The 57,671-nt window shown below is 58.6% G+C and carries 49 protein-coding genes, 2 tRNA genes and 1 pseudogene (2 of these 52 cut by a window edge); 20 read left to right on the top strand and 32 right to left on the bottom strand.

The window, feature by feature from the left end:
- Positions 1-502: the 5' end (the start) of a FecCD family ABC transporter permease gene (locus tag Q7C20_RS03450; RefSeq protein WP_375065416.1), read on the bottom strand. It extends 536 nt beyond the left edge of the window; 502 of the gene's 1,038 nt are visible here — the first part of the coding sequence; the start codon lies at positions 500-502; its stop codon lies beyond the left edge, outside the window.
- The gene (locus Q7C20_RS03445; RefSeq protein ID WP_375065414.1) at positions 499-1,377 is read right to left on the bottom strand and encodes a hemin ABC transporter substrate-binding protein; all 879 of its coding nucleotides are present in this window, start codon (positions 1,375-1,377) and stop codon (positions 499-501) included. Before Q7C20_RS03445 ends, Q7C20_RS03450 begins: the two co-directional genes overlap by 4 nt.
- A 156-nt stretch (positions 1,378-1,533) precedes the next feature.
- Here Q7C20_RS03445 and Q7C20_RS03440 point away from each other — a divergent pair, with 156 nt between their 5' ends.
- Positions 1,534-1,851, top strand: coding sequence for a Rieske (2Fe-2S) protein (locus tag Q7C20_RS03440; RefSeq protein ID WP_348057719.1), 318 nt, complete (start codon positions 1,534-1,536; stop codon positions 1,849-1,851).
- Here the strand turns inward: Q7C20_RS03440 and sfsA are convergent.
- Entirely contained in the window at positions 1,848-2,561 is a 714-nt protein-coding gene (sfsA, locus tag Q7C20_RS03435; protein ID WP_375065412.1) for a DNA/RNA nuclease SfsA, read from the bottom strand. The two genes, Q7C20_RS03440 and sfsA, sit on opposite strands and share 4 nt — an antisense overlap.
- Positions 2,561-3,733, bottom strand: a complete 1,173-nt coding sequence (locus Q7C20_RS03430) for a pyridoxal phosphate-dependent aminotransferase (RefSeq protein ID WP_375065410.1) — start codon at positions 3,731-3,733, stop codon at positions 2,561-2,563. Before Q7C20_RS03430 ends, sfsA begins: the two co-directional genes overlap by 1 nt.
- Before the next feature lie 319 nt (positions 3,734-4,052).
- Between Q7C20_RS03430 and dksA the strand changes: the two genes are divergently transcribed.
- The 14 genes and pseudogenes from dksA (at position 4,053) to Q7C20_RS03360 (ending at position 22,946) form a co-directional block, all read left to right on the top strand.
- Positions 4,053-4,493 carry an RNA polymerase-binding protein DksA gene (gene dksA, locus Q7C20_RS03425; RefSeq protein ID WP_026083092.1) on the top strand — a complete coding sequence of 147 codons (441 nt, stop codon included), beginning with the start codon at positions 4,053-4,055 and terminating at the stop codon, positions 4,491-4,493.
- A gap of 84 nt (positions 4,494-4,577) precedes the next feature.
- Complete coding sequence (gene gluQRS / locus Q7C20_RS03420; protein ID WP_375065408.1) at positions 4,578-5,465, top strand: tRNA glutamyl-Q(34) synthetase GluQRS; 888 nt, start codon at positions 4,578-4,580, stop codon at positions 5,463-5,465.
- A 62-nt stretch (positions 5,466-5,527) separates the two neighbouring features.
- Positions 5,528-5,704 carry a hypothetical protein gene (locus tag Q7C20_RS03415; protein ID WP_003176118.1) on the top strand — a complete coding sequence of 59 codons (177 nt, stop codon included), beginning with the start codon at positions 5,528-5,530 and terminating at the stop codon, positions 5,702-5,704.
- Complete coding sequence (locus Q7C20_RS03410; RefSeq protein ID WP_375065387.1) at positions 5,688-8,642, top strand: ATP-binding protein; 2,955 nt, start codon at positions 5,688-5,690, stop codon at positions 8,640-8,642. Before Q7C20_RS03415 ends, Q7C20_RS03410 begins: the two co-directional genes overlap by 17 nt.
- 22 nt (positions 8,643-8,664) lie before the next feature.
- On the top strand, positions 8,665-10,095 hold the full coding sequence (locus tag Q7C20_RS03405; RefSeq protein ID WP_348057730.1) for a sigma-54 dependent transcriptional regulator: 1,431 nt from the start codon (positions 8,665-8,667) through the stop codon (positions 10,093-10,095).
- Between the two features lie 732 nt (positions 10,096-10,827).
- Positions 10,828-12,231: a polynucleotide adenylyltransferase PcnB gene (locus tag Q7C20_RS03400; RefSeq protein WP_348057732.1), complete on the top strand. Its 1,404-nt coding sequence runs from the start codon at positions 10,828-10,830 to the stop codon at positions 12,229-12,231.
- Between the two features lie 2 nt (positions 12,232-12,233).
- A complete protein-coding gene (gene folK, locus Q7C20_RS03395; RefSeq protein WP_375065385.1) occupies positions 12,234-12,719 on the top strand; it encodes a 2-amino-4-hydroxy-6-hydroxymethyldihydropteridine diphosphokinase in 486 nt (161 codons plus the stop codon).
- Positions 12,720-13,087: 368 nt separating this feature from the next.
- Positions 13,088-13,888: a 3-methyl-2-oxobutanoate hydroxymethyltransferase gene (panB, locus tag Q7C20_RS03390; RefSeq protein WP_375065383.1), complete on the top strand. Its 801-nt coding sequence runs from the start codon at positions 13,088-13,090 to the stop codon at positions 13,886-13,888.
- A complete protein-coding gene (gene panC, locus Q7C20_RS03385; RefSeq protein ID WP_375065381.1) occupies positions 13,885-14,736 on the top strand; it encodes a pantoate--beta-alanine ligase in 852 nt (283 codons plus the stop codon). Before panB ends, panC begins: the two co-directional genes overlap by 4 nt.
- Before the next feature lie 241 nt (positions 14,737-14,977).
- Entirely contained in the window at positions 14,978-16,642 is a 1,665-nt protein-coding gene (gene pgi, locus Q7C20_RS03380) for a glucose-6-phosphate isomerase (RefSeq protein ID WP_348057740.1), read from the top strand.
- A 105-nt stretch (positions 16,643-16,747) separates the two neighbouring features.
- Positions 16,748-18,685, top strand: coding sequence for an acetate--CoA ligase (gene acs / locus Q7C20_RS03375; protein WP_375065378.1), 1,938 nt, complete (start codon positions 16,748-16,750; stop codon positions 18,683-18,685).
- Positions 18,679-18,816, top strand: a pseudogene (locus tag Q7C20_RS03370) (oxygenase MpaB family protein); the annotation flags it as partial. The gene acs and the pseudogene Q7C20_RS03370, both read left to right, overlap by 7 nt.
- 92 nt (positions 18,817-18,908) lie before the next feature.
- Entirely contained in the window at positions 18,909-19,925 is a 1,017-nt protein-coding gene (locus Q7C20_RS03365) for a class I SAM-dependent rRNA methyltransferase (protein WP_375065376.1), read from the top strand.
- Between the two features lie 87 nt (positions 19,926-20,012).
- On the top strand, positions 20,013-22,946 hold the full coding sequence (locus tag Q7C20_RS03360; RefSeq protein WP_375065374.1) for a DUF748 domain-containing protein: 2,934 nt from the start codon (positions 20,013-20,015) through the stop codon (positions 22,944-22,946).
- Positions 22,947-23,234: 288 nt separating this feature from the next.
- Here the strand turns inward: Q7C20_RS03360 and Q7C20_RS03355 are convergent, their stop codons facing one another.
- The 16 genes from Q7C20_RS03355 to rlmE all read right to left on the bottom strand — a co-directional run bounded on the left by Q7C20_RS03355 (position 23,235) and on the right by rlmE (position 39,613).
- Entirely contained in the window at positions 23,235-23,858 is a 624-nt protein-coding gene (locus Q7C20_RS03355; protein ID WP_348057748.1) for a BON domain-containing protein, read from the bottom strand.
- Between the two features lie 298 nt (positions 23,859-24,156).
- Complete coding sequence (pnp, locus tag Q7C20_RS03350; protein WP_375065371.1) at positions 24,157-26,262, bottom strand: polyribonucleotide nucleotidyltransferase; 2,106 nt, start codon at positions 26,260-26,262, stop codon at positions 24,157-24,159.
- A gap of 194 nt (positions 26,263-26,456) precedes the next feature.
- A complete protein-coding gene (rpsO, locus tag Q7C20_RS03345; protein ID WP_049711494.1) occupies positions 26,457-26,726 on the bottom strand; it encodes a 30S ribosomal protein S15 in 270 nt (89 codons plus the stop codon).
- Positions 26,727-26,986: 260 nt separating this feature from the next.
- Positions 26,987-27,904 (bottom strand): tRNA pseudouridine(55) synthase TruB, encoded by a 918-nt coding sequence (truB, locus tag Q7C20_RS03340; protein WP_003235022.1) that lies wholly within the window; start codon positions 27,902-27,904, stop codon positions 26,987-26,989.
- Positions 27,905-27,907: 3 nt separating this feature from the next.
- Entirely contained in the window at positions 27,908-28,303 is a 396-nt protein-coding gene (rbfA, locus tag Q7C20_RS03335) for a 30S ribosome-binding factor RbfA (RefSeq protein WP_375065367.1), read from the bottom strand.
- 159 nt (positions 28,304-28,462) lie between these two features.
- A complete protein-coding gene (gene infB / locus Q7C20_RS03330) occupies positions 28,463-30,988 on the bottom strand; it encodes a translation initiation factor IF-2 (protein WP_375065365.1) in 2,526 nt (841 codons plus the stop codon).
- A gap of 27 nt (positions 30,989-31,015) precedes the next feature.
- The gene (gene nusA, locus Q7C20_RS03325) at positions 31,016-32,497 is read right to left on the bottom strand and encodes a transcription termination factor NusA (RefSeq protein ID WP_078739144.1); all 1,482 of its coding nucleotides are present in this window, start codon (positions 32,495-32,497) and stop codon (positions 31,016-31,018) included.
- A 47-nt stretch (positions 32,498-32,544) separates the two neighbouring features.
- A complete protein-coding gene (gene rimP / locus Q7C20_RS03320) occupies positions 32,545-33,003 on the bottom strand; it encodes a ribosome maturation factor RimP (protein ID WP_158287963.1) in 459 nt (152 codons plus the stop codon).
- A gap of 140 nt (positions 33,004-33,143) precedes the next feature.
- Positions 33,144-33,220 (bottom strand) — tRNA-Met (locus tag Q7C20_RS03315).
- Positions 33,221-33,316: 96 nt separating this feature from the next.
- Positions 33,317-33,402, bottom strand: a tRNA-Leu gene (locus Q7C20_RS03310).
- A 22-nt stretch (positions 33,403-33,424) separates the two neighbouring features.
- Positions 33,425-33,808, bottom strand: a complete 384-nt coding sequence (gene secG, locus Q7C20_RS03305; RefSeq protein WP_010206600.1) for a preprotein translocase subunit SecG — start codon at positions 33,806-33,808, stop codon at positions 33,425-33,427.
- A 4-nt stretch (positions 33,809-33,812) separates the two neighbouring features.
- The gene (gene tpiA / locus Q7C20_RS03300; RefSeq protein WP_375065362.1) at positions 33,813-34,568 is read right to left on the bottom strand and encodes a triose-phosphate isomerase; all 756 of its coding nucleotides are present in this window, start codon (positions 34,566-34,568) and stop codon (positions 33,813-33,815) included.
- 66 nt (positions 34,569-34,634) lie between these two features.
- Positions 34,635-35,972 (bottom strand): phosphoglucosamine mutase, encoded by a 1,338-nt coding sequence (glmM, locus tag Q7C20_RS03295; protein WP_348057075.1) that lies wholly within the window; start codon positions 35,970-35,972, stop codon positions 34,635-34,637.
- A 16-nt stretch (positions 35,973-35,988) separates the two neighbouring features.
- Entirely contained in the window at positions 35,989-36,840 is an 852-nt protein-coding gene (folP, locus tag Q7C20_RS03290; protein WP_375065359.1) for a dihydropteroate synthase, read from the bottom strand.
- A gap of 8 nt (positions 36,841-36,848) precedes the next feature.
- Entirely contained in the window at positions 36,849-38,759 is a 1,911-nt protein-coding gene (ftsH, locus tag Q7C20_RS03285) for an ATP-dependent zinc metalloprotease FtsH (protein ID WP_348057071.1), read from the bottom strand.
- A 200-nt stretch (positions 38,760-38,959) separates the two neighbouring features.
- Positions 38,960-39,613: a 23S rRNA (uridine(2552)-2'-O)-methyltransferase RlmE gene (gene rlmE / locus Q7C20_RS03280; RefSeq protein ID WP_348057069.1), complete on the bottom strand. Its 654-nt coding sequence runs from the start codon at positions 39,611-39,613 to the stop codon at positions 38,960-38,962.
- Positions 39,614-39,718: 105 nt separating this feature from the next.
- Between rlmE and Q7C20_RS03275 the strand changes: the two genes are divergently transcribed.
- Positions 39,719-40,027 (top strand): YhbY family RNA-binding protein, encoded by a 309-nt coding sequence (locus Q7C20_RS03275; RefSeq protein WP_003176146.1) that lies wholly within the window; start codon positions 39,719-39,721, stop codon positions 40,025-40,027.
- A 23-nt stretch (positions 40,028-40,050) separates the two neighbouring features.
- On the opposite strand, the gene Q7C20_RS03270 is transcribed toward Q7C20_RS03275, so the two are convergent.
- The 8 genes from Q7C20_RS03270 to grpE all read right to left on the bottom strand — a co-directional run bounded on the left by Q7C20_RS03270 (position 40,051) and on the right by grpE (position 50,516).
- Entirely contained in the window at positions 40,051-40,455 is a 405-nt protein-coding gene (locus tag Q7C20_RS03270) for an MFS transporter (RefSeq protein ID WP_375065355.1), read from the bottom strand.
- A 28-nt stretch (positions 40,456-40,483) separates the two neighbouring features.
- Positions 40,484-40,960, bottom strand: coding sequence for a transcription elongation factor GreA (greA, locus tag Q7C20_RS03265; protein WP_375065353.1), 477 nt, complete (start codon positions 40,958-40,960; stop codon positions 40,484-40,486).
- Positions 40,957-44,178: a carbamoyl-phosphate synthase large subunit gene (carB, locus tag Q7C20_RS03260; protein WP_375065351.1), complete on the bottom strand. Its 3,222-nt coding sequence runs from the start codon at positions 44,176-44,178 to the stop codon at positions 40,957-40,959. Before carB ends, greA begins: the two co-directional genes overlap by 4 nt.
- Positions 44,179-44,283: 105 nt before the next feature.
- Positions 44,284-45,420, bottom strand: coding sequence for a glutamine-hydrolyzing carbamoyl-phosphate synthase small subunit (carA, locus tag Q7C20_RS03255; protein ID WP_375065349.1), 1,137 nt, complete (start codon positions 45,418-45,420; stop codon positions 44,284-44,286).
- A 257-nt stretch (positions 45,421-45,677) separates the two neighbouring features.
- Positions 45,678-46,484, bottom strand: a complete 807-nt coding sequence (gene dapB / locus Q7C20_RS03250) for a 4-hydroxy-tetrahydrodipicolinate reductase (RefSeq protein WP_375065346.1) — start codon at positions 46,482-46,484, stop codon at positions 45,678-45,680.
- Positions 46,485-46,493: 9 nt separating this feature from the next.
- Positions 46,494-47,618 (bottom strand): molecular chaperone DnaJ, encoded by a 1,125-nt coding sequence (dnaJ, locus tag Q7C20_RS03245; protein WP_375065344.1) that lies wholly within the window; start codon positions 47,616-47,618, stop codon positions 46,494-46,496.
- A 317-nt stretch (positions 47,619-47,935) separates the two neighbouring features.
- Positions 47,936-49,852, bottom strand: a complete 1,917-nt coding sequence (gene dnaK / locus Q7C20_RS03240) for a molecular chaperone DnaK (protein WP_375065342.1) — start codon at positions 49,850-49,852, stop codon at positions 47,936-47,938.
- A gap of 103 nt (positions 49,853-49,955) precedes the next feature.
- Positions 49,956-50,516, bottom strand: a complete 561-nt coding sequence (gene grpE, locus Q7C20_RS03235; RefSeq protein ID WP_348057055.1) for a nucleotide exchange factor GrpE — start codon at positions 50,514-50,516, stop codon at positions 49,956-49,958.
- 254 nt (positions 50,517-50,770) lie between these two features.
- Here grpE and recN point away from each other — a divergent pair, with 254 nt between their 5' ends.
- On the top strand, positions 50,771-52,444 hold the full coding sequence (recN, locus tag Q7C20_RS03230) for a DNA repair protein RecN (RefSeq protein WP_375065339.1): 1,674 nt from the start codon (positions 50,771-50,773) through the stop codon (positions 52,442-52,444).
- Positions 52,445-52,528: 84 nt separating this feature from the next.
- On the opposite strand, the gene fur is transcribed toward recN, so the two are convergent.
- Positions 52,529-52,933, bottom strand: a complete 405-nt coding sequence (gene fur / locus Q7C20_RS03225) for a ferric iron uptake transcriptional regulator (protein ID WP_024077449.1) — start codon at positions 52,931-52,933, stop codon at positions 52,529-52,531.
- 98 nt (positions 52,934-53,031) lie between these two features.
- Here fur and Q7C20_RS03220 point away from each other — a divergent pair, with 98 nt between their 5' ends.
- The gene (locus Q7C20_RS03220) at positions 53,032-53,559 is read left to right on the top strand and encodes an outer membrane protein assembly factor BamE (RefSeq protein WP_375065336.1); all 528 of its coding nucleotides are present in this window, start codon (positions 53,032-53,034) and stop codon (positions 53,557-53,559) included.
- A gap of 63 nt (positions 53,560-53,622) precedes the next feature.
- Here the strand turns inward: Q7C20_RS03220 and Q7C20_RS03215 are convergent, their stop codons facing one another.
- Together Q7C20_RS03215 and Q7C20_RS03210 are read right to left on the bottom strand one after the other, a co-directional pair.
- Positions 53,623-53,922, bottom strand: coding sequence for an RnfH family protein (locus Q7C20_RS03215; RefSeq protein WP_375065334.1), 300 nt, complete (start codon positions 53,920-53,922; stop codon positions 53,623-53,625).
- Entirely contained in the window at positions 53,915-54,349 is a 435-nt protein-coding gene (locus Q7C20_RS03210; RefSeq protein WP_348057047.1) for a type II toxin-antitoxin system RatA family toxin, read from the bottom strand. Before Q7C20_RS03210 ends, Q7C20_RS03215 begins: the two co-directional genes overlap by 8 nt.
- A 166-nt stretch (positions 54,350-54,515) precedes the next feature.
- Here Q7C20_RS03210 and smpB point away from each other — a divergent pair, with 166 nt between their 5' ends.
- Positions 54,516-54,998, top strand: coding sequence for an SsrA-binding protein SmpB (gene smpB, locus Q7C20_RS03205; RefSeq protein ID WP_003235073.1), 483 nt, complete (start codon positions 54,516-54,518; stop codon positions 54,996-54,998).
- 38 nt (positions 54,999-55,036) lie between these two features.
- Here the strand turns inward: smpB and Q7C20_RS03200 are convergent, their stop codons facing one another.
- The gene (locus tag Q7C20_RS03200; protein ID WP_375065330.1) at positions 55,037-55,804 is read right to left on the bottom strand and encodes an FCD domain-containing protein; all 768 of its coding nucleotides are present in this window, start codon (positions 55,802-55,804) and stop codon (positions 55,037-55,039) included.
- A gap of 252 nt (positions 55,805-56,056) precedes the next feature.
- On the opposite strand from Q7C20_RS03200, the gene Q7C20_RS03195 reads away from it, so the two are divergent.
- Positions 56,057-57,671: the 5' portion of a lactate permease LctP family transporter gene (locus Q7C20_RS03195; RefSeq protein ID WP_375065328.1), read on the top strand. The gene runs 80 nt beyond the window's last position; 1,615 of the gene's 1,695 nt are visible here — the first part of the coding sequence; its start codon is at positions 56,057-56,059; the stop codon falls past the right edge of the window.

The following is a 57,671-nucleotide window of genomic DNA, read 5'->3' as shown; positions in this document are numbered from 1 at the left end:
TGCCGGCGAGCAGCATTGTCGCGACGTTGGTCTGGCCGTTGCGCCGCCCGAGGCGATAAACCAGCGCCGTCACGCCCAACCCACCGAGAAATGCACACAGCGACAAGAGATATGGCCCGAATGCATCCGGCAGACCGCCAAAAAACGAACCACCCACGATGGCAATAGCCGCTCCCAGCGCCGCGCCACTGGACACACCGACTAACCCAGGATCGGCCAGCGGGTTGCGAAACAAACCCTGCATCGCCACACCCGACAATGCCAGCACGCTGCCAACCGCCAAGCCGAGCAAGGTACGCGGCAAGCGAATCTGCCCCAGAATCAACTCGGCCTGCTCCAGCCCTTGAGCCTCAATCGGCACACCCACCAAGCGCAAGGCGGCCTTGAGCGTATCCAGCAATGGCAGGCTGACCGGCCCCAGCGACAATGACAGCCAGATCGCCAATACGCACAACAGCGACAGCCCGATAAACAGCGTTTTCGGTTTAACCAACGTGGTCATGGGGCAGGTTTAACCTGGGACGGATAAAACCCGGCGGAGAGTTTCACCAGGCTCTGTGGCAGACGCGGCCCCAGCCCGCCGACCAACAACGTCGGGTCGAGCTCAAACACGCGGCCATTCTTGGCGGCCGGCGTAGACGCCAAAATCGGGTTTTCCTTGAACAGGGCCGCCCGTGCGGCGTCACCCGTGAGCGCGCGGTCGGCAAATACCAAAACATCAGGGCTCAAGCCTGCCAGCGATTCCACCGAAAACGGCTTGTAGCCCGTGTGAGTCGCCAGGTTATGCCCGCCCGCCTGTTGCAACATCCAATCGGCAGCGGTGTCTTTACCAGCGATCAACGGCTTGCCCCCCGCGTGCCCCAGAACCAACAACACGCCCGGCGCTTTTTGCGTGGCCTGGGCCTTGGCGAGCCAGCTCTTCTGCTGTTCAAGTGCCTGTTCATAGCCGGTAAACAATTGGTTGGCTTTGCTTTCGTTGCCGAGCAACTTGCCCAAGTGTTGAAGGTTGCCCTTCAAGGTCGGCAAATCCGCCTCGGCGGAAAACAGTTCTACCTGCACCCCGGCGCCACGAATCTGCGCCAGCACCGGCGGCGGGCCCATTTCTTCTGTTCCAAGCAGTACCTGCGGGCGCAGGCTGAGGATGCCTTCAGCCGATAACTGGCGCTGGTAACCGATACTTGGCAACGCCTTGAGCGACTCCGGGTGCTGGCTGGTGGTATCGACCCCCACCAATTTCGATTCCCCGCCCAGCGCCGCGACCCATTCCGACAGCGCCCCACCGGCACTGACCAGGCGTTGCGGCAGTTCAGAGGCTTGTGCCGCGTGGTTAACCAGCAGTGAGGCAACAAGCGCAATAGCGCTGGTACTCAGGCGCATAACAGGGTTTCCTTCCAGGGGCGGGGCCGCTCAAGCACTCATCAATGTGACAGAAACCCCCTGTCTGGCATCGTACAGAGCGCCCGGTCAGCTAACGGGCGAAGCCGGCATTTGATAATTGTTTGCATTTGCACGTCAAGGCACTTAAGGATTGAAATGAAGTTTCTCTGCCCCTCCGACACCCTCGCGCCAAACAGCAGCCGCGGCTTTGAAATCGATGGTTGCAAGCTGTTGGCAGTGCGCCGGGACGGCGTGGCCTACTTCTATATCAACCGTTGCCCCCATCGCGGCATCCCGCTGGACTGGCAGCCCGACCAATTCCTCGACGCCAGCGCCAGCCTGATCCAGTGCGCCACACATGGCGCGTTGTTCCTGATCGAAAGCGGCGAATGCATCGCCGGCCCCTGCGCAGGCAAACACCTCACCGCCCTGCCCGGCCGCGAAGACGAACAGGGCCTGTGGGTTGAACTCTAGTCGCCCATCAACACGTCGAGCCGACGATCGACGACTATTTCCTCTGGCGTGACGCGCACACCGTAGGCCAACACCTCCACACCGGCCGCCTTGGCTTCACGCAACGCAGCAGCATAACCCGCGTCGATTTCCACCGCCGGGCGCACCGCGTCGATGCCCGAGAGGTTGACGCAATACAACTGCACCGCTCGCACACCTTCGCGCGCCAGGTGCGCCAGCTCGCGCAAATGCTTGGCACCGCGCTGCGTCACCGCATCCGGAAAGGCCGCCACCGCAGTGCCATCGAAGCCCAGGGTGACGCTCTTGACCTCTACATACGCACCGCCGTGGGGGTAATCCAGGCGAAAGTCGATACGGCTCTTTTCCTGACCGTAGGGCACTTCGCGCTTCAACGCGGTGAAACCGTTGAGCTCGGTAATGACCCCGGCGCGCAACGCTTCCTCGATCAATTGATTGGCGCGCGCAGTGTTGACGCACGCCAGTCGGCCTTGCGGCGTTTCGGTAATTTCCCAAGTGCCCGGCAGCTTGCGTTTGGGGTCATTGGAACGGCTGAACCAGACCTGGCCGCCTTCCACCATGCAATTGAGCATCGAACCGGTGTTCGGGCAATGAATCGTCAGCAACTCGCCGGACACGGTTTCAATATCGGTGAGAAAACGCTTGTAGCGGCGAATCAGCCGACCTTCTTCGAGGGGAGGATGAAAGCGCATCAGGCTTGCCAACTCCGCAAGCCACGGGCGATGCGTTCCACCGCTTCCTGTAGTCGATCAAGGTTTTGCGTGTAGGCGAACCGCACATGATGCCCCGCCTGATAACGGCCGAAATCCAGCCCGGGCGTAAAGGCCACATGTTCTGTTTCGAGGAAATGACGGCAGAACGCGAAGGCATCGCCGCCGAACGCGCTGATATCGGCATACAAATAAAACGCACCTTCGGGCTCTACGGCAATGCCGAATCCCAACTCACGAAGGGCTGGCAGCAAAAAGTCACGACGGCGTCCGAATTCGGTGCGGCGCTCTTCCAGAATGCTCAGGGTTTGCGGGGTGAAGCAGGCCAAAGCCGCATACTGGGCCATGCTCGGCGCGCTGATATAAAGGTTTTGCGCCAGTTTCTCCAGTTCGCCCACCGCCTCGGGCGGCGCGACCAGCCAACCAAGGCGCCAGCCCGTCATGCCGAAATACTTGGAAAAACTATTTAACACGAAGGCATCGTCGTCGACTTGCAGAACGCTGGCCGCGTCGGTGCCATACGTGAGGCCGTGATAGATCTCGTCTACAACCAGATGGCCGTTTCGCGCTTTGATCGCACTCGACAACCCGGCCAATTCATCACGCGTAAGAATAGTGCCGGTAGGGTTGGCCGGAGACGCGACCAGCGCCCCGACGCTGTCTTCGTTCCAGTGCCTGGCCACCAGTTCGGCGGTCAATTGGTAGCGCACGTCCGGGCCGACCGGCACCAGTTGCGCCGCGCCTTCCACCAATCGCAGGAAGTGGCGATTGCACGGGTAACCCGGGTCAGCCAACAGCCAGTGCTTGCCTGGATCGACCAACAAGCTGCTCGCCAACAACAACGCGCCAGAGCCACCGGGAGTGATCAGGATGCGCTCGGGGTCTACGTTCAGGCCGTAACGCTGCTGATAAAACCCGCTGATCGCTTCACGCAACTCGGGCAAACCACGGGCGGCGGTGTAGCGGGTCTTGCCATTGGCCAACGCCGCTTGCCCGGCCTGAATGATCGGCTCGGCCGTGGTGAAATCCGGCTCGCCGATTTCCAGGTGAATCACGTCGTGGCCGGCCGCTTGCAGCTCATTGGCGCGCGCCAGCAATGCCATGACATGAAAAGGTTCGATGGCGCGACTGCGCGCACTGTAGGGCTGAGCCATTAGCCTTCCTTAAGCGTGAGTACAAAAATCAGGATTCTACCGAACCCGCGCGTTAAAACATGCTCTATTGCCTGCCCGATCACTCAGGTGGCCAGGGCAAGCGCGCGCAAAACGACTAAAATCTGTATTCGAGACGTTACAGGTCCAGCCATGGCGGGCTGTTGTTGTTTGCCACCCCCCATGATGGCCCTCGACAACCGGGAGTGGCGCACCCTGAATCTATCTGGTAAGTTCGCCCGCTTGCAGCCGCAGGGCCGGCAGGTGTCGGTGACGTTGCAATCCTGCGCAATGGATTAGAAGAGTGAGAGGCGGTCTATTCATGTCCACCCAAGCAAAGCAACAGCAGCAGAGCCTCAGTGGCTTCACACCTTACGTCGAAGCGAAGGGTGAGGAGTACATGGGCAAGCCCATGCGCCAGCACTTCACCAAGATTCTGCAAAAATGGAAGCAGGACTTGATGCAGGAGGTCGACCGTACGGTTGACCACATGAAGGACGAAGCCGCCAACTTCCCGGACCCGGCAGACCGTGCCAGCCAGGAAGAGGAATTCGCCCTCGAACTGCGCGCTCGCGATCGTGAACGCAAGCTGATCAAGAAAATCGACAAAACGCTGCAACTGATCGAAGACGAAGAATATGGCTGGTGCGAATCCTGCGGCGTCGAAATCGGTATTCGCCGCCTGGAAGCCCGCCCAACCGCGGACCTGTGCGTAGACTGCAAAACCCTGGCTGAAATCAAGGAAAAACAGGTCGGCAAGTAATACGTGCCGAGCTGAACGAATGGGGTGTGCAAACGCCCCGTTTTTGTTTCTGGCGTTCAGCGATTTTCCAGTAGTATCCGGCCCATGACAGCCTCTACCTATATCGGGCGTTTCGCCCCCACGCCCAGCGGCCACTTGCACTTCGGCTCACTGGTCGCCGCCCTCGCCTCCTACCTCGACGCCCGCGCCAACAATGGCCGCTGGCTGATGCGCATGGAAGACCTCGACCCACCCCGCGAAGAACCCGGTGCACAGGCCGCGATCCTGCACGCCCTGGAAAGCTACGGCTTCGAGTGGGATGGCGAACGGGTCCTGCAAAGCGAGCGGCATGAGGCCTACGCGAAAGTGCTGAACGACCTGTTCAACCACGGCCTGGCCTACGCCTGCACCTGTTCGCGCAAACAACTGGAGGCGTACAACGGGGTTTACCCCGGCCTGTGCCGCAACGCCGGTCACGACAGGCAGGATGCTGCCATTCGTTTGCGCGTCCCGGAGCTTGAGTACCACTTTACCGACCGCGTGCAAGGCGAATTCCGACAACACCTGGGCCGCGATGTCGGCGATTTTGTCATCCGTCGCCGCGACGGCCTCTATGCCTATCAACTGGCCGTGGTGCTCGACGACGCCTGGCAAGGCGTTACCGATATCGTACGCGGCGCCGACCTGCTGGACTCCACGCCACGTCAGTTGTACCTGCAGGAATTGCTCGGCCTGCGCCAACCGCGCTACTTGCACGTGCCGCTGATCATCCAGCCGGACGGCAACAAGCTGGGCAAGTCCTACCGTTCCCCACCGTTAACAGCTGACCAGGCAACGCCGCTGCTGCTAAGAGCCTTACGCGCCCTGGGCCAGCAACCCGGCAACGAATTGCTCCACGCCAGCCCACGTGAATTGCTCGATTGGGGCATCGCGCACTGGGATGCCACGCAGATCCCGCGCACACTCACGCTGGCCGAAGCGCAATTGAGCTGAAGGCGCTTGCAGCTTCCCAGCCATCCGTTACCATCGCCGCAGTTTTTTAATCAGAGGCCAACATGTACATCTATCGATTGGTCCTGCTGCTGGTCGTCGGGATCTACCTGTTTTCCCCCGCCATCATGGATTGGTGGATCGACGCCACGGGCGCCTGGTACCGCCCTTATCTGCTGTGGCTGATATTGATCGTGGTGACCTTCATCCTGCAGAGCCAAAAAGATGCCGATGAGCTTTAGTCTCACCCAGATGCTGCTGATCAGCGCCGCCTACCTGGCCGCGTTGTTCGGGGTGGCCTGGATCAGTGAGCGCGGAATGATTCCGCGGGCGATCATTCGCCATCCGTTGACCTACACCTTGTCCCTGGGCGTTTACGCCAGCGCCTGGGCGTTCTACGGCACGGTAGGTTTGGCCTACCAGTACGGTTATGGTTTTCTGTCCAGTTACCTCGGTGTGTCCGGCGCGTTTTTGCTGGCGCCGGTGCTGCTGTACCCGATCCTGAAAATCACCCGCACCTATCAGCTGTCGTCCCTGGCGGACTTGTTTGCCTTTCGCTTTCGCAGCACGTGGGCCGGCGCGCTGACCACCATCTTTATGCTGATCGGCGTGTTGCCGTTGCTGGCGTTGCAGATTCAGGCGGTGGCAGACTCCATCAGCATCCTCACCCGCGAGCCGGTACAACACCGCGTTGCCCTGGCTTTCTGCGCGCTGATCAGCCTGTTCACGATCTTCTTCGGCTCGCGCCACATCGCCACCCGCGAAAAGCACGAAGGCTTGGTGTTTGCGATTGCCTTTGAATCAGTGATCAAGCTGATCGCCATCGGCGGCGTCGGCCTCTACGCGCTCTACGGCGTGTTCGACGGCCCACAACAACTTGAGCTGTGGTTGCTGCAAAACCAGACCGCCCTCGCTGCGTTGCACACGCCGCTACAGGAAGGCCCGTGGCGCACCTTGCTGCTGGTGTTCTTCGCCTCGGCGATTGTGATGCCGCACATGTATCACATGACTTTCACCGAAAACCTCAACCCACGCTCGCTGGTCAGCGCCAGCTGGGGTTTGCCCCTGTTCCTGTTGCTGATGAGCCTGGCGGTGCCGCTGATCCTTTGGGCAGGCCTGAAGCTTGGCGCCACCACCAACCCTGAATACTTCACGCTCGGTATCGGCATTGCCGCCAACAGTCCGGCTCTGGCGCTGCTCGCCTACGTCGGCGGCTTATCGGCGGCCAGCGGCTTGATCATTGTCACTACCCTGGCCCTCTCGGGCATGGCGCTCAACCATCTGGTACTGCCGCTTTACCAGCCGCCGGCAGAGGGCAATATCTACCGCTGGCTGAAATGGACGCGCCGCGGGCTGATTGTCGCGATCATCATGGCCGGTTACGGTTTCTATCTGTTGCTGGGCGCTGGGCAAGACTTGGCCAACCTCGGCATCGTCGCGTTTGTCGCCACCCTGCAGTTCCTGCCGGGCGTGTTGTCGGTGCTGTACTGGCCAACCGCCAACCGTCGCGGCTTTATCGCCGGGCTCTTGGCGGGGATTCTGGTGTGGGTCGTCACCATGCTGTTGCCACTGGTCGGCAACCTGCAGGGCTTTTACATCCCACTGCTGAACATGATCTACGTGCTGGACGACACCAGCTGGCACATGGCGGCGATCGCCTCCCTGGCCGCCAACGTGCTGATGTTCACCCTGATCTCGCTGTTCACCAACGCCAGCCCCGAAGAAACCAGCGCCGCCGAAGCCTGCGCGGTGGACAACGTACGCCGTCCGCAACGCCGCGAGCTGCATGCCGCCTCGCCTCAGGAATTCGCCACGCAATTGGCCAAACCCCTCGGCGCAAAGGCGGCGCAGAAGGAAGTCGAACAAGCCCTGCGCGACCTCTACCTGCCGTTTGATGAGCGCCGCCCTTATGCGCTGCGCCGTCTGCGTGACCGTATCGAAGCCAACCTGTCGGGGTTGATGGGGCCGAGCGTGTCCCAGGACATGGTCGAGACCTTCCTGCCTTACAAGGCCGGCGGCGAAAACTACGTGACCGAAGACATCCACTTCATCGAGAGCCGGCTGGAGGATTACCACTCACGCCTCACCGGCCTCGCCGCCGAACTCGATGCCCTGCGTCGTTACCACCGCCAGACGTTGCAGGAACTGCCGATGGGCGTGTGTTCCCTGGCCAAGGATCAAGAGATCCTGATGTGGAACAAGGCCATGGAAGAACTCACCGGCATCGCCGCGCAACGGGTGGTGGGTTCGCGCCTGAACACCCTGGGCGACCCGTGGAAAGAATTGTTGCAAGGCTTTATCAACTTGCCCGACGAACACTTACACAAACAACACCTGGCGCTCGACGGCCAGACCCGCTGGCTCAACCTGCACAAAGCTGCGATCGACGAGCCACTCGCGCCCGGTAACAGTGGCCTGGTGTTGCTGGTGGAAGACCTGACCGAAACCCAGATGCTCGAAGACAAGCTGGTGCATTCCGAGCGCCTGGCGAGCATTGGCCGCCTGGCCGCGGGTGTGGCCCATGAAATCGGCAATCCGATCACCGGTATCGCGTGCCTCGCGCAAAACCTGCGGGAAGAGCGTGAAGAAGACGGCGAAATTACCGAGATCAGCGGGCAGATCCTTGAACAGACCAAGCGCGTGTCGCGCATTGTGCAGTCGCTGATGAGCTTTGCCCACGCGGGCGCCCATCAGAATCAGGACGAGGCAGTTTGCCTGGCCGAGGTAGCGCAGGATGCCATCGGGCTACTGGCGTTGAACCGGCGTAATTTCGAAGTACAGTTCTTTAATCTGTGCGACCCGGACCACTGGGTGGACGGCGACTCGCAACGCCTGGCCCAAGTGCTGATCAACCTGCTGTCCAACTCCCGCGATGCAACGCCAGCCGGCGGCGCAGTACGGGTCAAGACCGAGGCTTTCGAGCACACGGTCGACCTGATCGTCGAGGACGAAGGCAGCGGCATTCCACAGAACATCATGGACCGATTGTTCGAACCCTTCTTCACCACCAAGGACCCTGGTGAAGGTACCGGTCTGGGCCTTGCACTGGTCTATTCCATCGTTGAAGAGCATTATGGACAAATCACCATCGACAGCCCGGCTGACACCGAAAGCCAACGCGGCACCCGTATTCGGGTGACCTTGCCGCGTCATGTCGAAGCGACGTCCGCTGTGAACTGAGACCGTCGAGAGAGTTGAATCAATGCCGCACATTTTGATCGTCGAAGACGAAACCATTATCCGCTCTGCCTTGCGTCGCCTGCTTGAACGGAATCAGTACCAAGTCAGTGAAGCCGGCTCGGTGCAGGAAGCCCAAGAGCGATTCAGCATCCCCACGTTCGACCTGATTGTCAGTGACCTGCGCCTGCCTGGCGCACCCGGCACCGAGCTGATCAAGCTTGGCCAGGGCACCCCGGTGCTGATCATGACCAGCTACGCCAGCCTGCGCTCGGCGGTCGACTCGATGAAGATGGGCGCGGTGGACTACATCGCCAAGCCTTTCGACCACGACGAGATGCTCCAGGCCGTGGCCCGCATCCTGCGTGACCGTCAGTCGGCCGGAACTGCGCCCGCCGAACAGCGTCCTGCCGGCAAGGCCGCCGACAAGCCGGGCGTCGACAACAGCAATGGCGAGATCGGCATTATCGGTTCCTGCCCTCCGATGCAGGATCTGTACAGCAAGATCCGCAAAGTCGCGCCGACTGACTCCAATGTATTGATCCAGGGCGAGTCGGGTACCGGTAAAGAACTGGTGGCGCGTGCCCTGCACAACCTGTCCAAGCGTGCCAAGGCGCCGATGATTTCGGTGAACTGCGCGGCAATTCCTGAATCCTTGATCGAGTCCGAGCTGTTCGGTCACGAGAAAGGCGCATTCACTGGCGCCAGCGCCGGGCGTGCGGGCTTGGTGGAAGCCGCAGATGGCGGCACCTTGTTCCTCGACGAAATCGGCGAGTTGCCCCTCGAAGCCCAAGCGCGATTGCTGCGCGTGCTCCAGGAAGGCGAAATTCGCCGGGTGGGCTCGGTACAGTCGCAGAAGGTCGATGTTCGCCTGATCGCGGCCACCCACCGGGACTTGAAGAGCCTGGCCAAGATCGGACAGTTCCGTGAAGACTTGTATTACCGCTTGCACGTAATCGCGCTGAAGCTGCCAGCGCTGCGTGAGCGTGGCGCTGACGTCAATGAAATCGCCAGCGCGTTCCTGCTGCGCCAGAGTGCACGCATCAACCGCACTGACCTGAAATTTGCCCCGGACGCCGAGCAAGCGATTCGTCATTACTCGTGGCCGGGTAACGTGCGGGAACTGGAAAACGCCGTGGAACGTGCGGTAATCCTGTCGGAGAGCCCGGAAATTTCCGCTGAGCTGTTGGGCATCGACATTGAGCTGAGCGATCTGGACGACGACGATTTCATCGGCCTGGCCCCGCAACAGGGCGGCGGTAGCACTACCAGCCATGAGCCGACGGAAGATTTGTCACTGGAAGATTACTTCCAGCATTTCGTTCTGGAGCATCAGGACCACATGACCGAGACCGAACTGGCTCGAAAACTCGGCGTGAGCCGTAAATGCCTGTGGGAACGGCGCCAGCGCCTGGGCATTCCACGGCGCAAGACCGGGGTTGCCAGCGAAACGTGAGGGTGCGCCCCCACAGGTAACACCCTCAGATGTGAAAAAACTGTTACCGCGTGATTTTCGCGTAACAAAAGCCGGGGCTTACGGTAACGAAGCCCCGGCTTTTTTTTGCCTTGCGCAAAGTCGAATTCGAGTCAAACCCCCGGTTTTGCTGGGCGACACAAAAGTTGGCACGCACCCTGCTATATGCTTAGTACAAAAACAATAACAAGCTATGTACCAGACAATAAAAATAAGACGAATCGACTCACGCATAACAAAAACAACACGGCGGAGGCGCAGCTAACTGATTCTTTTGGAGAGGCGTTGCATTTGGGGCTTGCCCCGCAACCAGGCCGAGAACAACAAAAACTGCCCTAAGGCAGAGCCTGAACTGGTTGGATCGTAGATCAGCAACACAGCGACCAAAGCAATCCGTTTGCTCTTGGCTCCCGATTGGGAGTGTCGTGAAGGTGAAACTTCATGGCGAGGGCGATCAACAAAAATAAGAAGCCCGCAACCCATAATAAAAATAGAGCACGCAACTACTTCTGGGGGAGCTTCGGCTCCCCTTGTAGTTTCCGAAACTCTTGCAGCTTCCGGAATTCCTGTAGCTTCGGGAATTGGGCAATAAAAGCTTTTGGCGCAACGCTTGCAGCTTGTTCCTACACCATCCCCTGACTAAATGCTAGAATCCCGGCCCATCATGCGGTCATTCTTCGTTATGGCCGAACATTCCTTCAAACAGTGCATCCCATGCTGAAGAAGTTGTTCCAGTCATTCCGTTCCCCCTTGCGTCGTACGCAACACATTCGCAGCACGCCTGAAGTGCTTAACAGCAGTCAGCATTCATTGCAGCGCGCTCAATTCAGCCGCTACGCGGTGAACATCGTCGAACGTTTGCAGAACGCCGGCTACCAGGCTTATCTGGTGGGCGGTTGCGTACGTGACATGCTGCTCAATATCACGCCGAAAGATTTCGACGTCGCCACCAGTGCTACGCCTGAACAAGTGCGTGCCGAATTCCGCAATGCGCGGATCATCGGCCGCCGCTTCAAGCTGGTGCACATCCACTTTGGTCGCGAAATCATTGAGGTCGCCACCTTCCGCGCCGGCCACCCGCAAAACGATGAAGAGGAAGACACCAATCAGTCTTCCCGCAACGAAAGCGGCCGTATCCTGCGTGACAACGTGTACGGCACTCTGGAAGAAGACGCGCAACGCCGCGACTTCACCATCAACGCCCTGTATTACGACCCGGTCAGCGAGCGCATCCTCGATTACGCCAACGGCGTACACGACATCCGCAACAACCTGATCCGCCTGATCGGCGACCCGACCCAGCGCTACCAGGAAGACCCGGTGCGCATGCTGCGCGCCGTGCGGTTTGCCGCCAAGCTGAACTTCGGCATCGAGAAACACAGCGCCGCGCCCATTCGCGAGCTGGCGCCGATGCTGCGGGAAATCCCGTCGGCACGCCTGTTCGAAGAAGTGCTCAAGCTGTTCCTCTCGGGCTACGCCGCCGACACCTTCGAAATGCTTGTCGACCTGCAGTTGTTCGACCCGCTGTTCCCGGCCAGCGCCGAGGCGTTGGAACACAACCCGACGTACACCCACACCCTGATCAGCGAAGCGTTGATCAACACCGACCTGCGCATCAAACAGAACAAACCGGTGACCCCGGCCTTCCTGTTTGCTGCCCTGTTGTGGCCAGCCCTGCCAAAACGCGTACTGCGCCTGCAAGACCGTGGCATGCCGCCGATCCCGGCCATGCAGGAAGCTGCGCACGAGCTGATCGCCGAGCAGTGCCAGCGTATCGCGATTCCGAAGCGCTTCACCATGCCGATCCGCGAGATCTGGGACATGCAGGAGCGCCTGCCGCGCCGCAGCGGTAAACGGGCCGACCTGCTGCTGGACAACCCGCGCTTTCGCGCCGGTTACGACTTCCTGCTGCTGCGCGAAAGCGCCGGCGAGCAGACCGACGGCCTGGGCGAATGGTGGACGGATTACCAGGATGCCAATGACAGCCAGCGCCGCGACATGATCCGTGACCTCGGCGGCAAAGGTGATGGCGCCAGTGAAGGCCCGAAAAAACGTCGTCGCAGCTCCGGCAGCAAGCGCAAGCGCAGCGCCGATGCCTCGGGCGCCGCGGGCGAATAAACGTGGAGCGTATCTACATCGGCATGGGCAGCAACCTGGCTGCCCCGGACAGGCAATTGCGCAGCGCTGTCGACGCGCTGGCGCAATTGCCCGGCACCACCCTCGCCGGCGTGTCCGCGTTCTATCAAAGTGATTCCCTGCTCCCCGGCCAGCCGCGTTACACCAACGCAGTCGCGGCCGTGGACAGCCGCCTGGCGCCACTGGAACTACTCGACGCCCTGCAAGCCATCGAGAACGATCAGGGCCGCGAACGCCTTGAGCGTTGGGGCCCGCGCACACTGGACCTGGACATCCTGCTGTTTGGTGATCGCCTGATCGACGAGCCGCGCCTCAAGGTGCCGCACTATCAGATGCACCTGCGGGCTTTTGTGCTTTATCCACTTGCAGAACTGGCGCCTGCCGCGTTGCAGCTACCGGACGGTCAACGGCTCAGTGACTTACTGGCGGTCTGCCCGTTTGTCGGCTTGGAACGCCTCTCTGCTGACTGAAAAAATCTCCTGTGGGAGCGGGCTTGCTCGCGAATGCGGTGTGTCAGTTAACGCATATGTCGACTGGCCCACCGCATTCGCGAGCAAGCCCGCTCCCACATTTGATCTCACAAGTCAGAAAAATAACGTTCAAGCGGCTGAATCGCATCAGTAACAGGGGTAACACCGCTGTCGTAACAATGCGGTAACACATCCAATTGACTTCCCCCGTCCTCATCACGACTATAGGCGTCCCGCTGCCGCCAACACGGCGCTAAAGGGCGCAATCCAGGCCTTATAAGCACTGCTCTCAAGACGGTGCGCCTGTATAAACGAAGACTCACGCGCGTTACTCGCTGTTTCCAAGCGCCTGAACGAGGACCCTTTTCATGCCAGACATTACCCTGACCACCTTGCAGAGCCTCAAGCTCAAAGGTGAAAAAATCACCATGCTCACCTGCTATGACGCCACCTTCGCCCACGCCAGTTGCCAGGCGGGCGTCGAAGTGTTGCTGGTAGGCGACTCCCTGGGCATGGTTCTTCAAGGGAATGACAGCACCCTGCCCGTTACCACCGACGAGCTCGCCTACCATACTGCGAGCGTCAAGCGCGGTAACAACGGCGCCTTCATCATTGCCGACTTGCCTTTCATGGGTTACGCCACCCTCGAACAGACCTTCCTGAACGCCGGCAAGCTGATGCAAGCCGGTGCACACATGATCAAGGTCGAAGGCGCTGTATGGCTTGCCGAGTCGATCCGCCTGCTGGCTGAACGCGGCGTGCCAGTGTGCGTGCACATGGGCCTGACCCCGCAGTCGGTGAATATCCTCGGTGGCTACAAGGTTCAAGGCCGAAACGAAGCGCAGGCGCGCCAGATGCGTGCCGATGCCATCGCCCTGGAACAAGCCGGCGCCGCCATGATTTTGCTCGAATGCGTGCCGAGCGAACTGGCGGCCGAGATCACCCAGGCAGTCAAAGTGCCGGTGATCGGTATCGGCGCAGGCTCCGACACCGACGGCCAAGTGCTGGTGCTCCACGACATGCTCGGCCTCTCGCTGACCGGCCGTGCGCCAAAGTTCGTGAAGAACTTTATGGCCGGCCAGGACAGCCTCCAGGCGGCGTTGAGCGCTTACGTCACCGAAGTCAAAGCCGTTACCTTCCCAGGCGCCGAACACGGATTTTCTGCATGAACAGCGTAAAAACCGTACGAGAACTGCGGGCTGCCGTGGCCCACGCCCGCAGCGCCGGCAAACGCATCGGCTTTGTGCCCACCATGGGCAACCTGCACAGCGGCCACGCCACGCTGGTGACCAAGGCCGCTCAGCAATCGGACTTCGTGGTAGCGAGCATCTTCGTCAACCCGCTGCAATTCGGCGCCGGCGAAGACCTGGACAAGTATCCGCGCACCCTTGCGGCCGATCAGGAAAAGCTGCTGCAAGCCGGCTGCAACCTGTTGTTCGCGCCCACCGTTGAAGAAATGTACCCCGGCGGCACCACCGGCCAGACCCGCGTCAGCGTTGCGCAGGTGTCTGAAGGCCTGTGTGGCGCCAGCCGCCCCGGGCACTTCGAAGGCGTGGCCACGGTGGTGAGCAAGCTGTTCAACATGGTCCAGCCGGACATGGCCGTGTTTGGCCAGAAGGACTACCAGCAATTGGCGGTGATTCGCGCCATGGTGCACGACCTGAACATGCCGATACAGATCATCGGCGAGCCGACCGTGCGCGCCGAAGACGGCCTCGCGCTGTCGTCGCGCAACGGTTACCTCAGCGAAGAACAGCGCGCCGTTGCCCCGGTGCTGTACCGCAGCCTCAGCCAGATTGGCGCAGCGATAAAGGCCGGTGACCGTGATTTCGCCAGATTGCGTGCCGAGCAGATTCAGCAGATAGAAGCCGCTGGCTTGCGCATGGATTACCTGGAAGTGCGCCAGGGCGTGCACTTGCGCCCGGCCACGCCGGATGATCGCGATGTGGTCATCCTGGTTGCCGCCTACCTGGGCGCGACTCGTCTGATCGATAACTTGCACCTGAACCTCGCCTGACCATTCCCGCCTTTTACTGCTTTAAAACTGCGCGCCTGTTGCCCTGCCCGCCATGCCGGTATAAAAAAGTACCGGCTACAGCGCAGACAAAGCCAAGACATATCGACACGCTAGGTTTAATGTAATTGCCCTGCGCTATGGTTAGCGCTGTCTGGCACCCAGCTCTTGATGAAAGACAGGACGTTCCAGACTTTGAAGTGTCCTAAAGGCAGTCCCCGTAATAAAAAGGAAACCCGCAGCGATGGCGTACTACCGCACTCCTCATGACGTTACCGCTCTGCCCGCCTGGCAAGCGCTTAATCAACACCGCCAAGCCATGCAGGATTTCAGCATGCGCGAAGCATTCAATGCCGATCCCCAGCGCTTTTCCCAATTCACCTTGAGCAGCTGCGGGCTTTTCCTCGATTACTCAAAAAACCTGATTACCAGCGAAACCCGCGACCTGCTCGTGGGCCTGGCCAATGAAGTCGGCCTTAAAGACGCGATCAACTCGCTGTACGCCGGCGAGCCCGTCAACTCCTCCGAAGGTCGCCCTGCCCTGCACACCGCCCTGCGTCGCCCGGTGGGTGACAAGCTGTCGGTCAACGGCGTGAACATCATGCCGGACGTGCACAAGGTGCTGAACCAGATCACTGACCTGGTCGGGCGCATCCACGATGGCCTGTGGCGCGGTTACACCGAAAAGCCGATCACTGACGTGGTTAACATCGGCATCGGTGGCTCGTTCCTCGGCCCGGAGCTGGTTTCTGAAGCGCTGTTGTCCTACGCCCATAAAGGCGTGCGCTGCCACTACCTGGCGAACATCGACGGCAGCGAGTTCCACGAGCTGACCATGAAGCTGCGCGCCGAGACCACGCTGTTTATCGTCTCGTCGAAATCCTTCAACACCCTCGAAACCCTGAAAAACGCCCAGGCCGCCCGCGCGTGGTACTTGGCCCAGGGGGGTTCGGAAGCCGAGCTGTACCGTCACTTCATCGCCGTATCCAGCAACAATGCGGCGGCTGTGGCCTTCGGTATCCGCGAAGAAAACATCTTCCCGATGTGGGACTGGGTGGGCGGTCGTTACTCGCTGTGGTCCGCCATCGGTTTGCCAATCGCTCTTGCGATCGGCATGTCCAACTTCAAGGAACTGCTGTCCGGTGCCTACACCATGGACCAGCACTTCCAGAATGCCCCGTTCGAACAGAATATGCCGGTGCTGCTTGGCCTGCTGGGCGTGTGGTATGGCAACTTCTGGGGCGCGCAGAGCCATGCGATCCTGCCGTACGACCACTACCTGCGAAACATCACCAAGCACTTGCAACAACTGGACATGGAATCCAACGGCAAGAGCGTGCGCCAGGACGGCACGCCCGTGTCCACCGACACCGGGCCTGTGATCTGGGGCGGCGTGGGCTGCAACGGTCAGCACGCTTATCACCAGTTGCTGCATCAAGGCACCCAACTGATCCCGGCCGACTTCATCGTGCCGATTGTCAGCTTCAACCCGGTTTCCGACCACCACCAGTGGCTGTACGCCAACTGCCTGTCTCAAAGCCAGGCGTTGATGCTCGGCAAGACCCGCAGCGAAGCCGAAGCCGAGCTGCGCGAGAAGGGCATTGCGGAAGCCGACGTGCAAAAGCTGGCGCCGCACAAGGTGATCCCGGGCAACCGTCCGAGCAACACCATCGTGGTTGAACGCATCAGCCCGCGTCGCTTGGGCGCACTGGTTGCCATGTATGAACACAAAGTGTTCGTGCAGAGCGTGGTCTGGGGCATCAACGCGTTCGACCAATGGGGCGTGGAGCTGGGCAAGGAACTGGGCAAAGGCGTCTACAACCGCCTGACCGGCGCTGAAGAAACCCTGGCTGACGATGCCTCGACTCAGGGCCTGATCAACTACTTCCGCGGTCGCCATCGCGGTTAAAGCCGGTACACCAGGGCCAACGTCCGTTTGGACGTTGGCCTTGAACCCTCAGCTCACTGAGTGCATCTTTATGACTTGTCGCCAAAACAAGAATAGGGACCGCTCATGTTCGATATCAGCACATTCCCCACCGCCGACGCCGTGCGCCGGGCTGCGCAACTCAGCCAAGAGGACTATCAGCGCCTCTACCGCCAATCCATCGAACAACCCGACACCTTCTGGGCCGAACAGGCCAAAGGTTTTCTGGACTGGACCAAACCCTGGCACACCGTTCAGCACTCGGACATCACCACAGGCGCCGCCCAATGGTTCGCTGGTGGCCAGCTGAATGTCAGCTACAACTGCATCGACCGTCATCTGGCGAAGCGCGCCAACCAGCCTGCCTTCATTTGGGAAGGCGATGATCCTGCAAATTCTTCCAAAATTTCCTACCGCCAACTTCATCAAAACGTCAGCCGCCTGGCCAATGTGCTGAAAAGCCGTGGTGTTAAAAAAGGCGACCGGGTGTGTATCTACATGCCGATGATCCCGGAAGCGGCCTACGCCATGCTCGCTTGTACGAGGATTGGCGCGGTGCATTCGGTGGTTTTTGGCGGTTTCTCACCGGACGCCCTGCGCGACCGCATCCTCGATGCTGACTGCCGCACCGTAATAACCGCCGATGAAGGCGTGCGCGGCGGCAAGCCAGTGGCCTTGAAACAGAATGTCGACAAGGCGCTGGCCAGTTGCCCGAACGTCAGCACAGTGCTGGTGGTGGAACGCACGGGTGCGGCTGTGAACTGGAACGAGGGCCGCGACCTCAAGTATCAACAGGCCCTGGACGCCGCCAGCGACGATTGCCCGCCCGAGCCGATGGACGCTGAAGACCCGCTGTTTATCCTCTACACCTCCGGCAGCACCGGCAAACCCAAAGGCGTGCTGCACACCACCGGCGGCTACCTGCTGCAAGCGGCGATGACCTTCAAGTACGTGCTCGACTACCGCGACGGCGAAGTGTTCTGGTGCACTGCCGACGTCGGCTGGGTCACCGGCCACAGCTATATCGTGTACGGCCCGCTGGCCAACGGCGCCACCTCGCTGATGTTCGAAGGCGTACCGAGCTACCCCGACAGCTCGCGCTTTTGGCAGGTGATCGATAAACATCAGGTGAATATCTTCTACACCGCGCCCACCGCGCTGCGCGCCCTGATGCGCGAAGGTCACGGCCCGCTGGAGAACACCTCTCGCGCCAGCCTGCGCTTGTTGGGCAGCGTCGGCGAACCGATCAACCCGGAAGCCTGGGACTGGTATTTCAATGCCGTTGGCGAGCAACGCTGCCCGATAGTGGACACGTGGTGGCAGACCGAAACCGGCGGCATCATGCTCAGCCCGCTGGTCAGCGCGACGCGCATCAAACCCGGCTGCGCAACTCAGCCCATGTTTGGCGTGCAGCCACTGTTGCTGGATGAGCAAGGCAACATCCTGCAGGGCGCCAGCAGTGGCGTGCTGGTGATCAAGGCCAGTTGGCCGGGGCAGATTCGCAGCGTGTATGGCGACCCGCAGCGCATGATCGACACCTATTTCAAACCCTACCCCGGTTACTACTTCACCGGTGACGGCGCCCGTCGCGATGAAGACGGCGACTACTGGATCACCGGGCGCATCGATGACGTGATCAACGTGTCCGGCCATCGCATCGGCACTGCCGAAGTGGAAAGCGCCCTGGTGCTGCATGATCAGATCGCCGAAGCCGCCGTGGTCGGTTACCCCCATGACGTCAAAGGCCAGGGCATTTATGCGTTCGTCACCCCCATGAACGGCGTCGAACCCAGCGATGAACTGAAAAAACACCTGCTGGAACTGGTCAGCAAGGAAATCGGCAGCTTTGCCAAGCCGGAGCTGATCCAATGGGCGCCTGCGCTGCCGAAAACCCGCTCGGGCAAAATCATGCGCAGAATCTTGCGCAAGATCGCCTGCAATGAACTGGACAGCCTCGGCGACACCTCGACGCTGGCCGACCCCAGCGTAGTAGACGGTTTGATCGACAAACGCCTGAACCGATAGGGCGACCAGGCCTGTTCGGGCCGGACTCGGTTTGTTGGCAAGTCCATGGTGACTTCAGCAGCATGCTCATCTGCAGCATCCTTGCCTTGATGCTAAAAGCCTTGCACCCGCTGGCCCTGGCCGGCGTGTGGTCGGCCATGCGCGGGATAGGGTTGATGTAGGCTTGCGCCCATAGCTGTTAAACTCCGCGCCCACCTTTACCCAGCAAAGCAAGGCGCGCTCCATGTCTCTCTTGAATCAGGCGCTGCGCGCCGCCCTCGATCATCGCCAAGACCTGATCAACGAGCTGCACGCCCAGGGCACCGACTGCTACCGGCTGTTCCACGGCAGCCAGGAAGGCATCGGCGGCCTGACGATCGACCGCTACGGCCCGCAACTGCTGGTGCAGAGTTTCCATCAGTCCCTGGAAACGGCGGACCTGCTGGACTTGCACCAATTGATCAACCAGTTCATGGGCCTGGAATTGCTGCTGGTCTACAACGACCGTGCCCGTGGCAACTCACGAATCGACCGTGAAGACACGGTATACCGCGCCGAACCTGCAGCGCTGGAAGACTTGGTTGGCCATGAATGGGGCCTCAATTACCGGGTGCGCGGGCGGCATGCCGGGCAAGACCCGCTGCTGTTTCTGGACCTGCGCAACACGCGCGGGTGGGTCAAGGAGCACAGCGCCGGCAAAAGCGTGCTGAACCTGTTCGCCTATACCTGTGGCGTAGGCTTGAGCGCCGCCGCGGGGGGCGCACGCGAGGTGTGCAACCTGGATTTTGCCGAGGGCAACCTAGCGGTCGGTCGCGAAAACGGCCTGCTGAACCCGCACTTGCCGGGCATGGAATTCGTGCAGTCCGATTACTTCCCTGCGATTCGCCAACTGGCGGGCCTGCCGATCACCCAGCGTCGTGGCCAGAAGCTGCCGAGCTATCCGCGTCTTGAGCAGCGCCAATATGACTTGGTATTGCTCGATCCACCGGCCTGGGCCAAGAGCGCCTTCGGCACCGTCGACCTGTTGCGCGACTATCAAAGTCTGCTCAAGCCCGCATTGCTCGCCACCGGCGACAACGGCGTGCTGATCTGCTGCAACAACCTGGCAAAAGTCAGCATGGATGACTGGCGCGAACAGGTACTGCGTTGCGCCGAAAAAGCCGGTCGCCCGGTTCGCGACTGGCAAATCATGACGCCGGGTGCCGACTTCCCGTCCCAGGATCAACAGCCACCGTTGAAGACCCTGATCCTGCAGTTGTAAGACTTGTCTCGAAAGGCCGGGTTCTTCGGAACCGAAAACCCGTGCCATACTCCAAGGCACTCTCGTTCGACATAGATGGCGTCACCCATGCCCAAAGGTTTGATTCGCGCCATCGGCGCATTGTTGACTGCTCTTGCGCTGTACAGCTTGCTGGGCTTTCTGATTTTGCCCGGCATTGCGCTTCGCATTGCCAACCAACAGTTGGCCAATTACGCCACCGTGCCCTCGCGCATCGAGCGTATCGAGCTCAACCCGTTCAGCCTGGAAGTGACGCTGTGGGGCCTGAAGATCGGCGAACCGGGCAAGGAACAAGTGGGCTTTGAGCGCCTCTATGCCAACCTGCAACTCGACAGCCTCTGGACCCGCGCCCTGCACTTGGCCGATGTGCAACTGGATCAACCCAAGACCGAAGTGTTGTTCAACAAGTCCGGCCAACTGAACCTTGCGCAGCTGTTCAAGCTGCCACCAAGTGAGCCGACCCCGGCCGATCCGAATGCCAAACCGTTCCCGCTGCGCATCGACAGCATCAAGCTCGCCGGCGGTTACGTGCACTTCCAGGACCTGCGCCCCAGCGAACCGATTGAATTTCTCTACGACAAACTCGACTTCGAGCTGAAAAACCTCAGCACCTTGCCCGAAGACAATGCCAACATGACCCTGGTGGCTGCTGGCCCTGCGGGCGGGCAGATCGACTGGAAAGGCAATTTCAGCCTGGTGCCGATCACCTCCGAGGGCACGCTGAAAGTCACCGACGGCAAGATGAAAGCCTGGTGGCCATATGTGCGCGACGCCCTGCCGCTGGTGCTGGAAGACGGTGTACTGAATTTCAGCACCGACTATAAATTCAGCCTGGCCAAAGAAACCGAGTTGAACCTGACCAATACCGCCGCCAGCATTGCGCCGTTTGCCATCAAGGCGCCGGATGGCCGGCCGCTGGTGCGCTTGGAGCGTCTGGACGTCAGCGACACCACGGTGGACCTCGCCAAGCAGCAGGTCGTAATCGGCAAGATTCGCAGCAACAAGCTGGAAACCTGGGCTGCGCGCGAAGCCGACGGCCAGCTGGATTGGCAGAAACTGTTTGCCAGCCAACCGAACAAATCCGCCAAGGCGCCGGAGCCCGCAACTGCGCCGGCTACCGCGGACTCCCCCAAACCCGCGCCCGCTGCGCCGAGCAAACCCTGGCAAGTGTTGCTCAAGGATGTGCAACTGCGTAACTATCAGGTTCACCTGGCCGACCGTCAGGCCAACCCCGCCGTGGAGCTGGAAGTCGGCCCGCTGAATGTCGACGTGCAGAACTTCGACAGCCTCAACGGCAGGCCCTTTACCCTGAAAGTCGATAGCGGCCTGGGTAAACAAGGCAAAATCCAGGCAACCGGAGAGGTCAATCTCAACCCGATCAGCGCCAAACTGAAAGTGAACACCCAAGACATCGACCTGCGGGTTGCACAATCCTACATCAGCCCGTTTATTCGTCTGGAACTGCGCAGCGGCATGTTGGGCAGCAACCTGGATGTGAACCTCAAAAGCACCGAGCCGTTGGCGTTTCAAGTCACCGGCCGCGCGCAGATCGACCAGTTGCATACCCTGGACACACTCAAGACCCGCGACTTCCTCAAGTGGCAGCGCCTGGTGCTGGAAGGCGTGAACTATCAGCACGGCGATAGCCTGTCGATCGACAAGGTCAACCTGCTGCAACCGTATGTGCGCTTCATGATCAACGACGACCGCACCACCAACGTCGATGACTTGCTGATTCCGCAACCTGCCGACAGTGGCGCCAAATCGGCCGCCAAACCCGCGCCGAGCAAAGACAAGCCACTGGGCATTCACGTCGGTCAGATTGCAATCAACGACGGCTCGGCCAACTTTGCCGACTTCAGCCTGACGCCGAACTTCGCGACGGCGATTCAGCAACTCAACGGGCAGATCGGCACCATTGACAGTCGCCAAGCCAAACCGGCCACCGTCGACATCAATGGCAAGGTGGATCGTTACGCGCCGGTGACCATCAAGGGCAGCGTGAACCCGTTCGACCCGATGGCTGCGCTGGATATCGCCACCAGCTTCAAGCGCGTCGAACTCACAAACCTGACGCCGTATTCAGGCAAGTTCGCCGGCTTCCGTATCCGCAAGGGACGTCTGAACCTCGACCTGCATTACGTGATCATCAAAGGCCAGCTGAAGGCTGAAAACAAAGTGGTGCTTGAACAGCTGCAACTCGGTGAGAAAGTCGACAGTGCCGATGCGGTGGACTTGCCCATTCGCTTGGCGATCGCCCTGCTCAAGGATTCTGATGGCAAAATTACCATTGAGCTACCGGTGACCGGTGACCTGAATAACCCACAATTCAGCGTGATGCCGATTGTGTGGCAGACCCTGCGCAACCTCGTGGCGCGCGCGGCCACTGCGCCGTTCAAGTTCATTGGCGGGCTGATTACCGGGGGTGGTTCGGAAGACCTCGGCAATGTGTCCTTCGCCGCTGGCTCCAGCGAGTTGAGCAAAGAAGCCCAAGGCGCCCTGGACACCCTGGCGAAGGCGCTGAAAGAGCGCCCTACCCTGCGCCTGGAAATCGAAGGCACTGCGGCTGCCAGCAGCGATGGGCCGTTCATCGCCAAGGATCGCCTTGAGCGTGAATACCAATACAACTACTACAAGATACTTCAGCGCCGTGGCGAAAAAGTCCCCGCCCAGGCGTCGTTGCTCGTAGTACCCGAGAAGGAAAAGGCGCCATTGCTGGAAGGCATCTACCGCACCCGACTGAAACAACAGCCACCGGCTGAGTGGAAAAACCTGAGCGACGACGAACGCGCCGCGAAGCTGCGTGATGGCGTGATCAAGTTCTGGAGCGCCAGTGACGTGCTGCTACGCCAGTTGGGCCAGGACCGTGCCAGTACCATCAAGGACTACATGGTAGACAAGGGCCAGTTGGCGGATGAGCGGGTGTACTTCATTGATGCCAACCTGGGACAGGCGCAGAAGGATGGTCGAGTGGTGACACCGATGCATCTGGATGCGGAGTGACGTCTGAGCGTGAGCTGACTTGTGTGGGAGCTGGCTTGCCTGCGATAGCATCACCGCAGTGAGACTGGTAGACCGAGGTGCCTGCATCGCAGGCAAGCCAGCTCCCACATGGGATCTCCATCTCCCATTCAAATGTATCCGGCCCACAATAGAACAGGCCCCGGCACAAGTGCCGGGGCCTGTAATGACCACATCCGTGTGGCCGGTCGCATGAACTCCTGAGGTGCTTGGGTGGAAAACTAACTCACCCTAAGCCGCCGCCATTTTGTTCAAACGAATGTTCAAGCATTACTCTGCTTTCAGGCCGTCAGCCGATACAGCTTTAACGCCTTTGATTTTCTTGGTGATCGCTACAGCAGTGGCTTTCTGCGCCTCAGTCACAGCGACAGTCGACGACAGCGAAACCACGCCTTTGTTGGTTTCTACTTTGATGTCGGTACCAGGAATGCCTTTCTCGGTAACCAGATCAGCTTTCACTTTAGTGGTGATCCAGGTATCGGAGGTTGCGCCTTTGGCGTCAGCAGCTGCGCCCTTGGTTTTGTCGACGTTATCAGCTTTGTATGCGCCGCCTGCGAGCAGGCTGTCAGCAGAAACAGCTTTCACGCCTTTGATTCGCTTGGTGATCGCCACAGCGGTTTCTTTTTGCGCGGCAGAGATTTTTACGTCAGAGGACAAGGTAACCACACCGTTGTTGGTTTCGACCTTGATGTCCGAACCAGGAATACCTTTTTCTGTCAGCAGGTCAGCTTTTACTTTTGTGGTGATCCAAGTGTCCGAAGTAGCTTCCTTGGCCTGAGTCACTTCGCCGGCTGCCAGAGTCATAGGTGCCTGGGAAGGTTGGGCGAAGGCAGCGTTAGCCATAGCCAGGGTCAGAGCGGTAGCAGTTGCAGTAGCGAGAGCGAACTTCTTCATGCGAGTAACTCCTGTTTTATTAAAAGTCTGCAGCGTGTTTACCTTGATGCTGCAGCGTTAACAGGGATATTGCAGGTGCTGTGCCAAGTCATCGATTCATATTTTATACTTATAAAACAAACACTTATAAATATCGCCGATTTTCGGAATCGTGCAACTTGCATGAAGGCTGTCGTGCCTGCATGCAACTTGCAGGTTTTGTAGATGGCTAAACGCCTGATTTCGCTTCACTTTCCGGCGCGCATAAAAAAAGGACCCCGAAGGGCCCTCTCTCTATCAGCGTAGAACTTGCGGGTAATTAAACGCCCGAAGCCTTGGCTGCTGCTACGTCCTTGATGGACAGCTTGATACGGCCGCGGTTGTCCACGTCCAGTACCAGCACTTCCACTTCCTGGCCTTCTTTCAGAATGTCAGTCACTTTCTCAACGCGAGCGTCGCTCAGCATGGAGATGTGAACCAGACCGTCTTTGCCAGGCAGGATGTTGACGAATGCGCCGAAGTCGACGATGCGCTCAACCTTACCCACGTAGATCTTGCCGATCTCGGCTTCAGCGGTGATGCCCAGAACGCGCTGACGTGCTGCTTCAGCCGCTTCCTTGGTTTCCCCGAAGATCTTGATCGAGCCGTCGTCTTCGATGTCGATCGAAGCTTTGGTCTCTTCGCAGATCGCACGGATAGTCGCGCCGCCTTTACCGATAACATCACGGATTTTGTCGGTGTCGATTTTCATCGCGATCATGGTCGGAGCATTTTCCGACAGTTCGGTACGGGACTGACCAATGATCTGGTTCATCTGACCGAGGATGTTCAGACGCGCTTCGAGGGCTTGGCCCAGAGCGATCTCCATGATTTCTTCGGTGATGCCCTTGATCTTGATGTCCATCTGCAGCGCGGTAACACCTTTGGCGGTACCGGCTACTTTGAAGTCCATGTCGCCCAGGTGGTCTTCGTCGCCCAGGATGTCGGTCAGGATGGCGAACTTCTCGCCTTCTTTAACCAGGCCCATGGCGATACCGGCAACCGGTGCCTTCATCGGCACACCAGCGTCCATGAGGGCCAGGGAAGCACCGCAAACGGAAGCCATGGAGCTGGAACCGTTGGACTCGGTGATTTCCGACACAACACGGATGGTGTACGGGAATACGTCGGCAGCAGGCAGCATGGCGGCAATCGAACGACGGGCCAGACGGCCGTGACCGATTTCGCGACGACCAGCGCCACCCATGCGACCACACTCACCTACCGAGAACGGAGGGAAGTTGTAGTGCAGCATGAACGGGTCTTTTTTCTCGCCTTCCAGGGTGTCCAGCAGCTGTGCGTCACGGGCAGTACCTAGGGTCGCGACTACCAGAGCCTGAGTTTCACCACGGGTGAACAGCGCCGAACCGTGAGTCTTCGGCAGAACGCCGACTTCGATGTTCAGCGGGCGTACGGTGCGGGTGTCGCGGCCGTCGATACGTGGCTTGCCGTTAACGATGTTTTCGCGAACGGTGCGGTATTCGATCTCGCCGAATGCCGCTTTGACTTCGCTGGAAGAAGGCTGGCCTTCTTCACCGGACAGCTTGGCAACAACCTGATCCTTCAACTCGCCCAGGCGAGCGTAACGGTCGGCCTTGACGGTGATGGCGTAAGCCTGGGAGATCGCATCGCCGAACTCGCCACGGATAGCGCCCAGCAAAGCGGTGGCTTCTGGCTGAGGAGCCCAGGTCCAGGTTGGCTTGGCAGCTTCGGCAGCCAGTTCTTTAACAGCGTTGATCACAACCTGGAACTCGTCGTGAGCAAACAGTACAGCGCCCAGCATCTGGTCTTCGGTCAGCTCTTTGGCTTCCGATTCAACCATCAATACAGCTTCCGAGGTACCGGCAACGACCATGTCCAGGCTCGACGCTTTCTGTTGCTCGTAAGTCGGGTTCAGCAGGTAGCCGGTGCTTTCGTGGAAGGCAACGCGGGCGGCGCCGATCGGGCCATCGAAAGGAATGCCGGAGATAGCCAGGGCAGCCGAAGTACCGATCATCGCAGCGATGTCCGGATCGGTTTTCTTGCTGGTGGAAACGACGGTGCAGACAACCTGCACTTCGTTCATGAAGCCTTCTGGGAACAGCGGACGGATCGGACGGTCGATCAGTCGGGAAGTCAGGGTTTCTTTCTCGGAAGGACGGCCTTCGCGCTTGAAGAAACCGCCAGGGATCTTACCGGCAGCGTAAGTCTTTTCCTGGTAGTGAACGGAAAGAGGGAAGAAGCCTTTGCTTGGGTCAGCGGTCTTGGCGCCAACCACGGTCACCAATACGGTAACGTCGTCGTCAACGGTGACCAGCACTGCGCCGGAGGCTTGACGGGCGATACGGCCTGTCTCGAGGGTAACGGTCGACTGACCGAACTGGAATTTTTTGATAACCGGGTTCACGGTGTCCTACCTTCTTTGTGGCTCTTGGGGAACTTGTCTTCTTGCGAAATTCTTGGGCAATGTCGGGAATCGGCCCGCCGCTTGTCCTGGGTAAAACGTGTATCCAGATAAAACTTGAGGCTGGGAGCCTGCCATGGGCCAGCGGGAATCCCACTGACACACGGCAAACAACCAACCTCTAGCGCAATCGCTTATTAGCGACGCAGACCCAGGCGACCGATCAGAGTCTGATAACGACCCAGATCCTTGCCTTTCAGGTAGTCCAGCAGCTTACGGCGCTGGTTTACCATGCGGATCAGACCACGACGGGAGTGGTGATCTTTACCGTTGGCCTTGAAGTGACCTTGCAGCTTGTTGATGTTGTGGGTCAGCAGTGCAACTTGCACTTCTGGCGAACCAGTGTCACCAACAGCTTGCTGATAGTCAGTTACGATTTGTGCTTTTTCTTGAACGTCGAGAGCCATGAGGCAATCCTTTTTTCAGGAAACCACCCAAAGGGCAGTTTCAACAGGCCAGGGACAAATCCCTGTATCTAAAAATGAGTGTTGACCATGCCTGTTAACAGCCACACTCGTTCCAATTTGCGTAAAAGCTACTGCGCTCGGTAATCCTGCGTCAAAAACAGGCTCGGAATGCTCATTAACAGCAGCTAACTCCGCTTCCTCGCCTGTTTTTTCCTTGTCTTACCTTCGCTCGCTACGCTTTTACCACAAACTGGTTCCGGTCATTCAGACCGAATCAGTCGACGCGGCGCAATACGCCCGTCTTCGCTCACTTCACCGATACCGATAAAGCGACCGTTATGATCCTGTACCCGCACCATGCCGAACTTCGGGGCATCCGGGGCGCGTACCGGCTGGCCGTTAAGCCAGTAGAACGCGCTGTGCTCCGAAAAGTGCAGCAATGGCCAATCGAGCAAACCGCTGTCCGAAGGCATCAGGAATCGATCAACTGCTTCATTGCCGCCTTCGGCGTGTACGGCTTCCAACTCTTCCAGCGTGACCGTCTGAGCCAGGCTGAAAGGGCCGGCCTGTGTGCGCCGCAGTTCTGCAACGTACGCACCGCAACCGAGCTGTTCACCAATATCTTCCACCAGGGTACGGATATAGGTGCCTTTGCTGCAGTCCACGGCCAAGCGTGCAGTGTCGCCTTCACAGGCAAGCAATTCCAAGCGCGCAATAGTAACAGAACGCGGTTCGCGCTCCACTACTTCACCCGCACGTGCCAGCTTGTAAAGAGGTTGCCCATCGCGCTTGAGAGCGGAGTACATCGGCGGTATCTGACTGATTTGCCCACGAAAACCGGGTAAAGCAGCTTCAATATCAGCACGACCAACGGTCACGTCGCGAACCTGCAAAACATCACCTTCGGCGTCGGCCGTGGTAGTGGTCTTGCCCAGTTGCATCAGGGTTTCGTAACCCTTGTCGGAATCGAGCAGGTATTGCGAGAACTTGGTGGCCTCACCGAAGCACAACGGCAACACGCCGGTGGCCAGGGGATCGAGGCTGCCGGTGTGCCCTGCCTTCTCGGCATTGAGCAGCCAGCGGACCTTCTGCAAAGCGGCATTGGAGGTAAAGCCAATGGGCTTGTCGAGCAGAATGATGCCACTGACATTGCGACGGATACGTTTGACCTGAGCCACCGCTTACTCCTTGGCGTCTTCAGGTGTGGACGGGTGCTGATTGTCTTCAGCCACGGCGCGCTCGATCAGTGCCGACAGGTGCGCACCGCGTACAACGCTTTCGTCGTAGTGGAAGTGCAACTGGGGAACACTGCGCAGCTTCATTTCGCGGGCCAACTGCATGCGCAGGAAGCCTGAAGCCGAGTTGAGCACCTTGATGCTTTGCGCGATTTCTTCGCTGTTGTCCTGACCCATCACGGTGATGAAGATTTTGGCGTGACCCACGTCACGGCTCACTTCAACGGCGGTAATGGTGACTAGGCCAACACGAGGATCTTTGACTTCGCGGCGGATCAGTTGAGCCAGCTCGCGCTGCATCTGATCGCCGATACGCTGGGTACGGCTGTATTCTTTTGCCATGTCTTGTTACCTGTTACTGCCACACGGTGAAACCCGTGGGGTCTGAAAGCGGCAAACGCCCGGCCTGACAAAAGCCAGACCGGGCGTTGCGTTTAGAGTCCGCACGCTGCGCGGGGCATTTGCATGCCCACACACTGCGTGGCTCCTGAAGTGCGCGAGTTAGAGGCTGCGAGCAACCTGAACCTTCTCGTAAACTTCGATCTTGTCGCCAGGCTTGACGTCGTTGTAGCTCTTGACGCCAATACCGCATTCCATGCCGGCACGTACTTCGGAAGCGTCATCCTTGAAGCGGCGCAGGGATTCCAGCTCGCCTTCGAAGATAACGATGTCTTCACGCAGTACACGGATTGGACGGTTACGGTGCACAACACCTTCGATAACCATGCAACCGGCGATCGCGCCGAATTTCGGCGAGCGGAACACGTCACGCACCTCGGCCACACCCAGGATGTTCTCCCGGACATCGCTGCCAAGCATGCCGGTGAGGGCTTTCTTGACGTCTTCGATGATGTCGTAGATGACGTTGTAGTAACGCATGTCCAGGCCTTCCTGCTCGACGATCTTCCGTGCGCCAGCATCGGCACGCACGTTGAAGCCGAACAGTACAGCGTTGGAAGCCAGTGCCAGGTTAGCGTCGGACTCGGTGATACCACCTACGCCGCCACCCACAACACGCACTTGCACTTCGTCGTTACCCAGGCCGTTCAAGGCGCCGTTCAACGCTTCGAGGGAACCACGGACGTCAGATTTGAGGACGATGTTAAGCGTCTTCTTCTCTGCCTGGCCCATGTTCTCGAAGATGTTTTCCAGCTTGCCGGCGTGAGCGCGAGCCAATTTGACTTCGCGGAACTTGCCTTGACGGAACAGAGCCACTTCACGGGCTTTCTTCTCGTCGGACAGCACGCTCATCTCGTCGCCAGCGTCCGGGGTACCGTCCAGGCCGAGGATCTCGACAGGGATGGAAGGACCGGCTTCTTTGATTGGCTTGCCGTTCTCGTCGAGCATGGCACGTACACGGCCATAGTTCGAACCGACCAACACCATGTCGCCTTGGCGCAGGGTACCGTCTTGAACCAGAACGGTTGCAACCGGGCCACGACCCTTGTCGAGACGCGATTCAACCACAACACCGCGACCAGGGGCCGATGGAGTTGCTTTCAGTTCGAGTACTTCAGCCTGCAGCAGGACCGCTTCGAGCAGTTCGTCTACACCAGTACCGACTTTCGCCGACACCGAGACGAATGGCGTATCACCGCCCCACTCTTCGGAGGTCACGCCGTGAACCGACAATTCGCTACGGATGCGATCGAGATCGGCGCCCGGCTTGTCGATCTTGTTCACTGCAACAACCAGTGGAACACCCGCAGCCTTGGCGTGCTGGACAGCTTCAATGGTCTGCGGCATCACGCCGTCGTCCGCTGCAACTACCAGGATCACGATGTCAGTCGCCTTGGCACCACGGGCACGCATTGCGGTAAACGCGGCGTGACCAGGGGTGTCGAGGAAAGTGACCATGCCGCGTTCGGTTTCAACGTGGTACGCACCGATGTGCTGAGTAATACCGCCGGCTTCGCCAGCAGCTACCTTGGCACGACGGATGTAGTCGAGCAGGGACGTTTTACCGTGGTCAACGTGGCCCATTACGGTCACAACTGGCGCGCGGGAGAACGTCTCACCTTCAAACTTCAGGGACTCGGCCAGGGAATCTTCCAGGGCGGTGTCGCTGACCAGGGTCACTTTGTGGCCCAGTTCTTCGGCTACCAGCTGAGCAGTTTCCTGATCAAGCACCTGGTTGATGGTCGCTGGAGTACCCAGTTTGAACATGAACTTGATGATTTCAGCTGCCTTGACCGACATCTGATTGGCGAGGTCGCCTACAGAGATGGTCTCGCCGATCTGCACATCACGCACGACAGGGCCGGTTGGGCTCTGGAAACCGTGGGCGTTGCGTTTTTTCAGCTTGGCCTTGCCGCGACCACCACGACGGAAGCTATCGCTTTCTTCGTCGGTAGTACGTGGGGCAACGCGTGGAGCAGGCGCTTTCTCTTTAACCGAAGCACGATGCGGAGCGTTTTTACGCTCGCCATCGCCGCTACCGCCACCACCACCGCGACGATTGTTATCGTCAGCACGTGGCTTGTCCGGACGACGAGGCTCTTCGCGCTTGCGGGCGTCAGCTGCAGGAGCAGGTGCAGCGGCAACCGGAGCGGCCTCACGCACAGCTTCAACAGGCGCGGCGACTGCTTCAGTAGCAGCAGTTTGCGTTGCAGCAGGCTGGCTGCGCGCGTCTTCTTCGGCGCGACGCTTGGTTTCTTCTTCAGCCTTCTGACGAGCAGCATTGTCTACTGCGCGACGTTCTTCCAGATCGCGTTTGCGCTCGGCTTCAATTTCTTCCGGGCTGCGCTGTACGAAGACTTTCTTCTTGCGTACTTCAACGCTGATGCTCTTGCTACCGGCAACACGCAGGGTGCTGGTAGTTTTGCGCTGCAATGTAATCTTGCGCGGTTCTTCCACTTTCGCCTTGTGGCTGCTCTTCAAGTGAGTCAGCAAAGACTGCTTCTCACTGTCGCTAACACCTTCATCGGCGCCGGTGTGCGGCAGACCTGCCTCACGCATCTGCTGCAACAGGCGCTCTACCGGTGTTTTGACCTCATCGGCCAGTTGTTTCACCGTGACTTGCGTCATGCACTTCTCTCCTCAGGCCGCGCCTAGTTACTCGAACCAATGGGCTCGGGCGGCCATGATCAACTTGCCGGCACGATCATCGTCAATGCCGTCGATGTCGAGCAGATCGTCAATAGACTGCTCGGCCAGGTCTTCGCGGGTAATTACGCCGCGCACCGCCAGTTCCATCGCCAAATCCTTGTCCATACCCTCAAGCGAGAGCAGGTCTTCGGCCGGATGGGCGTCTGCCAGCTTTTCCTCAGTAGCGATGGCTTTAGTCAACAAACGATCCTTGGCCCGAGCGCGAAGCTCGTTGACGGTGTCTTCGTCAAAGCCGTCGATGTTGAGCATTTCTTCCAACGGTACGTAGGCAATCTCTTCCAGGCTGGTGAAGCCTTCATCTACCAGCACCTGTGCCAGGTCTTCATCGACTTCCAACTCGTCGATAAAGTTGCGCAGGATGTCACCGGTTTCAGCTTGCTGCTTAGCCTGGATGTCCGATTCGGTCATCACGTTCAGGGTCCAACCGGTCAGTTGGCTGGCCAGACGCACGTTCTGACCACCACGACCAATGGCCTGAGCCAGATTGTCTGCGCCAACGGCGATGTCCATTGCATGGGCATCTTCGTCAACGATAATTGCCGCCACTTCAGCTGGCGACATGGCGTTGATCACAAACTGCGCCGGGTTATCGTCCCACAGCACGATATCCACACGCTCACCGCCCAATTCGCCCGACACGGCCTGGACGCGCGAACCGCGCATACCAATACAAGCGCCCTGCGGGTCAATACGTTTGTCCTTGGAGCGGACCGCGATCTTGGCGCGCGAACCCGGGTCGCGGGACGCAGCCATGACTTCGATCAGGCCTTCGGCGATCTCCGGCACTTCGATACGGAACAGCTCGATCAGCATTTCCGGCGCAGTACGCGACAGGATCAACTGAGGGCCGCGGTTCTCGGTGCGGATTTCCTTGAGCAGCGCACGCAGACGCACGCCAACCCGGAAGGTTTCGCGAGAAATGATGTCTTCGCGGGCCAGCAACGCTTCGGCGTTGTTGCCCAGGTCAACGATCACGTTGTCGCGGGTAACTTTTTTCACGGTGCCGGAGATGATTTCACCCAGGCGCTCGCGATAGGCGTCAACGACTTGAGCGCGCTCAGCTTCGCGAACCTTCTGCACAATGACCTGCTTGGCGGTCTGTGCAGCAATACGGCCGAACTCGATCGATTCGATCTTTTCTTCGACAACATCACCAACGTTGGCGCCCGGGTGCGTTTCGGCAACCTTGCTTGGCCACGTTTCGATGGCCGGATCATCAAGATCGGCTTCTTCGACGACCGTCCAGCGACGGAAAGTCTCATAGGCACCGGTGTGGCGGTTGATTTCCACACGCAGATCAACTTCGTCTTCAAAACGCTTTTTGGTAGCAGTGGCCAAAGCCAGCTCCAGCGCTTCAAAAATCACGTTTGCCGGTACGCCCTTTTCATTGGATACCGACTCAACAACCAGCAGTACTTCTTTGCTCATCGTACGCCTCGCCTTTCGCAAGCCATTGGATCCGCGGGATCCGCGTCTCAGCCAAAACTGGGAATAATGTTGGCCTTGTCGATCATATCGATCGGCAACAGGAACTCATGGTCTTCCACTTGCACCACAACGTCCTGCTCTTCTACACCGCGCAGAAGGCCCTGAAAATTGCGTCGCCCTTCGAACGGGGATCGCAACTTGATCTTCACTTGTTCACCGGCAAATTTTGCAAACTGATCAATAGTGAACAGTGGGCGTTCCATGCCTGGCGAGGAAACTTCGAGGGTGTATTCAACGGAGATTGGATCTTCAACATCCAGGACACCGCTGATCTGACGGCTGACAATAGCGCAGTCGTCCACCAGCACACCGCCCTCTTTATCGATATAAACGCGCAACATTGAGTGGCGACCTTGAGCCGAAAACTCAATACCCCAGCATTCATAGCCTAGGGCCACGACCACCGGGGCCAGCAAGGCCTGCAACTCTTCTAGCTTGCTCGACACCTGAACCCCCTCGTGCATGTATGTGCATGCTGTGCAAAATAAAAAAATGGGCGAAACGCCCATCCTTGAAACGCCGTCGAACAGCGGCGTTGAAAGTGTCCAGCTAACAAAAAGCCCCTTAAAAGGGGCTCCGCTAAAACTGGTTGCGGGGGCCGGATTTGAACCGACGACCTTCGGGTTATGAGCCCGACGAGCTACCAGACTGCTCCACCCCGCGACAAAGCTGGGGCGGAAGTATACGACCGATCCCTTACAGGGTCAATGTAACCTTCCACCTACAAGAAAGCCCGCAACAGCGGGCTCTCCTGATAATTGGTACCGAGAAGGGGACTCGAACCCCTACACCCTATGGGCACAACCACCTCAAGGTTGCGTGTCTACCAATTCCACCACCTCGGCAATACAGCGCTTACAACCCTTCTTACTTCTGCTCTTGAGCTGGAGGTACGTCAGTCGCTGGAGTAGCCGACTTTTGCTCTTGAAGCACCGGGACATCATCAGAAGCCGGTTTTGCTTTTGGAACTTCCAACACTGCTGGGTTTGGCAAACCTACTTGAGTCAGCACATGAGCTTTCTCTTTAGCAAAGTAACCTAACCCCAAGCTGGTTATGAAGAAACCGGCGGCAAGTATAGCAGTAAACTTACTAAGAAAGGTAGAGGAACCTTGGCTTCCGAATACAGTATTTGAAGCACCTGCACCGAAAGACGCACCAGCATCCGCACCTTTACCCTGCTGCAGCAAAACCAGGGCAACTACGCCCAGGGCAGCCAACAGATGAAAAACGACTACGACTGTTTCCAGCATTTTTTCAGTTTCCCGCGGCGCGACAGATCGCACCGAACTCATCTGCATTCAGGGAAGCTCCACCAATGAGCCCCCCATCGATATCCGGCATGCCGAACAGTTCGACCGCATTGGCCGCCTTCACGCTGCCGCCGTATAGAAGCCGCACACCTTGTGCGACCTCAGAATTCTCTGCCGCCAACTGCGCGCGGATGGCTGCGTGCACATCCTGCGCCTGTTGCGGTGTAGCAGTCAGCCCGGTACCAATGGCCCAGACCGGCTCGTAAGCAATTACTGCCTTTGCAAACGCACCAACACCCAGCTCTTCGATGATGCTGCCCAGCTGACGCGAGACAACTTCAAGGGTTTTGCCGGCTTCCCGCTGCTCAAGGGTTTCCCCTATGCACAATACCGGGATCAGGCCACAAGCCTGTGCCGCTGCGAACTTGCGGTTGAGTGTCCCATCACGCTCGCCCATCATCTGACGGCGCTCGGAGTGCCCGACGAGCACATAGGAACAACCTGCATCAACCAGCTGACTCGGCGAAATTTCGCCAGTCAACGCACCTTGCATCGGCTCCACCGCAGAGTTCTGCGCGCCGACCTGGATCGACTTACCTTCCAAGCCATCAACCACTTGGCTGATATGCAAGCAAGGCGGGAAAACCGCTACATCAACACCGCCAGGCAGTGCCAAGTGACGAAGGCCATTGATCAGCTCAGCGACACTGGCGCGGGTACCGTGCATCTTCCAGTTACCAGCTACCATAGTGCGACGCATGCTGTACCCCGTCGGTCAAAGTGGGCGCAGATGTTACCCAACCACATCACCACTGGCAAGCCGAATTCAGGCGCAAACTTCAGTTACCAGTTTTGCGAGGTCTTCGGCATGGCCGCGGACCTGTGTTTCGTCGTCACCTTCGACCATGACGCGTACCAAAGGCTCCGTACCGGACTTGCGCAACAGCACACGGCCACGCCCCGCCATTGCTTGGGTTACGCGCTCGCAGGCCTCTTTGACAGCCGGGTGATCAATCGGGTTTTCGCCACCGCCAAACCGTACATTCAACAATACCTGCGGGCACTTGCGCAGCGCCTGACGCGCCTGAGCAAGGCTTTCATTACGACGGCGCAAGGCCAGCAACACCTGCAGCGCAGCGATAATTGCGTCGCCCGTGGTGGTGTGCTGGAAGCAGACGATATGCCCCGAGTTCTCGCCACCTACCTGCCAATTGCGCTCCAGCAGCTCGGCGATCACGTAACGGTCACCCACGTTGGCACGAACAAACGGAATGCCAAGGTCCGCCAACGCCAACTCAAGACCCAGATTGCTCATCAGCGTACCAACGACTCCGCCTTGCAGCTTGTCACGCTCATGCAGGTCGCGAGCGATGATGAACAACAGGTCATCACCATCCACCACAGCACCGGTGTGATCGACCATCAGAACGCGATCACCATCACCGTCGAAGGCAATACCCAGGTCGGCATGCTCGGCAAGCACAGCCGCCTGCAACTGCTCCATATGCGTGGAGCCACAGTTCTCGTTGATGTTCAGGCCATTCGGCTGAGCCGACAGCACGGTGACTTGTGCGCCCAACTCCTTGAAGACACTTGGGGCCACCTTGTAGGTTGCGCCATGCGCGCAGTCGACAATTACCTTCAACCCGGCAAAGTTGGTGCTGGACGGCACGCTGCTTTTGCAGAACTCGATGTAACGGCCAGACGCATCGTTGATGCGCGACACCTTGCCCAGCTTGCTGGACTCAACCACCGTCATCGGCGCATCCAGCAGTTCTTCGATCATCAACTCGATCTCGTCCGGCAGCTTGGTGCCCTGGCCCGAGAAAAATTTGATGCCATTATCATCATGCGGGTTATGCGAGGCACTGATCACGATACCGGCTTCAGCGTGAAACGTACGCGTCAGGTAGGCGATAGCAGGCGTAGGCATTGGGCCCAGCAACATTACGTCAGCACCGGCGGCAGACAAACCAGCCTCCAGTGCGGACTCGAACATATACCCGGAAATACGCGTGTCCTTGCCTACCAGGATGCGGCACGCGCCCATGCTGCGGAACGCCATACCTGCCGCCCAACCCAGCTTGAGCATGAAATCGGGGGTAATCGGGAATTCGCCGACCCGACCGCGGATACCGTCGGTGCCAAAATATTTTTTAGTCATAAGTGCTCCATCATTTTTATTCGGCAGATTCTACAGCGGCGATCATGCGGACCACATCTACGGTCTCGGCAACGTCATGCACACGCAAGATGCGTGCGCCTTTCGTTACAGCGAGCGCCGCCAGCGCAAGACCACCATACAGCCGCTCACCTACAGGACGATTCAAGGCCAGCCCTATCATGCTCTTGCGTGAAACGCCGACCAAAAGAGGCCGACCAAGGTAATGCAGGGCTTCCATATGTTTGAAAAGACTTAAATTATGTTGCAGGGTCTTGGCGAAACCAAAACCGGGGTCAAGGATAATCCGCTCAGGCGCAATGCCTGCTGCGCCACACTGAGCGATACGCCGCGCAAGAAACCCACTAACCTCACCAACCAGATCGTCGTAGTGCGGGCTGTCCTGCATATTGCCGGGCTCGCCCAGCATATGCATCAAACACACCGGCAAGCCGGTTGCCGCGGCGGCATCCAGAGCGCCGTCGCGTTGCAGTGACCGCACATCATTGATCAAGCCAGCACCAAGACGCGCCGTTTCGCGCATTACCGCAGGAGTCGACGTATCCACCGAGATGATCACGTCCAACTCACGAGCGATAAGCTCGACGATCGGCGCGACTCGCTCCAACTCCTCCAGAGGAGAAACAACACGAGCGCCAGGCCGGGTCGATTCGCCACCGACGTCAATCAGCGTCGCACCGGCGGCGACCATCGCTTCAGCATGACGCAGCGCAGCATCCCGCCGATTGAAGCGGCCGCCGTCGGAAAAGGAGTCTGGTGTGACATTCAGAATACCCATGACATGCGTATGGGCCAAATCAAGAACCCGGTTGCCGCAAGGCAACCGGGTGGAGGACAACACAGAAGTCATTTCAAACCTTAGACGTCAGCTGCCGGGCCGCCGATCGGGGCTTCAGGGCGTTCGTTCTGAACCACCGGCGGAGTGCCCGAGGTACCCGAACCGCCTTCCCAGTCGCGAGGTTCACGCGGTGCGCGACCAGCCATGATGTCGTCAATCTGATCGGCATCAATGGTCTCGTACTTCATCAGCGCATCAGCCATGGCATCCAGCTTGTCGCGGTTATCAGTCAGGATCTGCTTGGCCGTGCCATAGCACTGGTCGATGATGCTGCGCACCTCGGAGTCGATCAGCTTGGCTGTCTCACCGGAGAAGCTGGCGCTTTGACCGCCACCGCCACGACCCAGGAACACTTCGCCATCATCTTCGGCGTACATCAAAGGACCGAGTTTTTCCGACAAGCCCCACTTGGTCACCATGTTCCGCGCAATCTGGCTGGCACGCATGATGTCGTTGGAAGCACCGGTGGTTACACCGTCGAAACCAAGGGTCATCTCTTCTGCAATACGACCGCCGTACAAGGAGCAGATCTGGCTGATCAGCGCGCGCTTGGAGAGGCTGTAACGGTCCTCTTCCGGCAGAAACATAGTGACACCCAGCGCCCGGCCACGAGGAATGATCGAGACCTTATAGACCGGATCATGCTCAGGCACGACGCGACCAACGATGGCATGGCCAGCCTCGTGATACGCGGTGTTCTGCTTCTCTTTCTCGGACATGACCATGGATTTGCGCTCGGCGCCCATCATGATCTTGTCTTTCGCCAGCTCGAATTCCTTCATTTCTACAACGCGCTTGCCGGTACGGGCTGCGAACAGCGAAGCCTCGTTCACCAGGTTGGCCAGGTCAGCACCGGAGAAACCCGGCGTACCACGAGCAATCACTGCCGGAGCGACGTCGTCGCCCATCGGCACTTTGCGCATGTGCACTTTCAGAATCTGCTCACGACCACGAATGTCCGGCAAACCCACCACAACCTGACGGTCGAAACGGCCCGGACGCAGCAGCGCAGGATCCAATACGTCGGGACGGTTAGTTGCGGCGATGACGATGATGCCGTCATTCATTTCAAAGCCGTCCATCTCTACCAGCAACTGGTTGAGGGTCTGCTCACGCTCATCATGACCGCCACCCATGCCGGCGCCACGATGGCGACCCACGGCATCGATTTCATCGATGAAAATAATGCACGGTGCATGCTTCTTGGCCTGCTCGAACATATCGCGAACACGGCTGGCACCCACGCCGACGAACATTTCAACGAAGTCAGAACCGGAGATGGTGAAGAAAGGCACTTTGGCCTCGCCGGCAATCGCCTTGGCCAGCAAGGTTTTACCGGTACCCGGAGGACCAACCATCAGCACGCCGCGCGGAATGCGACCGCCCAGACGCTGGAATTTGCCCGGGTCCCGCAGGAACTCGACCAACTCGCCGACTTCTTCCTTGGCTTCGTCGCAACCAGCAACGTCAGCCAAGGTGGTCTTCACCTGATCCTCGGAGAGCAGGCGCGCCTTGCTCTTGCCAAAGCTCATCGGCCCGCCCTTGCCTCCCGCACCGCCTTGCATCTGGCGCATGAAGAACATGAACACGGCAATAATCACCAGGATCGGAAAGCTCGCTACCAATAGCTGAGTCCAGATGCTCTGCTGCTCAGGCTGTTTGCCTTCAACAACCACGTGGTTATCCACCAGGTCGCCGATCAGACCGTTGTCCTGGATTGCCGGACGAATGGTCTTGAAGCTGTCGCCATCATTGCGTTTGCCGGTGATCACGTAGCCATCAACCGCTACGCGCTCGACCTTGCCATCCTTAACTTGCTGGATGAAGTCGGAATAGTTGAGGGTCTGCGGCTCGTTAGGGCTGGAGAAGTTGTTCATCACCGTCACCAGGACAGCCGCGATGATCAACCACAGGATCAGATTCTTTGCCATATCGTTCAATTAACTACCCTCTGAAGCAAGCTCCGCTACTGGCGCGCGCTTCGCATGATATTCACCGGCCTAACTTACTACATTACCTACAACTCTGGCAGGCGCCGTCTGTAACCCTTTGTGAAACTTTGACTACATAATATTCGTAAAGCTTCATGACGAAAGCGATATAAAAAAACCTATCGCCTACCTCGAATTTCTCAAAAGCGCTCTTCACTGCTCGCAGCGCCTTCAGCACCACGAAACCCGCGGCACAGCAGGTACTGCTCCCGCGACCTATCCCGGGAAGAGTCAGGCTTGCGCGTTTGCACCTTGTCGAACAATTTGCGGATGTTCTTGTGGTACTCGTCAAAACCTTCACCCTGGAAGACTTTCACCAGAAAATCACCACCAGGACGCAAAACCCGACCCGCCAAATCCAGCGCCAGCTCACACAGGAACATTGCACGCGGCATATCGACGGCCGGTAATCCACTCATATTGGGGGCCATGTCGGAAATCACAAGGTCTACCTGCGAATTTCCCACCGCCTCAAGGATCTGTGCGAGCACGGCATCCTGGGTGAAGTCACCATGAACAAAGGTCACATCCGGGATACTGTCCATTTCCAGGATGTCGGAAGCGATCAAGCGGCCCTGCCCACCAATCAGACGACTGGTCACTTGGGACCAACCACCGGGGGCTGCACCCAGATCGATAACACTCATGCCTGGACGGATTATTTTGTCCTTGTCCTGGATCTCCAACAGCTTGTAGCTGGCCCGGGAACGGTAGCCATCCTTCTGCGCCATTTTGACGTAAGGGTCGTTGAAATGTTCTTGTAGCCACTTAAGGCTTGTTTTGGAACGGGCCACGGGCCACCTCGAAAATAAAACGGGTCGTGATTAACTGGGCGGTCCCGGACTCGCTCGGGTAAACTGGCCGCCGCTTTTTACAAGATCAGACGCAGGGGTCAGATTATGCCGCTCACTCAAGAGCAGAAGAAACAGTACAAATCCATTGGCCACCATCTGAAACCAGTTCTGATTGTGGCAGACAACGGTTTGACTGAAGGTGTGTTAGCCGAGTTCGAACGCGCACTCAACGATCACGAACTGATCAAGATCAAGGTCAACATCCTTGACCGTGAGGCGCGCCTGGCTGCCGTTGCAGAATTGTGCAAGGTAGGCAAAGCGGACCTGGTTCAGGTCATCGGCAAGATGGCGCTGCTGTATCGCAAGAACTTCAGCGTCAACAAGCAACTGTCGAATGTACATCGCTTTAAATGATAGCTTTCAAACGCTAACAAGGGTTACGGGCGTGCTTCGCGCGCCCTGCCACTCCATCCCGGCGCCGGCTGCATCACCAGCACCAAACCGGAGAACCCTAGCACAAGATAGCTGAATAGCCGCCAGCGCAACGCTTCCGGCAGCCACACATGCACTACGCAAAACATTGCGCATGCATACAGCGCCATCAACAGCAGTTGGCCGCGAATATCCCGCCACACACTCCCCAAGCCTTCGGCCTTGATCAGCACCAGCACCTGGAGCGTTACGCACGCCGCCGCAAAACCCACCAGCAACGCACTGAGCAAACCGTCGATCTCATCGATCAGCAACGGTGCCAGGCCGATCAGGCCCAGCGCCGGTAAAACGCCTATGTGCAACAACCACAGGCCGCCCACCCAAAGCATCTGAGCGAGCTGCCAAAGCATGGCGCCCGCACGAAGCGGGCGCCGCCGTTCAGATGTGACGAACTTCAACAATCTCATACTCGATCACGCCACCAGGCGTCTTCACAGCCACCACATCGCCCTCTTCCTTGGCAATCAAGGCACGGGCGAGCGGCGAACCGACAGAGATTTTACCGAGTTTGAAGTCAGCTTCGTCTTCACCCACGATGTGGTAAACAACGCGCTCATCGGTCTCGACGTTGGCGATTTCCACGGTGGTGCCGAAAATCACTTTGCCGGTGTGCGGGATAGACGTGACATCGATGATGACCTGGTTCTGAATCCGGCCTTCAATGTCACGGATCCGCGCCTCGACCATACCCTGCTGCTCGCGAGCAGCGTGGTATTCGGCGTTTTCCTTCAAGTCACCCAGCTCGCGGGCCGTACCGATGTCCTGGCTCAACTTCGGACGGACGACCTTGGTCAGGTGGGTGTGTTCCTCTTCCAGGGCCTTGGCGCCCTGGACGGTCATTGGGTACTTGATCATGCCTTCAATCCTGCGTGTAGATCCTGCAAGCGACGCACGGTCTTTTCAGGACCGAACTTGAGCGCTTCACAGATAGCTTCGCCAGCAGCAATGGTGGTGGTGCAGTAGATCTTGTGCTGCAAGGCGTTACGACGAATGGAGTAGGAGTCCGCGATCGACTGGCGACCTTCGGTGGTGTTGATGATCAAGGTGACTTCGTCATTCTTGATCATGTCGACCACGTGTGGACGGCCTTCCGTCACCTTGTTGACGCGACGCACTTTCAGGCCGGCAGCTTCGATCAGCTTGGCGGTCCCGGCAGTGGCCACAACTTCAAAGCCCAAGTTGATCAGATCACGGGCTACGCCTGCAACCAGTGGCTTGTCATCGTCACGCACGCTGATGAACGCTGTACCGCCGGTTGGCAGCACTTCGCTCGCACCCATCTGGGCCTTGGCGAAGGCTTCGCCGAACGTGTCGCCCACGCCCATCACTTCACCGGTGGACTTCATCTCCGGGCCCAGGATCGGGTCCACGCCAGGGAATTTGGCGAATGGGAACACCGCCTCTTTCACGCTGTAGAAGTTCGGAATGATTTCCTTGGTGAAGCCGATTTCCTTCAGGGTCTTACCGGCCATCACGCGGGCAGCGATCATGGCCAGGGACACACCGATGCACTTGGAAACAAATGGCACGGTACGCGAAGCCCGTGGGTTAACTTCGATGACGTAGATGTCTTCGCCTTGCAGCGCCAACTGAACGTTCATCAAGCCGACCACGCCGAGTTCCAGGGCCATTTTCTTGACCTGTTCACGCATCTCGTCCTGGATGTGTGCCGGCAGCGAGTACGGCGGCAGCGAGCATGCGGAGTCACCGGAGTGAACGCCCGCCTGTTCGATGTGCTGCATGATCGCGCCGATGACCACATCGGTACCGTCGCAGACCGCGTCCACGTCCATCTCGATAGCGCAGTTGAGGAAGTGGTCGAGCAGCACCGGGCTGTCGTTGGACACTTTCACCGCGTCACGCAGGTAACGCTTGAGTTCGTCTTCTTCGTAGACGATTTCCATCGCACGACCGCCCAATACGTAGGACGGGCGCACCACCAGCGGGTAGCCGATCTTGCTGGCTGCGCGGATGGCTTCGTCTTCGCTGCGCACGGTAGCGTTTGGCGGCTGACGCAGGTTCAGGCGCTCAACCATTTGCTGGAAGCGCTCGCGGTCTTCGGCACGGTCGATCGCGTCTGGGCTGGTGCCGATAATTGGCACGCCGGCAGCTTCAAGAGCACGCGCCAATTTCAACGGGGTTTGGCCGCCGTACTGGACGATCACGCCTTTTGGCTTCTCGACGCGGCAGATTTCCAGCACGTCTTCCAGGGTTACAGGCTCGAAGTACAGACGGTCGGAGGTGTCGTAGTCAGTGGAAACGGTTTCCGGGTTGCAGTTGACCATGATGGTCTCATACCCGTCTTCGCGAAGAGCGAGGGCGGCATGCACGCAGCAGTAGTCGAACTCGATGCCTTGGCCGATACGGTTAGGACCGCCGCCCAGAATCATGATCTTGTCGCGACCGGACGGAGCAGCTTCGCACTCTTCCTCGTAAGTCGAGTACATGTAAGCGGTGTCGGTGGCGAATTCAGCAGCGCACGTATCAACACGCTTGTAGACCGGGAAGATGTCGAGCTTGTGGCGGTGAGTCCGCAGGTTCTTCTCGGTCACACCCAGCAGTTTGGCCAGGCGCTGATCGGAGAAACCTTTGCGCTTGAGGCGGAACATCAGGTCGCGACCGATAGAGGACAAGCCGAGGGTCTTGACCTTCTCTTCTTCCTTGATCAGGTCTTCGATCTGCACCAGGAACCAAGGATCGATCATGTTCATGCCGAAGATGTCTTCGACCGACAGACCAGCGCGGAAGGCGTCAGCCACGTACCAGATACGCTCGGCGCCCGGCACGGTCAGCTCACGCTTGAGGATGCTCATGCTTTCCGGGTTGCTCAGGTCGAGCTTCTCGTCCAGACCACACACGCCTACTTCCAGGCCACGCAGGGCTTTCTGCAGGGATTCCTGGAAAGTCCGGCCGATGGCCATGACTTCACCCACCGACTTCATTTGAGTGGTCAGGCGTGCGTCGGCTTTCGGAAATTTCTCGAAAGCGAAACGTGGCAGCTTGGTGACGACGTAGTCGATCGACGGCTCGAAAGAGGCCGGAGTAGCGCCGCCGGTGATTTCGTTTTGCAGTTCGTCCAGGGTATAGCCGATCGCCAGCTTGGCAGCGATACGCGCAATCGGGAAACCGGTGGCTTTCGAGGCCAAGGCCGAGGAACGGGATACCCGCGGGTTCATCTCGATGACCACCATACGGCCAGTGTCCGGGCAAATGCCGAACTGGACGTTGGAGCCGCCGGTTTCCACGCCGATCTCGCGCAGTACCGCCAGGGAGGCGTTACGCATGATCTGGTATTCCTTGTCCGTCAGGGTCTGTGCCGGCGCCACAGTGATCGAGTCACCGGTGTGCACGCCCATCGGGTCAAAGTTTTCGATGGAGCAGACGATGATGCAGTTGTCCTTCTTATCGCGGACAACCTCCATCTCGTACTCTTTCCAGCCGATCAGGGATTCGTCGATCAGCAGCTCTTTGGTCGGCGACAGGTCCAGGCCACGGGCGCAGATTTCTTCGAACTCTTCCCGGTTGTAAGCGATACCGCCACCGGTGCCGCCCATGGTGAAGGACGGACGGATGATGCACGGGAAGCCCAGCTTCTCGAGCACTGCGTTGGCTTCTTCCATGGTGTGGGCGATGCCCGAGCGCGGGCAGTCCAGGCCGATGGACTTCATGGCCTTGTCGAAGCGCGAACGGTCTTCAGCCTTGTCGATGGTGTCGGCATTGGCGCCGATCATCTCAACGCCGAATTTTTCCAGGACGCCTTCGCGCTCCAGGTCCAGGGCGCAGTTCAGTGCAGTCTGGCCGCCCATGGTTGGCAACAGTGCGTCCGGGCGCTCTTTCTCGATGATCTTGGCAACGGTCTGCCACTTGATCGGCTCGATGTAGGTAGCGTCGGCCATGTCCGGGTCGGTCATGATGGTGGCCGGGTTGGAGTTCACCAGGATGACGCGGTAGCCCTCCTCGCGCAGGGCTTTACAGGCCTGGGCGCCGGAGTAGTCGAATTCGCAGGCCTGGCCGATCACGATCGGGCCAGCGCCGAGAATCAGGATGCTTTTTATGTCTGTACGTTTTGGCATGGGTTTGTCACTCAAATCCGCAGGTCAGTCGGCAAGCCGTCTTGAACACTCTTTGAAGAGCCTGCGGGGGCCACCGAAACTCGGGGCCGCCCGCAGGCCGCTCAGTCAGCGTCGCTTGGCCATCTCATTGATGAAACGGTCGAACAGCGGCGCTACGTCGTTCGGGCCCGGGCTGGCTTCAGGGTGGCCCTGGAAGCTGAACGCGCTCTTGTCAGTACGCTCGATGCCTTGCAGGGAACCGTCGAACAGCGACTTGTGGATAGCGCGCACGTTTGCCGGCAAGGTCGCTTCGTCCACCGCAAAACCATGGTTCTGGCTGGTGATCATCACCACGCCAGTGTCCAGGTCTTGCACAGGGTGGTTGGCACCGTGGTGGCCGTGGCCCATTTTCAGGGTCTTGGCGCCGGAGGCAAGGGCCAGCAGTTGGTGACCGAGGCAGATACCGAAGACCGGAATCTCGGTTTCCAGTACGTCCTTGATCGCCTGGATGGCGTAGTCGCAAGGCTCAGGGTCACCCGGGCCGTTGGACAGGAACACACCGTCCGGTTGCAGGGCCAGCACGTCACTCGCCGGGGTTTGCGCCGGCACTACGGTAACGCGGCAACCGCGCTCAACCAACATGCGCAGGATGTTGTACTTCACGCCATAGTCGTAAGCCACGACGTGGTACGGCAGGTCAGCAGCTTCGATGGTCTCGTGGCTGTCGGTCTTCAAGTCCCAGACAGTGGAGCGCCATTCGTACTTCTCTTTAACGCTGACGACTTTCGCCAGGTCCATGCCTTTCAGGCCTGGGAAACCTTGCGCTGCGGCAATCGCCGCCTCTTCGGAAATATTGTCACCGACCATGATGCAGCCGTTCTGCGAGCCTTTTTCACGCAGGATGCGTGTCAGGCGGCGCGTATCGATACCGGCGATAGCCACAACGTTGTTGGCTTTCAGATAATCGGACAGCGACATCGTGTTACGCCAGTTGCTCGCAACCAGTGGCAGGTCACGAATCACCAGACCGGCGGACCATACACGATCAGACTCGGCGTCTTCCGGTGTAGTACCGGTGTTGCCGATGTGCGGATAGGTCAGGGTAACGATCTGTTGGGCGTAGGAAGGATCAGTAAGGATTTCCTGATAGCCGGTCATGGCGGTGTTAAACACCACCTCTCCAACGGTTTGACCGTCGGCTCCAATGGCTTCGCCGCGAAAAATGCTGCCATCAGCAAGGGCGAGTATGGCTGGCTTAGTCAAGAAGACCTCCCGTAAATAAAGCCTGAAAGGGCGATCGCAGGTGTAAAAAAGCGGAGTGACGTATGGACACGTCACTCCGCTCATTCACTGAATTATTCTGCGCGCTTTTAGTGAACACACTAAAGCTGTAGCTTACAGAAAAAGGCTTTTTTGGTCCACCGCTAATGAGCCTAAAAGGCAGGGGAATGCGACAGGGCGTCGCTTAGCGGGTAAAACGGGGCCGATGCATAAGCTTGAGGCCCCTTTTTAGCGACTGATTAGTGCAGGTCCAGCACATCGCGCATGTCGTACAGACCAGGCTCGCGACCTTCCAGCCAGAGCGCAGCACGCACCGCACCCTTGGCAAATGTCATGCGGCTGGACGCCTTGTGCGTAATCTCCAGGCGCTCGCCCTCAGAGGCGAACAACACGGTGTGATCACCCACTACATCGCCGCCGCGGACGGTCGCAAACCCAATGGTGTCACGCGCACGCTCGCCGGTATGACCTTCGCGACCGTAAACCGCCACTTTCGACAGGTCACGCCCCAGCGCATCCGCAATCGCCTCGCCCATGCGCAACGCAGTGCCCGAAGGCGCATCGATCTTGTGGCGGTGGTGGGTTTCGATGATCTCGATATCCGCCTCATCCCCCAGCACGCGCGCGGCCAGGTCCAGAAGCTTCAGCGACAGGTTCACACCCACACTGAAGTTGGCCGCGAAGACCATTGGAATATCCTTGCCCGCTTCCACCAGCAACTGCTTTTGCTGAGCGCTCAAGCCCGTGGTACCGATCACCATGGCCTTGCCCGCCTTGCGGCAGAACGCCAGGTTTTTCAGCATCACGTCCGGCAGGGTGAAATCGATCAGTACGTCGAACTCGTCAGCGACCTTCTCCAGACTGCCCGACAGCGAAACGCCGATACGACCCAGCGAGGCCAGCTCACCGGCATCTGCACCGATCAGCGAGCTGCCCGGACGAACGATCGCCGCGGTCAGCCCAGAGGCCGGCGAGCGTTGCTGCACGGCCTCGACCAGATTCTTGCCCATGCGCCCTGCAGCGCCCATCACGGCTATACGTCGCATACTCACCCCTTACAGGTCGCCGAAGAAGCGCTTCACACCGTCGAAAAACCCAGTGGATTTCGGCGAGTGGGAGTCGTCACCTTCCAGCGAGCTGCGGAATTCCTCGAGCAATTCACGTTGACGACGCCCCAGGTTGACTGGCGTTTCAACCGCCACACGGCACATCAGGTCGCCTGCACCACCACCGCGCACCGGCGCAACGCCTTTGCCACGGATACGGAATTGCTTGCCGGTCTGCGTCCCTTCAGGAATCTTGAGCTTGACCCGACCGTCCAGCGTCGGAATTTCCAGCTCGCCACCCAGGGCCGCATCCACAAAGCTGATGGGCACTTCACAGAACAGATGCTTGCCGTCGCGCTGGAAGATCGAGTGCTCGCGCACATTGATCACCACGTACAGGTCGCCGGTAGGGCCGCCTTGAGTCCCCGCCTCGCCTTCACCCGACAGGCGAATGCGATCACCGGTATCCACGCCCGCCGGCACTTTCACCGACAGGGTTTTGTACTCTTCGACGCGGCCTTCGCCGTGGCAGGAATCGCACGGATCGGAAATGATCTTGCCCTGGCCATGGCAACGCGGGCAGGTCTGCTGCACCGAGAAGAAGCCCTGCTGCATGCGGACCTGGCCAATACCACCACAGGTCGGACAGGTGATCGGCGAGGAGCCTTTCTTGGCACCCGAGCCGTCGCACGGCTTGCAGTTGACCAACGTCGGCACACGGATATTGACGCTGGTACCGCGCACGGCTTCTTCCAGGTTCAGTTCCAGGGTGTAGCGCAAGTCGCTGCCACGCTGGGCACCGCCACGCTGACCACCACGGCCGCCGCCGAAGAAGTCGCTGAATACGTCGCCGAAAATGTCGGAGAAATTCTGACCGCCAAAACCGGCACCGCCGCCACCCATGCTTGGGTCAACGCCGGCATGGCCGTACTGGTCGTAGGCCGCGCGCTTGTTGGGATCACTCAGGCATTCGTAGGCCTCGTTGGCCTCCTTGAACATCTCTTCGGATTCTTTGCTATCCGGATTACGGTCCGGGTGATGCTTCATCGCCAGGCGACGGTAGGCCTTTTTCAGGTCCGCTTCGCTGGAGCTGCGCTCCACACCCAATACTTCGTAATAGTCACGCTTTGCCATAAGTCTTTGCACTCTTAAGGACGTTCGGCGAGACCCTCCTGAGCCTTGCCAAACTCGTTGAGCCCCAATACAGGCCCGGACCCAACTCACGTCAATTCAACGATCCTGGTCTTTACTGCCTTTAGCCAGGTACCCGGCCAAAAACGCGGTGACTGTCGCTCGGAAAGCAGGAGCATCCCCGATCACACCGCCAACATCCGAACGCTGTCGCATGTTGTAAAAATTCGCATACCCCAGACACGCCAACGCGGGAGCAAGCTCCCGCGCGGCGACATCCTACCAGTCACCGCTGGAGAGCGGTCAACCGGGCGACCAACTTACTTGTGGTCTTTTACTTCTTCGAACTCGGCATCGACAACGTCGTCTTGCTTGGCTTCAGGCTCTGCGTGTTGTGCAGCACCCTCAGCAGGCTGACCTTGTTCGGCGTACATTTTCTGAGCAACCGGCGCGGAGACTTTCGACAACTCCTCAACCTTGGCCTCGATGGCAGCCTTGTCGTCGCCCTTGATGGCGGCTTCTAGGGCAACCACAGCTGCTTCGATTGCGGTTTTCTCTTCAGCGGTCACTTTGTCACCCGCTTCGGAAATCATCTTGCGCGTCGAGTGAACCAGGGCATCGCCCTGGTTACGGGCGCCAGCCAGCTCAGCAAACTTGGCATCCGCATCAGCGTTGGCTTCAGCATCACGAATCATCTGTTGAATTTCTTCATCAGACAGGCCGGAGTTGGCCTTGATGGTGATCTTCTGCTCTTTGCCGGTAGCCTTGTCTTTCGCGCCGACGTGCAGGATGCCGTTGGCGTCGATGTCGAAGGTTACTTCGATTTGCGGCACACCACGTGGTGCTGGTGGAATCTCGGCCAGGTCGAACTTGCCCAGGGACTTGTTCTGCGCCGCTTGCTTACGCTCACCTTGCAGCACGTGAATAGTCACGGCGCCCTGGTTGTCGTCGGCAGTCGAGAACACCTGGGATTTCTTGGTAGGAATCGTGGTGTTTTTCTCGATCAGCGCAGTCATCACGCCACCCATGGTTTCGATACCCAGGGTCAGCGGGCTAACGTCCAGCAGCAGCACGTCTTTCACGTCACCGGCCAATACTGCACCCTGGATAGCAGCACCCATGGCAACGGCTTCGTCCGGGTTCACGTCTTTACGTGCTTCTTTACCGAAGAACTCGGTGACCAGCTTCTGAACCAGTGGCATACGGGTCTGACCGCCGACCAGGATCACGTCGTTGATCGCGCCAACGTCGATACCGGAGTCTTTCAGCGCAATGCGGCAAGGCTCGATAGTGCGTTGAACCAGGTCTTCAACCAGTGCTTCCAGCTTGGAACGCGAGATTTTCACGTTCAAGTGCTTAGGACCGGTGGCGTCTGCAGTGATGTAAGGCAGGTTCACGTCGGTCGACTGAGCGGAAGACAGCTCGATCTTGGCTTTCTCAGCGGCTTCTTTCAGGCGCTGCATGGCCAGCGGGTCACCCTTAAGGTTCATGCCGCTTTCTTTCTTGAATTCGTCAACGAGGTAGTCGATCAGACGAATGTCGAAGTCTTCACCGCCGAGGAAGGTGTCACCGTTGGTGGCCAACACTTCGAACTGGTGCTCGCCGTCAACTTCAGCGATCTCGATCACGGAGACGTCGAACGTACCGCCACCCAGGTCATAAACGATCACAGTGTGGTCGCCCTTGGCCTTGTCCATACCGTAAGCCAGAGCGGCAGCGGTAGGTTCGTTGATGATACGTTTTACATCCAGGCCAGCAATGCGGCCGGCGTCTTTGGTCGCCTGGCGCTGGCTGTCGTTGAAGTAGGCCGGAACGGTGATCACCGCTTCAGTCACTGCTTCACCGAGGTAGTCTTCGGCAGTCTTCTTCATCTTTTTCAAGATTTCAGCCGAGATCTGCGGCGGCGACATTTTCTGGCCGTTTACTTCAACCCAGGCGTCACCGTTGTCAGCCTTGGCGATTTTGTAAGGGACCATCTTGATGTCTTTCTGCACGACTTCTTCGTCGAACTTGCGACCGATCAGACGCTTTACCGCGTACAGCGTATTGTGCGGGTTGGTCACAGCCTGACGCTTGGCCGACTGGCCGACGAGGATTTCACCGTCGTTAGCGTAAGCGACGATCGACGGCGTGGTGCGCGCGCCTTCGGCGTTTTCGATAACTTTAGCAACGCCGTTTTCCAGCACGGAGACGCAGGAGTTGGTGGTCCCCAGGTCGATACCGATAATTTTGCCCATGATTTACTCTCCCGAAACTTGAATTTGGTTGCCGCAGCAGTGGTGGCTAACTGCGGTAGCACTTAAACGCTTGACTTAATAGATGGGGCCGTTACGACTAATTTCAAGCCTGCTCATCAATAGAAGGTGCAACAGGTGCAGGAGCCTTGCTCACTACCACCATTGCCGGGCGCAGCAAGCGACCGTTGAGCTGGTAGCCCTTCTGGAACACTTTCAACACACTGTTAGGCTCAAGGTCATGGCTTTCTTGCATGGCCATCGCCTGATGATGCTCAGCGTTAAACGGTTCGCCGCCTTGCGGATCAATGGCTTCCAGCTGATAACGCTTCAGGGTGTCCTGGAACATTTTCAGGGTCAGTTCGATCCCTTCACGCATCGGGCGGATGTTCTCGTCGTCCGCATTGGACAACTCAAGACCACGCTCCAGGCTGTCGATGATCGGCAACAGATCACCGGCGAATTTTTCCAGCGCGAATTTGTGAGCCTTTTCGACATCTTGCTCGGCACGGCGGCGGACGTTTTGCAGATCGGCGGCTACACGCAACGATTGATCCTGCGCTGCAGCCAATTGCTCTTCGAGCACTTGCACGCGAGTCGCCAGCTCATCTGCGGCAGCCGAATTGGCGTCTGGAGTTTGCGTATCCTGCGTCTGTTCGTCAGCCATAGATTTCTCCTTTCAAAATCATGCGCGAACTCAACTCGCGCTTCTGTTCCGGTATATGGGGCCACAATTTTCAGGTTCAAGGGCGCAGGCGTTACCAAAAGTCTTTCCAGTGATGCAGATCAATTCCGGCCGGCTCATTCCTGTTCGCGCTAAATAACGCGACTGTTCAAGAAAATCGAGCTAAGCATCAGGATTGTCAGCCCTGAACAAAACACTGTATAAATAACCAGACCTAAAGCCTGGGAGCGGCCGTCATGCTCGTGCACCTGTCCGTACATAACTACGCAATCGTTGAACATCTGGATCTGGAACTGGATCGCGGGATGAGCGTAATCACAGGCGAAACCGGCGCCGGCAAGTCGATCATGCTCGACGCCCTGGGCCTGACCCTGGGCGACCGCGCCGACAGTGGCGTGGTGCGCCCCGGTGCAGACAAGGCCGACATTCTGGCTACCTTTGACCTCGCGGATATTCCCGAAGCCGAAGTCTGGCTGACCGAACGCGACCTTAATAATGAAGGCCCGTGCATCCTGCGCCGGGTCATCACGGCCGAAGGGCGCTCGCGCGGCTACATCAATGGCACGCCCTGCCCGCTCGGCGACCTGAAAGCCCTGGGCGAATTGCTGATTGATATCCACAGCCAGCATGAACACCAGTCCCTGCTGAAAACCGATACCCACCGCCGCTTGCTCGATGAATACGCCGGCGCAACCGACCTTGCCCGTCAAGTGCAATTGGCCGCCCAACGCTGGCGGCAAACGCGCCAGGAACTGGAGCGCCTTTCCAATTCCGGCGACGAGCAACGCGCGCGCCATCAATTGCTCAGCTACCAGCTTGAAGAGCTGGAAAGCTTGGGGCTTGGCGAAACGGAGCTGGAGCAACTGGAGCAGGAACACAAAAACCTCACCAACGCCGAAACCCTGCTGGGCATCTGTCGCCAAGTGGTTGAGCAATGCAGCGAAAATGATTCAGGGAATGTGCTGAATGCACTGACGGCGAGTCTCAACCGACTGTCGACTGTAAACAGTGGCTCGGGCTCTCTGAGCGAAGCCACCACGCTACTGACCAGCGCACAAATTCAGGTAGAAGAAGCCGTCGGTGAGCTGAACCGCTTTCTGGATCACTTTGATGCAGACCCTGCACGCCTGCAGGAAATCGAGGAACGCCTCGACACCATCTATACCCTGGCACGCAAACATCGAATCCAGCCGACTGAAGTGGCGACCATGCAGCAGAAATTGCTGGATGAAATCGAGACATTGAATGCGAATGACGAGTCTATCGAGCAACTGGGTGAAGAACTCGCGTCCTTCGCTCGGCATTACCAAGAGAAAGCCCGGGAGCTGAGCGACCTGCGCCAGCAAGCTGCTACCGGCTTGGCGAGCGCAGTGGAGCAGGAAATCCAGCGCCTGGGCATGCCAGGTGGCCGCTTCACTATCGAATTGCGCACCAATACCAGCAACGAATTGCAGCCCCATGGGCTTGAGCAAGTGGAACTGCTGGTCAGCGCCAACCCCGGGCAACCACTCAAGGCCTTGGCCAAAGTAGCGTCTGGCGGTGAGTTGTCACGCATCAGCCTGGCGATACAGGTGATTACCGCGCAAACCTCACGCGTACCGACGCTGGTATTCGACGAAGTCGATGTGGGTATTGGCGGGCCGACTGCGGAAATCGTTGGGCAGTTGCTGCGCCGCCTTGGTGATCGAGGCCAAGTGCTTACAGTCACTCACTTGCCGCAAGTGGCGGCACAAGGGCATCAACATCTGTTTGTACACAAGGTACGAGGCAGCGACGCGACGCACACAGCCGTATCGAAGCTGAACAAGTCCGAGCGCGTGGAAGAAGTCGCGCGGATGCTGGGCGGTATCGACCTGACCAAAGAGTCCCTGGCTCACGCGAAGAAAATGGTCGTCGCAACCAAGGCTTAAGCTGGCATTTTTCTCTCTATAGAAAGCACGAAGGCGACCTTGAGGTCGCCTTCGTGCGTTTCGCAGAGCAAATCTGCGTCGTTTTTACTTTTTCTTACGGATGTACAGCACCAGATTATGGTCCACCAAATCGAAACCGTGCTCTTCGGCGATCGCCTTCTGGAGCTTCTCGATTTCCGGGCTGGTGAACTCGATAACCTCATTGGTATCCAGGTCAACCATATGATCGTGATGACCACCGTCGGCCAATTCGAACACTGCATGACCGCCGTCGAAATTATGACGAACCACCAGCCCTGCGGCTTCAAACTGGGTCAGCACACGGTAAACGGTAGCCAGGCCAACGTCCTCGTTAGACTCCATCAGCGCCTTGTAAACATCCTCGGCACTCATGTGGCGCTGCTCAGCAGAATCGAGCATTTGTAGAATCTTGACTCGTGGCAGAGTCACTTTAAGACCGGCTTTGCGTAGTTCGCTATTTTCAACCATGGTTAGCTTTCTCGCGGATGCTGCTTCGCAGCTTCTCTTAATACGGGTATGATCGGCGTTTACGTTGTCCCAGCCAAGATAGTGGAAGTCGCCCACCGATGCAAAACACCAAGCTCTTGCTAACCAGTTTCACCTTTGTGGGACTGCTCGCACTCGCCGGTTGTTCATTCCCCGGGGTTTACAAAATCGACATCCAGCAGGGCAATGTCGTCACGCAGGACATGATAGACCAGTTACGCCCGGGAATGACCCGACGGCAAGTACGGTTTATTATGGGCAATCCCCTGCTGACCGACACTTTCCATGCCGATCGCTGGGATTATCTCTACAGCATCCAGCCTGGTGGCGGTGAACGCCAACAGGAGCGCGTCAGCGTCATTTTTAATGGCAACGACCAGCTTGTCAGCCTGTCCGGTGACTTCATGCCCGGTGTAAGCCGTGATGAAGCGCTGCTGGGCAAAGACAACGGCACCACCGTGCCGGCTCCAGCGCAGGAAGCCGAACAACCGAAGTCCGAGGTGCCGGCCAAGCCAGGCTCCTTGCTGGACACGATCCAGAAGGACGTCGATGGCGTGGAGACCGTTCCAGTCCCGTCGCCACAGCCTCTGGACACCAGCCCGCAGTAAGTTTGCGGCGCTCAGCAAAAAGCCCGGCATGCCGGGCTTTTTGTTGCCTGCAGATTGGCTGGCTTACGAGTTCTGTTTGGCCAGCGCAGCCTTGGCCGCTCGCAGCCTGCGCACCTCTTTCGGGTCGGCCAGCAAGGGGCGATAAATCTCGATGCGGTCGCCCGATTGCACAGCGCGCACCTCAGGGTCCGCTACCACCTTGCCAAATATTCCCAGAGCGCACTCAGACAGCGCCAACTGCGGGAATTGCGCCGCCATTCCAGACAGCCGCACCGCCGACCTCACACTCGTGCCTGATGGCACGACCACCGCCAATAACACCTGGCGATCTTCGGCGGCGTACACCACTTCAATCTCAACCATGCAGTTGTTTGGCGCGCTGGCAAAACGCATCCACCAGCGTATTCGCCGCCTGATTGAACAAAGGCCCCAACGTCGCCCGCACAATCGGCCCCGCGTACTCGAAAGACAGATCCAGGCTGATCTTGCAGGCCTTCTCCGTCAACGCTTTGAACACCCATACACCATGCAGCTGAGTGAACGGCCCTTCTTCCAGATTCATCTCAATGGATTTGCCGGGCACCAGAATATTGCGCGTGACAAAGTGCTGGCTAAGACCAGCCTTGGCCACTCCGACACTCGCAACCATCTGCTCATCACTGCTCTCCAGCACTTCGGCGGTCGAGCACCACGGCAGAAATTCCGGATAGCGCGCCACGTCGTTTACCAGGTCATAGAGCGCCTGCGCCGGATAGGGCAATAAAGCCGAACGTTGAATATGCGTCGTCATGTAAGCGCTACTTCCACTGCTGAGGCAAACATCGCGAAAAAACAGCCGGATCCGCGAGAGAAAAAAACCAAAGAACTGCCCGTATTGTCCGGGATTCGATCAACACGCTCAAGCACGCAGGTTGACCGTAGCCGACACGCTCGCAACTCCCTATAATGCCGCCCCTATGGCTAAACAAAAGAAACACCCTACAGGGACCATCGCGCAAAATAAAAAGGCGCGACACGATTACTTCATCGAACATCGGTTCGAGGCTGGTCTGGTCCTGGCCGGCTGGGAAGTAAAAAGTCTACGCGCCAGCAAGCTCCAACTGGTCGACAGCTACGTACTGCTCAAAGATGGCGAGGCATGGCTGCTGGGCAGTCATATCACCCCGCTGACCACTGCGAGCACCCACGTGATTGCCGACCCGGTGCGCACGCGCAAGCTCTTGCTCAACGCCCGAGAACTCGAAAAACTCGCGGCGGCCGTACAGCAGAAAGGCTATGCCTGCATCTGCCTGTCCTGGTACTGGAGCAAGCACCTGGTCAAGTGCGAGATCGCGCTGGGCAAGGGCAAGAAGGAATACGACAAGCGCGACACCGAACGCGAACGCGATTCCAATCGCGAGCTGCACCGCGCCGTGCGCAACAAAGGCAAGGAAGACTAATCCTTGTGTCGGTGTAGCCTTGGGTCAAGCACCCAGGGCTACATGCCTTTGCGCCGCTCCGCCCGCGCCACGCGCTGAACTTCTTGACGCACCTCTTCCAGCACTTCCTGCACATACAGCAGATGACGTGTTGAGACCTCACGCGCCTGCTCGGCCCGCCCCTCAATAATCGCCAGGTACAGATCCCGATGCTGACCGATCAGCATGTCACGGGTTTCCGTACGCTGCTGGTACATGCCGCCGATATTGGTCACCACGTTACGCTTGAGCAAATCGAACAGCCCGCGAATAGTGTGCAGCAACACCGCGTTATGGCTGGCCTCCGCAATGGCCAAGTGAAACCTCGCGTCCGCCGCCCCCTCCTCGACGCGACTGACCTCATCGGAACGCGTATAGCAATCCTGCAACGCCTCAAACGCCGCCGTCAGCCGCTCACGATCGACTTCGGTTGCACGCAGCGCGGCGTAATAAGCACACGAGGCTTCGAGGGTCTGGCGAAACTCCAGCAGATCACGCTGGGCCTCGGGGTTATTTTCCAACAGGTGCAGCAGCGGGTCACTGAAGGTTGATCCCAATGAGTCCGCCACATAGTTACCGCCGCCCTGGCGACTGACCAACAGCCCCTTGGCCGCCAGCTTCTGGATCGCCTCGCGCAACGACGGGCGCGACACGCCAAACTGCTCAGCCAGCGCGCGCTCGGCCGGCAAGCGTTCGCCCGACTTCAGCGTGCCCTCAAGGATCATGCCCTCAAGCTGCTCGACAATATCGTCAGACAAACGGCGCTGACGCACCTGATCAAACCCCATAACTCGCTCTCCACAATCCCGACCCCTCGCCGGGCCCTCTATTCTGGCCTATCGCCGCGCTTGCGGCACCTATCAGAACGCCCGCGATTTAGCTGATCAGCACACCTCACCCATACGCCTACGACGAAAGTTTCGCGGGCGGCAAATTGACACACCCCTACCGAGGCTTTTACTCTAGCCGACCGCGACTGTAAATTGGTATTACCAATTATCCAAGCTGCCTAAACAACAACAATCAGGGGCCACCCCACCATGCAAACCTGGCAACAGCTTTACAGCCCTCTCGGCAGCCTCGGCCTGTCCGCATTGGCCGCCGTTATTCCGATCGTATTCTTCTTCCTCGCCCTGGCTGTGTTTCGCCTCAAAGGCCATGTTGCCGGCAGCATTACCCTGGGGTTGTCGATTCTGGTGGCAATCTTTGCATTCCAGATGCCCGTGGACATGGCGCTCGCCGCCGCCGGTTATGGTTTTGCCTACGGCCTGTGGCCGATTGCCTGGATCATCGTCGCCGCCGTCTTTCTCTACAAACTCACCGTCAAAAGCGGCCAGTTCGAAATCATCCGCAGCTCGGTGCTGTCGATCACCGACGACCAGCGTTTGCAAGTGCTGTTGATTGGCTTCTGCTTCGGCGCCTTCCTTGAGGGTGCCGCCGGTTTCGGTGCGCCCGTGGCGATCACCGCCGCGCTGCTGGTCGGTCTGGGCTTCAACCCGCTGTACGCCGCCGGCCTGTGCCTGATTGCCAACACCGCGCCGGTCGCCTTCGGCGCGCTGGGCATTCCGATCATCGTGGCGGGCCAAGTCACTGGCATTGATGCGTTCAAGATCGGCGCCATGACCGGCCGCCAACTGCCGCTGCTGTCGCTGTTCGTGCCGTTCTGGCTGGTGTTCATGATGGATGGTCTGCGCGGCGTTCGCGAAACCTGGCCGGCGGCGCTGGTCGCAGGCCTGAGCTTTGCCGTCACCCAATACTTCACCTCCAACTTCATCGGCCCGGAACTGCCGGACATCACCTCGGCGCTGGCCAGCCTCATCTCGCTGACCCTGTTCCTGAAAGTCTGGCAACCCAAGCGCACCGCGGGCGCACAAATTGCCGGCGCTACCGGCGGCACAACGATCACCGCCAGCGCTGGCGGCTTCGGCCTGCCGCGCCAAACAGTCGCGTCGCCTTACAGCCTGGGACAAATCTTTAAAGCCTGGTCGCCGTTTTTGATTCTCACCATGCTGGTCACGATCTGGACCCTCAAGCCCTTCAAGGCAATGTTCGCCACGGGCGGCGCGATGTACAACTGGGTGTTCAACTTCGCAATCCCGCACCTGGATCAGATGGTGATCAAGGTTGCACCGATCGTCACCCAACCGACCGCTATTTCGGCCGTGTTCAAACTGGACCCGATCTCAGCCACCGGTACCGCGATTTTCTTCTCCGCACTGGTCTCAATGCTGGTATTGAAAATCGACATAAAAACTGGTCTGACCACTTTAAAAGAAACCTTTTACGAGTTGCGCTGGCCGATCCTGTCCATCGGCATGGTGCTGGCATTCGCCTTCGTCACCAACTACTCCGGCATGTCCTCGACCATGGCGCTGGTATTGGCCGGCACCGGCGCAGCGTTCCCATTTTTCTCCCCCTTCCTCGGCTGGCTGGGAGTTTTTCTGACAGGCTCCGACACCTCGTCCAACGCCCTGTTCAGCTCACTGCAAGCCACCACCGCGCACCAGATTGGCGTCAATGACGTTCTGCTGGTGGCAGCCAATACCAGCGGCGGCGTGACGGGGAAGATGATCTCGCCGCAATCGATCGCCGTGGCCTGCGCCGCCACCGGCTTGGTGGGCAAAGAGTCCGACCTGTTCCGCTTTACCCTCAAAC

This window comes from Pseudomonas sp. AMR01 (assembly GCF_041946035.1).
Lineage (GTDB): Bacteria > Pseudomonadota > Gammaproteobacteria > Pseudomonadales > Pseudomonadaceae > Aquipseudomonas > Aquipseudomonas antarctica_B.
Note: the sequence above shows the minus strand (reverse complement) of the source record. Positions and strands in the feature narration are given on the sequence as shown.

Bases quoted from the DNA above. Each gene is read 5' to 3' on its own strand.
- Q7C20_RS03405 (WP_348057730.1), top strand. From the start codon at position 8,665: ATGCCGCACATTTTGATCGTCGAAGACGAAACCATTATCCGCTCTGCC.
- recN (WP_375065339.1), top strand. From the start codon at position 50,771: ATGCTCGTGCACCTGTCCGTACATAACTACGCAATCGTTGAACATCTG.
- Q7C20_RS03210 (WP_348057047.1), bottom strand. From the start codon at position 54,349: ATGACGACGCATATTCAACGTTCGGCTTTATTGCCCTATCCGGCGCAG.
- Q7C20_RS03355 (WP_348057748.1), bottom strand. From the start codon at position 23,858: ATGAAGAAGTTCGCTCTCGCTACTGCAACTGCTACCGCTCTGACCCTG.
- Q7C20_RS03220 (WP_375065336.1), top strand. From the start codon at position 53,032: ATGCAAAACACCAAGCTCTTGCTAACCAGTTTCACCTTTGTGGGACTG.
- Q7C20_RS03440 (WP_348057719.1), top strand. From the start codon at position 1,534: ATGAAGTTTCTCTGCCCCTCCGACACCCTCGCGCCAAACAGCAGCCGC.
- glmM (WP_348057075.1), bottom strand. From the start codon at position 35,972: ATGACTAAAAAATATTTTGGCACCGACGGTATCCGCGGTCGGGTCGGC.
- panB (WP_375065383.1), top strand. From the start codon at position 13,088: ATGCCAGACATTACCCTGACCACCTTGCAGAGCCTCAAGCTCAAAGGT.
- Q7C20_RS03410 (WP_375065387.1), top strand. From the start codon at position 5,688: ATGCCGATGAGCTTTAGTCTCACCCAGATGCTGCTGATCAGCGCCGCC.
- ftsH (WP_348057071.1), bottom strand. From the start codon at position 38,759: ATGGCAAAGAATCTGATCCTGTGGTTGATCATCGCGGCTGTCCTGGTG.
- rpsO (WP_049711494.1), bottom strand. From the start codon at position 26,726: ATGGCTCTCGACGTTCAAGAAAAAGCACAAATCGTAACTGACTATCAG.
- infB (WP_375065365.1), bottom strand. From the start codon at position 30,988: ATGACGCAAGTCACGGTGAAACAACTGGCCGATGAGGTCAAAACACCG.
- fur (WP_024077449.1), bottom strand. From the start codon at position 52,933: ATGGTTGAAAATAGCGAACTACGCAAAGCCGGTCTTAAAGTGACTCTG.
- dapB (WP_375065346.1), bottom strand. From the start codon at position 46,484: ATGCGACGTATAGCCGTGATGGGCGCTGCAGGGCGCATGGGCAAGAAT.
- sfsA (WP_375065412.1), bottom strand. From the start codon at position 2,561: ATGCGCTTTCATCCTCCCCTCGAAGAAGGTCGGCTGATTCGCCGCTAC.
- gluQRS (WP_375065408.1), top strand. From the start codon at position 4,578: ATGACAGCCTCTACCTATATCGGGCGTTTCGCCCCCACGCCCAGCGGC.
- Q7C20_RS03430 (WP_375065410.1), bottom strand. From the start codon at position 3,733: ATGGCTCAGCCCTACAGTGCGCGCAGTCGCGCCATCGAACCTTTTCAT.
- Q7C20_RS03270 (WP_375065355.1), bottom strand. From the start codon at position 40,455: ATGCTTTGGCAGCTCGCTCAGATGCTTTGGGTGGGCGGCCTGTGGTTG.
- acs (WP_375065378.1), top strand. From the start codon at position 16,748: ATGTTCGATATCAGCACATTCCCCACCGCCGACGCCGTGCGCCGGGCT.
- folP (WP_375065359.1), bottom strand. From the start codon at position 36,840: ATGACTTCTGTGTTGTCCTCCACCCGGTTGCCTTGCGGCAACCGGGTT.
- nusA (WP_078739144.1), bottom strand. From the start codon at position 32,497: ATGAGCAAAGAAGTACTGCTGGTTGTTGAGTCGGTATCCAATGAAAAG.
- Q7C20_RS03445 (WP_375065414.1), bottom strand. From the start codon at position 1,377: ATGCGCCTGAGTACCAGCGCTATTGCGCTTGTTGCCTCACTGCTGGTT.
- Q7C20_RS03360 (WP_375065374.1), top strand. From the start codon at position 20,013: ATGCCCAAAGGTTTGATTCGCGCCATCGGCGCATTGTTGACTGCTCTT.
- Q7C20_RS03415 (WP_003176118.1), top strand. From the start codon at position 5,528: ATGTACATCTATCGATTGGTCCTGCTGCTGGTCGTCGGGATCTACCTG.
- panC (WP_375065381.1), top strand. From the start codon at position 13,885: ATGAACAGCGTAAAAACCGTACGAGAACTGCGGGCTGCCGTGGCCCAC.
- greA (WP_375065353.1), bottom strand. From the start codon at position 40,960: ATGATCAAGTACCCAATGACCGTCCAGGGCGCCAAGGCCCTGGAAGAG.
- dnaJ (WP_375065344.1), bottom strand. From the start codon at position 47,618: ATGGCAAAGCGTGACTATTACGAAGTATTGGGTGTGGAGCGCAGCTCC.
- pgi (WP_348057740.1), top strand. From the start codon at position 14,978: ATGGCGTACTACCGCACTCCTCATGACGTTACCGCTCTGCCCGCCTGG.
- Q7C20_RS03275 (WP_003176146.1), top strand. From the start codon at position 39,719: ATGCCGCTCACTCAAGAGCAGAAGAAACAGTACAAATCCATTGGCCAC.
- dnaK (WP_375065342.1), bottom strand. From the start codon at position 49,852: ATGGGCAAAATTATCGGTATCGACCTGGGGACCACCAACTCCTGCGTC.
- carB (WP_375065351.1), bottom strand. From the start codon at position 44,178: ATGCCAAAACGTACAGACATAAAAAGCATCCTGATTCTCGGCGCTGGC.
- smpB (WP_003235073.1), top strand. From the start codon at position 54,516: ATGGCTAAACAAAAGAAACACCCTACAGGGACCATCGCGCAAAATAAA.
- rbfA (WP_375065367.1), bottom strand. From the start codon at position 28,303: ATGGCAAAAGAATACAGCCGTACCCAGCGTATCGGCGATCAGATGCAG.
- Q7C20_RS03400 (WP_348057732.1), top strand. From the start codon at position 10,828: ATGCTGAAGAAGTTGTTCCAGTCATTCCGTTCCCCCTTGCGTCGTACG.
- dksA (WP_026083092.1), top strand. From the start codon at position 4,053: ATGTCCACCCAAGCAAAGCAACAGCAGCAGAGCCTCAGTGGCTTCACA.
- Q7C20_RS03365 (WP_375065376.1), top strand. From the start codon at position 18,909: ATGTCTCTCTTGAATCAGGCGCTGCGCGCCGCCCTCGATCATCGCCAA.
- secG (WP_010206600.1), bottom strand. From the start codon at position 33,808: ATGCTGGAAACAGTCGTAGTCGTTTTTCATCTGTTGGCTGCCCTGGGC.
- Q7C20_RS03215 (WP_375065334.1), bottom strand. From the start codon at position 53,922: ATGGTTGAGATTGAAGTGGTGTACGCCGCCGAAGATCGCCAGGTGTTA.
- Q7C20_RS03200 (WP_375065330.1), bottom strand. From the start codon at position 55,804: ATGGGGTTTGATCAGGTGCGTCAGCGCCGTTTGTCTGACGATATTGTC.
- grpE (WP_348057055.1), bottom strand. From the start codon at position 50,516: ATGGCTGACGAACAGACGCAGGATACGCAAACTCCAGACGCCAATTCG.
- tpiA (WP_375065362.1), bottom strand. From the start codon at position 34,568: ATGCGTCGCACTATGGTAGCTGGTAACTGGAAGATGCACGGTACCCGC.